Annotated in this window: 47 protein-coding genes; 23 read left to right on the top strand and 24 right to left on the bottom strand. The window is 56.1% G+C overall.

The features are described 5' to 3' along the window. The first annotated feature begins 147 nt into the window (after positions 1–147). From OHL23_RS25400 to OHL23_RS25385, 4 genes are read left to right on the top strand one after another with little or no spacing between them, the layout of a single operon-like run. On the top strand, positions 148–834 hold the full coding sequence (locus OHL23_RS25400) for a GntR family transcriptional regulator (protein WP_263354854.1): 687 nt from the start codon (positions 148–150) through the stop codon (positions 832–834). After that, complete coding sequence (locus OHL23_RS25395; protein WP_263354853.1) at positions 824–1591, top strand: SDR family NAD(P)-dependent oxidoreductase; 768 nt, start codon at positions 824–826, stop codon at positions 1589–1591. Before OHL23_RS25400 ends, OHL23_RS25395 begins: the two co-directional genes overlap by 11 nt. Before the next feature lie 14 nt (positions 1592–1605). Then, complete coding sequence (locus OHL23_RS25390; protein WP_263354852.1) at positions 1606–2871, top strand: enolase C-terminal domain-like protein; 1266 nt, start codon at positions 1606–1608, stop codon at positions 2869–2871. Next, complete coding sequence (locus OHL23_RS25385; RefSeq protein WP_263354851.1) at positions 2872–3894, top strand: L-rhamnose/proton symporter RhaT; 1023 nt, start codon at positions 2872–2874, stop codon at positions 3892–3894. A gap of 26 nt (positions 3895–3920) precedes the next feature. On the opposite strand, the gene OHL23_RS25380 is transcribed toward OHL23_RS25385, so the two are convergent. Then, the gene (locus OHL23_RS25380; RefSeq protein WP_263354850.1) at positions 3921–5855 is read right to left on the bottom strand and encodes a winged helix-turn-helix domain-containing protein; all 1935 of its coding nucleotides are present in this window, start codon (positions 5853–5855) and stop codon (positions 3921–3923) included. Positions 5856–6244: 389 nt separating this feature from the next. Here OHL23_RS25380 and OHL23_RS25375 point away from each other — a divergent pair, with 389 nt between their 5' ends. The 5 genes from OHL23_RS25375 to OHL23_RS25355 all read left to right on the top strand — a co-directional run bounded on the left by OHL23_RS25375 (position 6245) and on the right by OHL23_RS25355 (position 13838). After that, positions 6245–7396, top strand: coding sequence for an NHL repeat-containing protein (locus OHL23_RS25375; RefSeq protein ID WP_263354849.1), 1152 nt, complete (start codon positions 6245–6247; stop codon positions 7394–7396). A 481-nt stretch (positions 7397–7877) separates the two neighbouring features. Further along, the gene (locus tag OHL23_RS25370) at positions 7878–9791 is read left to right on the top strand and encodes a TonB-dependent receptor (RefSeq protein ID WP_263354848.1); all 1914 of its coding nucleotides are present in this window, start codon (positions 7878–7880) and stop codon (positions 9789–9791) included. 327 nt (positions 9792–10118) lie between these two features. Then, entirely contained in the window at positions 10119–11921 is a 1803-nt protein-coding gene (locus tag OHL23_RS25365; RefSeq protein WP_263354847.1) for an APC family permease, read from the top strand. Between the two features lie 96 nt (positions 11922–12017). After that, on the top strand, positions 12018–12842 hold the full coding sequence (locus tag OHL23_RS25360) for a PP2C family protein-serine/threonine phosphatase (RefSeq protein WP_263354846.1): 825 nt from the start codon (positions 12018–12020) through the stop codon (positions 12840–12842). A 15-nt stretch (positions 12843–12857) separates the two neighbouring features. After that, on the top strand, positions 12858–13838 hold the full coding sequence (locus OHL23_RS25355; protein ID WP_263354845.1) for a serine/threonine protein kinase: 981 nt from the start codon (positions 12858–12860) through the stop codon (positions 13836–13838). 22 nt (positions 13839–13860) lie between these two features. Here the strand turns inward: OHL23_RS25355 and OHL23_RS25350 are convergent, their stop codons facing one another. Together OHL23_RS25350 and OHL23_RS25345 are read right to left on the bottom strand one after the other, a co-directional pair. Beyond that, positions 13861–15147, bottom strand: coding sequence for an ammonium transporter (locus tag OHL23_RS25350; protein WP_263354844.1), 1287 nt, complete (start codon positions 15145–15147; stop codon positions 13861–13863). Next, positions 15144–15323: a hypothetical protein gene (locus tag OHL23_RS25345; protein WP_263354843.1), complete on the bottom strand. Its 180-nt coding sequence runs from the start codon at positions 15321–15323 to the stop codon at positions 15144–15146. Before OHL23_RS25345 ends, OHL23_RS25350 begins: the two co-directional genes overlap by 4 nt. A 173-nt stretch (positions 15324–15496) precedes the next feature. Here OHL23_RS25345 and OHL23_RS25340 point away from each other — a divergent pair, with 173 nt between their 5' ends. Both OHL23_RS25340 and OHL23_RS25335 read left to right on the top strand, forming a co-directional pair. Beyond that, positions 15497–15859, top strand: a complete 363-nt coding sequence (locus OHL23_RS25340; RefSeq protein WP_263354842.1) for a hypothetical protein — start codon at positions 15497–15499, stop codon at positions 15857–15859. A 208-nt stretch (positions 15860–16067) separates the two neighbouring features. Next, positions 16068–17573: a hypothetical protein gene (locus OHL23_RS25335; protein ID WP_263354841.1), complete on the top strand. Its 1506-nt coding sequence runs from the start codon at positions 16068–16070 to the stop codon at positions 17571–17573. A gap of 22 nt (positions 17574–17595) precedes the next feature. Here the strand turns inward: OHL23_RS25335 and OHL23_RS25330 are convergent, their stop codons facing one another. Together OHL23_RS25330 and OHL23_RS25325 are read right to left on the bottom strand one after the other, a co-directional pair. After that, positions 17596–20058, bottom strand: a complete 2463-nt coding sequence (locus OHL23_RS25330) for an ABC transporter permease (RefSeq protein WP_263354840.1) — start codon at positions 20056–20058, stop codon at positions 17596–17598. A 221-nt stretch (positions 20059–20279) separates the two neighbouring features. Beyond that, entirely contained in the window at positions 20280–20834 is a 555-nt protein-coding gene (locus OHL23_RS25325) for a glutathione peroxidase (protein ID WP_449701823.1), read from the bottom strand. Between the two features lie 583 nt (positions 20835–21417). Here OHL23_RS25325 and OHL23_RS25320 point away from each other — a divergent pair. From OHL23_RS25320 to rfbD, 4 genes are all read left to right on the top strand, one after another. Continuing rightward, positions 21418–21906: a MogA/MoaB family molybdenum cofactor biosynthesis protein gene (locus OHL23_RS25320; RefSeq protein WP_263354839.1), complete on the top strand. Its 489-nt coding sequence runs from the start codon at positions 21418–21420 to the stop codon at positions 21904–21906. Positions 21907–22122: 216 nt separating this feature from the next. Continuing rightward, the gene (rfbA, locus tag OHL23_RS25315; RefSeq protein WP_263354838.1) at positions 22123–23016 is read left to right on the top strand and encodes a glucose-1-phosphate thymidylyltransferase RfbA; all 894 of its coding nucleotides are present in this window, start codon (positions 22123–22125) and stop codon (positions 23014–23016) included. Continuing rightward, complete coding sequence (rfbC, locus tag OHL23_RS25310) at positions 23013–23558, top strand: dTDP-4-dehydrorhamnose 3,5-epimerase (protein ID WP_263354837.1); 546 nt, start codon at positions 23013–23015, stop codon at positions 23556–23558. The genes rfbA and rfbC overlap by 4 nt, the downstream gene beginning before the upstream one ends. Next, positions 23558–24442, top strand: a complete 885-nt coding sequence (rfbD, locus tag OHL23_RS25305) for a dTDP-4-dehydrorhamnose reductase (RefSeq protein WP_263354836.1) — start codon at positions 23558–23560, stop codon at positions 24440–24442. The genes rfbC and rfbD overlap by 1 nt, the downstream gene beginning before the upstream one ends. Before the next feature lie 56 nt (positions 24443–24498). On the opposite strand, the gene OHL23_RS25300 is transcribed toward rfbD, so the two are convergent. Beyond that, positions 24499–25932 carry a hypothetical protein gene (locus OHL23_RS25300; protein ID WP_263354835.1) on the bottom strand — a complete coding sequence of 478 codons (1434 nt, stop codon included), beginning with the start codon at positions 25930–25932 and terminating at the stop codon, positions 24499–24501. Positions 25933–26116: 184 nt separating this feature from the next. Here OHL23_RS25300 and OHL23_RS25295 point away from each other — a divergent pair, with 184 nt between their 5' ends. Further along, on the top strand, positions 26117–26512 hold the full coding sequence (locus OHL23_RS25295; protein ID WP_263354834.1) for a hypothetical protein: 396 nt from the start codon (positions 26117–26119) through the stop codon (positions 26510–26512). A 4-nt stretch (positions 26513–26516) separates the two neighbouring features. Here OHL23_RS25295 and OHL23_RS25290 read toward each other — a convergent pair whose 3' ends face one another. After that, a complete protein-coding gene (locus tag OHL23_RS25290; protein ID WP_263354833.1) occupies positions 26517–27530 on the bottom strand; it encodes a glycosyltransferase family 2 protein in 1014 nt (337 codons plus the stop codon). 460 nt (positions 27531–27990) lie between these two features. On the opposite strand from OHL23_RS25290, the gene OHL23_RS25285 reads away from it, so the two are divergent. Further along, the gene (locus tag OHL23_RS25285; protein WP_263354832.1) at positions 27991–29187 is read left to right on the top strand and encodes a prenyltransferase/squalene oxidase repeat-containing protein; all 1197 of its coding nucleotides are present in this window, start codon (positions 27991–27993) and stop codon (positions 29185–29187) included. A 9-nt stretch (positions 29188–29196) separates the two neighbouring features. Here OHL23_RS25285 and metA read toward each other — a convergent pair whose 3' ends face one another. From metA to OHL23_RS25210, 15 genes are all read right to left on the bottom strand, one after another. Continuing rightward, entirely contained in the window at positions 29197–30246 is a 1050-nt protein-coding gene (gene metA / locus OHL23_RS25280) for a homoserine O-succinyltransferase MetA (RefSeq protein WP_263354831.1), read from the bottom strand. A 56-nt stretch (positions 30247–30302) separates the two neighbouring features. Next, complete coding sequence (locus OHL23_RS25275) at positions 30303–31577, bottom strand: O-acetylhomoserine aminocarboxypropyltransferase/cysteine synthase family protein (protein ID WP_263354830.1); 1275 nt, start codon at positions 31575–31577, stop codon at positions 30303–30305. After that, positions 31574–33025: a pyridoxal phosphate-dependent decarboxylase family protein gene (locus OHL23_RS25270; RefSeq protein ID WP_263354829.1), complete on the bottom strand. Its 1452-nt coding sequence runs from the start codon at positions 33023–33025 to the stop codon at positions 31574–31576. Before OHL23_RS25270 ends, OHL23_RS25275 begins: the two co-directional genes overlap by 4 nt. Positions 33026–33150: 125 nt before the next feature. Next, the gene (locus tag OHL23_RS25265; protein ID WP_263354828.1) at positions 33151–34959 is read right to left on the bottom strand and encodes a long-chain-acyl-CoA synthetase; all 1809 of its coding nucleotides are present in this window, start codon (positions 34957–34959) and stop codon (positions 33151–33153) included. Further along, positions 34956–35690, bottom strand: coding sequence for an SDR family NAD(P)-dependent oxidoreductase (locus tag OHL23_RS25260; protein WP_263354827.1), 735 nt, complete (start codon positions 35688–35690; stop codon positions 34956–34958). The genes OHL23_RS25265 and OHL23_RS25260 overlap by 4 nt, the downstream gene beginning before the upstream one ends. Beyond that, positions 35683–37080 carry a class I adenylate-forming enzyme family protein gene (locus OHL23_RS25255; protein ID WP_263354826.1) on the bottom strand — a complete coding sequence of 466 codons (1398 nt, stop codon included), beginning with the start codon at positions 37078–37080 and terminating at the stop codon, positions 35683–35685. Before OHL23_RS25255 ends, OHL23_RS25260 begins: the two co-directional genes overlap by 8 nt. Beyond that, positions 37067–37312 (bottom strand): hypothetical protein, encoded by a 246-nt coding sequence (locus tag OHL23_RS25250; RefSeq protein WP_263354825.1) that lies wholly within the window; start codon positions 37310–37312, stop codon positions 37067–37069. The genes OHL23_RS25255 and OHL23_RS25250 overlap by 14 nt, the downstream gene beginning before the upstream one ends. Positions 37313–37389: 77 nt before the next feature. Beyond that, positions 37390–38322, bottom strand: coding sequence for an alpha/beta hydrolase (locus OHL23_RS25245; protein ID WP_263354824.1), 933 nt, complete (start codon positions 38320–38322; stop codon positions 37390–37392). Then, a complete protein-coding gene (locus tag OHL23_RS25240) occupies positions 38319–39137 on the bottom strand; it encodes a serine aminopeptidase domain-containing protein (RefSeq protein WP_263354823.1) in 819 nt (272 codons plus the stop codon). The genes OHL23_RS25245 and OHL23_RS25240 overlap by 4 nt, the downstream gene beginning before the upstream one ends. 27 nt (positions 39138–39164) lie before the next feature. Next, the gene (locus tag OHL23_RS25235) at positions 39165–39839 is read right to left on the bottom strand and encodes an iron-containing redox enzyme family protein (RefSeq protein WP_263354822.1); all 675 of its coding nucleotides are present in this window, start codon (positions 39837–39839) and stop codon (positions 39165–39167) included. Between the two features lie 1148 nt (positions 39840–40987). Beyond that, positions 40988–43210 carry a GumC family protein gene (locus tag OHL23_RS25230; RefSeq protein WP_263354821.1) on the bottom strand — a complete coding sequence of 741 codons (2223 nt, stop codon included), beginning with the start codon at positions 43208–43210 and terminating at the stop codon, positions 40988–40990. Between the two features lie 108 nt (positions 43211–43318). After that, a complete protein-coding gene (locus OHL23_RS25225; protein ID WP_263354820.1) occupies positions 43319–44419 on the bottom strand; it encodes a polysaccharide biosynthesis/export family protein in 1101 nt (366 codons plus the stop codon). 117 nt (positions 44420–44536) lie between these two features. After that, complete coding sequence (locus tag OHL23_RS25220; RefSeq protein ID WP_263354819.1) at positions 44537–45721, bottom strand: glycosyltransferase family 2 protein; 1185 nt, start codon at positions 45719–45721, stop codon at positions 44537–44539. 54 nt (positions 45722–45775) lie between these two features. Then, on the bottom strand, positions 45776–47068 hold the full coding sequence (locus OHL23_RS25215; protein WP_263354818.1) for a WecB/TagA/CpsF family glycosyltransferase: 1293 nt from the start codon (positions 47066–47068) through the stop codon (positions 45776–45778). 141 nt (positions 47069–47209) lie between these two features. Further along, a complete protein-coding gene (locus OHL23_RS25210) occupies positions 47210–47470 on the bottom strand; it encodes a helix-turn-helix domain-containing protein (protein ID WP_263354817.1) in 261 nt (86 codons plus the stop codon). 636 nt (positions 47471–48106) lie between these two features. Here OHL23_RS25210 and OHL23_RS25205 point away from each other — a divergent pair. The 3 genes from OHL23_RS25205 (at position 48107) to OHL23_RS25195 (ending at position 51599) form a co-directional block, all read left to right on the top strand. Continuing rightward, positions 48107–49570 carry a sigma-54 interaction domain-containing protein gene (locus tag OHL23_RS25205; RefSeq protein ID WP_263354816.1) on the top strand — a complete coding sequence of 488 codons (1464 nt, stop codon included), beginning with the start codon at positions 48107–48109 and terminating at the stop codon, positions 49568–49570. Positions 49571–49660: 90 nt separating this feature from the next. Then, positions 49661–50206 carry a serine O-acetyltransferase gene (locus OHL23_RS25200; protein WP_263354815.1) on the top strand — a complete coding sequence of 182 codons (546 nt, stop codon included), beginning with the start codon at positions 49661–49663 and terminating at the stop codon, positions 50204–50206. Positions 50207–50474: 268 nt separating this feature from the next. Further along, positions 50475–51599: an acyltransferase family protein gene (locus OHL23_RS25195; protein WP_263354814.1), complete on the top strand. Its 1125-nt coding sequence runs from the start codon at positions 50475–50477 to the stop codon at positions 51597–51599. A gap of 231 nt (positions 51600–51830) precedes the next feature. Here OHL23_RS25195 and OHL23_RS25190 read toward each other — a convergent pair whose 3' ends face one another. Further along, positions 51831–53171, bottom strand: a complete 1341-nt coding sequence (locus OHL23_RS25190) for an ATP-grasp domain-containing protein (protein ID WP_263354813.1) — start codon at positions 53169–53171, stop codon at positions 51831–51833. Positions 53172–53355: 184 nt separating this feature from the next. Between OHL23_RS25190 and OHL23_RS25185 the strand changes: the two genes are divergently transcribed. Together OHL23_RS25185 and OHL23_RS25180 are read left to right on the top strand one after the other, a co-directional pair. Then, positions 53356–53595, top strand: coding sequence for a hypothetical protein (locus OHL23_RS25185; protein WP_263354812.1), 240 nt, complete (start codon positions 53356–53358; stop codon positions 53593–53595). A 122-nt stretch (positions 53596–53717) separates the two neighbouring features. After that, entirely contained in the window at positions 53718–54560 is an 843-nt protein-coding gene (locus tag OHL23_RS25180) for a glycosyltransferase family 25 protein (protein ID WP_396127421.1), read from the top strand. 102 nt (positions 54561–54662) lie between these two features. On the opposite strand, the gene OHL23_RS25175 is transcribed toward OHL23_RS25180, so the two are convergent. Next, positions 54663–55493, bottom strand: coding sequence for a glycosyltransferase family protein (locus OHL23_RS25175; protein ID WP_263354810.1), 831 nt, complete (start codon positions 55491–55493; stop codon positions 54663–54665). Between the two features lie 771 nt (positions 55494–56264). Here OHL23_RS25175 and OHL23_RS25170 point away from each other — a divergent pair. Next, positions 56265–57437, top strand: coding sequence for a glycosyltransferase family 4 protein (locus OHL23_RS25170; protein WP_263354809.1), 1173 nt, complete (start codon positions 56265–56267; stop codon positions 57435–57437). Positions 57438–57671 lie beyond the last annotated feature (234 nt).

Genomic DNA, 57671 nt, shown 5'->3' with positions numbered 1-57671 from the left:
CGACCTCCTTCCGATCTTTCCCGGCTCGATTATCTGTCCTGTGGAGAGTAGATCAGCGAAGTGGCAATATGCAAGTGCTTAAATTTACCCTTGACTGAGAATAGCTGGGCCAAATACGATCGCACTTCCTGATTTGAGTGCTTGACGATGCCTACTACATCCTCACTTACGAGCGAAGGCCTGGTGAAGCATAACCTCGCGGAACGATTGCGCCAGGAGATCATGAGCGGATCGTTGCAGCCAGGTATGAGGATTGTTGAAGGCAAGTGGGCGTCGAAATTTGGTGTGGCGCAGGGTTCCATCCGCGAGGCGATCAACATTCTCGCGCAGGCGGGCTTTGTAACCAAGGCTTCCGGACGCAGTGCGCGGGTCATCCATCTGAGCGAAGACGATGTAGCCCACATCTACCAACTTCGCGGCGCAATTGAGGGATTGGCCGCGCGCCTTGCGGCCGCAACGCAGCCTGATTTGAAGGTTCTGCAGGCCACTCTGGATGTGATGCGGGAGATGGCCAGCGCCGGAAATCTGGACGGCCTTCTCGATTGCGATTCCCTTTACCATCTTGAACTCTGTGAACTGTCTCGCAACCCCTTCCTGATGGAACATGCTCGAAGGATACTTCTTCCGTTTTTTGCGTTTGTCCGCATGCGCGTGGTGGCAAGCGGCCAGGAGACGTCGGCCTGGGGCAAAGATCTCGAAGCGCATCAACGAATCATCGATCTGTTGCAGGAGGGTGAAGGCGAAGTTGCGGAGCAGTACGTAAAAAGAGCGATGGAACGATTCGCAAAGACGGCTTATGACAACTGGGAAAAGCGTACCTCACATGCCGGGTGATCTTTCGGAGAAGGTGATTGTGTTGACCGGCGGCGCGGATGGTATCGGCCGCGAGTGCGCTCTGGCCTATGCGCGCGAAGGCGCCACTGTCGCTATTCTCGACCGGGATCTGGAGACCGCATTGCGCACCGCATCGGAAGCCGGCGGCGACAGTATAGCGCTCCATGCGGATGTGTCCGATGGCGATGCTCTGCGTGCCGCCATTGACGCAGTGCTGAAGCGGTTTGGGCGCATCGACTCCGTGCATAACAATGCCGGGATTGCGAGCCCGTCGAAGCCGCTCCACGAAACATCGGAGCGGGAATGGGACGACCTGCAGCGCATTAATGTGAAGTCTGTTTTCTGGACGACGAAGTATGCGTTTGAGGCTCTGGTGGCGAGCAAAGGAGCGATCCTGAATACTGCCAGCATGGTTGGCCTCATTGGACAGCAGGATCATGCGGCTTACGTGGCAAGCAAGGGAGCCATGATTTCGCTTACCAAGGCCATGGCCGCAGATTACGCTCGGTATTCCATTCGCGTGAATGCTGTGTGTCCCGCTGGAGTATGGACGCCGATGCTCGAACGGTGGTGTGCGGAACAGCCCGACCCCAGCTCCATTCGTCAGTATCTCGATGATATTCACCTGCTCGGTTCGTGTCCCCACGGAGATGTGATCGCGGATGCGGCGGTTTTCCTTCTTTCGTCTAAAGCACGGTTCATCACCGGCTGCATCCTGCCGGTGAGCGGTGGAGCAGAGCTGGGTTACAGGAGATAGGGTGAGGCTTAAAGATGCCTGATTGCATAATTCAACGCGCTTCAACTGTCGACGCTCGCTTTGCGCTTCCGCCGGGCGCAGGCACCGATTCGGTTCACACGAACTCGGAGTACTGCATGGCGATCACCCGGTTAGAAAGTGACCGGCAGTTATCGGGAACGGGAATTGCGCTTACGCTCGGGGATGGAAACAGGCTGGTATGCGAAGCGATCGACATGCTTGCCAGAACGCTTGTGGGCAGGGAAATCAACGAGCTGATGTCGGAGTTCGGAAAGTTCTCTCGCGGGCTCGCGGACGATCCGTCTCTTCGCTGGCTTGGTCCCCACAAGGGTGTGGTTCACCTGGCGCTCGCTTCGATCACGAATGCGTGCTTCGATCTATGGGCGAAGAGCCGCGGAGTGCCGTTGTGGAAACTGCTTCTCGACCTGACGCCTGAGGAGGTTGTTGCGACGCTGGATCTTAGCTTCGTTGAGGACGCATTAAGCGAGGAAGATGCTCTCGGGATTCTGCGGTCACATCTTTCAACTCGCGGCATTCGTGAACCAATCTTGGAATCTGGATATCCAGGGTATGACACCTCGGTTGGATGGATGGCGTATGACGACCAGAAAGTGCGCGAACTCACCGCGCGTGCCATCGAGCGTGGATTCCGCGCCTTCAAGCTAAAGGTCGGATCAGCGGATGAATCGCGCGATCTGCGCCGGGCCGAGATGCTACGCGGCGTTGTTGGCGATTCGGGCATCCTGATGTTCGATGCGAACCAGCATTGGAACTATGCCGAAGCGAGCCGAATGTGTCGCGAACTTGCCCGGTTCAAGCCGCTGTGGATCGAGGAGCCGACGCACCCGGACGATGTCCATGTGCATGCAGTTCTCTCGCGTGAGATTGCGCCTGTGAAAATTGCCGCGGGTGAGCACATACCGAACCGCGTCCTCTTCAAGAACTTCTTTCGCTACGGAGGCTTGCATTTCGTTCAGGCAGATTGCACCAGGCTCGCAGGTGTGAGCGAGTTTCTCACTGTCAGCCTGATGGCAAAGAAATATGAGCTGCCAATCGTGCCTCACGTCGGAGATATGGGGCAGTTGCATCAGCATCTGGTCCTTTTCAATCACATTGCGCTCGATCACGAAGCTGTTTTTCTGGAGCACATTCCGCATCTCAAGGAGCACTTTATCTTTCCAGCCCAGGTGAGTGGCGGCTTCTACAAGACGCCGCAGGAGCCGGGCGCGTCTACGGACATGAGGACGGTCACGACTTCGACCTCCAGCGAGAGCCGATAGATGGAGACATCGCTGCCGATAGGAATTGCACTCACGCTGCTTGCCGGGCTCATGTCGGGCAACTGCATGTTGCCGATGAAGTTCAATCGAGTTTGGAAGTGGGAGAACACCTGGCTGATCTTCAGTGTGGTCTCGCTGGTCATACTTCCATGGGCGCTCGCGCTGGGGCTGGTCGACCATCTTTTCGATACCTATCGTGCCTTGTCACTGGTTCAGATCGCCGTCCCTTTTCTCTTTGGAGTGGGATGGGGGATTGCCCAGGTGCTATTCGGCATTTCGGTTCATCGTCTGGGTCTCGGACTCGCCTACGCAATTATTGTCGGACTGGGCGCTCTGCTTGGAACACTGGTTCCGTTGTTTGTTCAGCATCGTTCGCAGGTGGGTGGGCGTGAAATCGTCGAGATTCTTTCGGGCGTTGCCATGATGCTGGTTGGGATCGGTCTATCCACATGGGGCGGCCAGATTCGGGAGAGCAGAGAGCGCAAGATTCACGGAGATCCGCAATCGAAGCCTGCGAACGCATATTATGCTGCCGTCCTACTCGCGATCCTGTGTGGCGTGATGGCGCCCATGCTCAATTTCTCTTTTGCCTTCGGCCAGGACATTGCGCATCAGGCCGTGCGCCTTGGCAACCCTGAATTGCGTGCGGCTTACGCTGTGTGGCCCGTCGGATTGACAGGCGGTTTCCTGCCGAACATTGCTTACAGCCTCTACTTGCTCCGGAAGAACCGAAGCTGGCCGTTATTCAAATGGGCCTCAACGGATACCAGCTTACCGGTTCTTATGGGTGTGCTGTGGATGGGGGCGTTTGCGCTCTATGGTATGAGCGCGACCTATTTAGGCTCCCTTGGAACCTCGATCGGGTGGGGACTTTTTCAGATCTTTATGATCATGACAGCAACCTTGTCCGGCGTGCTCACAGGGGAGTGGAAGAATGCTCCGCGCACCTCCGTTCTGCTGCTGGTGTTGGGTTTCTCCTGCTTAACCGCCGCCACAGCATTGCTGGCGGCGGGGAATCATTGAGCGCGATTCTTAACGGCGATTCAGCTTTAATGCGATGGTGTTTCGTCGGCGAGGGCCGGCAGGTTGACCCGCTTGAGCACCGCAACGAATTTCGGATTGCTGCGCAGGGGGGCCCAGACGCGGTCGGCATTGAGATAGATCAACGCTCCGGCATGTTCGTCGCAGGCTTTGTCGAGCCAATTGAGAGCTGATTCGGAGTCATTTAAGGCTGCATAGACAGCGGCGATCTCTGCCGCGGAGATGTACCGTTCGGTCGAGGCCTGCACGAGACCGGGAAGTATCTTGCGCGCCTCGGCCTCGCGATGGGTTAGCGCATAGCATCGCGCGAGGTAGGCGCTGGCGACCGGATCGCCATGCGATAAGTCGACGCCTTTTTCGAACTCCGCGCAAGCCTCTCGCGAGCGGCCGGTGTAAAGCAAACCCAATCCCAGCACCCGATGCGCCTGCACAAAACCGGGGTCCAGTTCCACTGCCTTGTATGCCTGCGGAATGGAGCGGTCATATTCGCGGGCCATCAGGTGATGCCATGCCATGTGTTCGTTGATCACTACGTCTGTCGGGTCGAGCGCGAGAGCGGCCTCGCTTTGTTCATGCGACTCGGGGATGCGTCCGAGGGCGACAAGTTCGTGGGAATACCAGTGATGTGCGTTTACGTAGGAGGGATTGATCTGGAGCGCACGTTTGAATTCCTGTTCGGCCGCGGCAAAATCCCAGTCCCAGGTCAGGTGGATGTAGGCAAGTGAGGTGTGCGCCTCGGCGGAAGAATCATCGAGAGCGAGAGCTTTTTCCGCCGCTTCCTTGGCTTTGGGCATGGCGATGGCGGGAGCCAGAAAACTGTTCCCGTAAGATCCAGCGAGAATCCAAGCGTCCGCCAGACCGCTCCACGCGGCGGTGTAGTTGGGGTCAAGGTTCGTCGCTTGGCGAAAGAGGTCGATGCTCTTCTGCACGGACTCCACGCTGCGCTTGTTCCAATAGTAACGACCCTGAATGTACAGCTCGTAGGCCTGACTGTTGGGCGTATTCGGTGCGGCAAGCTGACGCTTTTCTTCCTGAGTGAGCTTCAGAGTCAGCGCTTTGGCGAGCTGTTGCGAGATGGAATCCTCAATTTCGAAGTCGCTGGAATTTTGCGAGTCAAAGCTTTCGGACCAAAGCACCTGCCCGTCACTTGTTCGCTTGAGATGAACGGCCACCCGGGTACGGCTTCCGCTGCGCTGGACCGTACCGCCCAGCACTGCCTGCACTTCGAGCTGTTGTCCGACTGTCACTGGGTCCGAGGACTTTCCAAAGCCGCGCACTGCGCCGATTGGTCGCACTACGATCTGCGGCAACCGGCCCAGCCGCGTGATGAGCGCGTCTGCCAGGCCGATGCCCAGATACTGATCTTCGGGATTTGCGTCGGCCGATTGAAATGGCAAGACTGCAATTGTGTGGACAGAGGCGAGAGGTACGGGATGACGGAGTGCGTAATTGCGGAAACCGATCCAGATGGAAAGAGCGACGACCAGAAGAGCAGCCGCACCGAAGAGCAGGTAGCGGCGAGGGAAATGTCTGGATTTGGTGATCGGCGGCTGTTGTGCCGTGTCTTCCGGGGAAGAAGTACCGTGCGGCTCGATTTGAGCCGGGGTCTCTTCCGCCGTTGGGGCCGGAGACGCGAACGCATGTGCCCCGTCTGGTTCTGCGTGGACGATTACCTGGCCGTCAAAGCGGTAGCCGCGTTTGGGTACAGTGGCGATCCAGGGGCGGCCTCCGGGCATTTCTCCGAGGATCTTGCGAAGCAGGGAGATGTTGACGGTCAGGTTTGTCTCTTCCACGTAGCTGTCTGGCCACACGGTCTGCATGAGGGATTCGCGCGTTATGAGGTGACCGTGACTGCCGATTAGGGCCACGAGCAGGTCAAAGGCTTTCGGTGCGAGCGAAATCGGATCGTCTTCCCGGAGAAGCAGCTGCTCCGACGGATACAAACGAAAGGGACCAAACTCGTAATGTGATTCGCCCGACGTATCGTACCCCGCATTGTCTCCAACATTTTGCCATCATTTTGCCAACATTTTTGCCGGAACATCTTCGCGGCTCAAGACCGCCCTGTTTCGCAGGCTGATTCCTGCTGTCCGAGAATCTGCGAAGCCGCCGCTAACCGCCTGTGCAACAGTCAATTGGCGCGCTCTTAACCTGTTCAATCTGCCTTCCGCTTGTAATTGCGGCCGTCGTTCACACGAAAGCAAGAAAAGTCTGAGGGATTCCAAACGACTTCGAAGGCGGGTGTGGGTACTGTCGGGACACGGCTGCAGAGAAACGCTCCTTTCAGAGGACGAGTTCGAAGCAGGCAATCTTCTGAATCGAGGACAAGGACATGACCACTCCTAGCATGATCACGAAAGCCCAGACCGCAACTCAGACAGTGCGCCAGATCGCAACCTCTGCAGTTTGCAAGACCCTCACCATAGCAACCCTTATGTTGTGCTTTACCGGACCTGGCTTCGCCCAAGGTTGGAAGTCTGAATCGCGGGAACCGTTCCTGCCCAACCCGGCACGCAGCGCGTCGACCGTCCCCTCAAATGGAGACGTCAACCCATACGGTGTCGCTTTTGTCGGGAACAACTTTCTCACCGGCTCGGGACCACTGAAGCACGCCGATATCCTGGTGTCGAATTTTAACAACAAGAATAACCTGCAGGGGACGGGAACAACCATCGTTCGCATTCCGACGAGCGGCGCGCCCACGCTCTTCTTTCAGGGCACTGCGCCGCTTGGACTCTCGACGGGCCTCGCGACCCTGCAGTACGGATTTGTTCTGGTTGCCAACCTGCCGACGGCCGATGGCACCTCGGCAACAGCTAAGGCGGGTTCGCTGCTGGTTATCAACAACCAGGGCAAACTGATCCAGACCTTCGACAGTGCACAGATCGACGGCCCATGGGATATGACTGTTGTCGATCACGGCGACAAAGCGAGTGCTTATTTCTCAAACGCTCTGAATGGCACTGTGAGCAGGATCGATTTTGCCGTGACCGAACAGGGACTTACGAAACTGGATCACTACACCATCGGGTCCGGATACCAGCATCAGGGCGATCCGGCGGCCTTGTTCGATGCTCCGACCGGCCTGGTTTACGACAAGAAGACTGACCGTCTCTTCGTAGCCTCGACCCTGGACAATGTTGTCTTTGCGATTCCTCAGGCTTCAAAGCGCACCAACAGCGACGGCCCCGGATTCATCATCTACGATGACCCGGCTCACCTGCACGGCGCGCTGGCCATGGCGGAAGCCCCAAACGGACACCTCCTGGTGACAAACAACGACGTCATCAACTCCGATCCCAATCAGCCGAGCGAAATCGTTGAGTTCACCAAAGAGGGCGACTTCGTTAAAGAGATCCCGGTCGATCCAAATCAGGGCGGCTCCTTCGGGTTGGGTGTTTCGGTTCAGGATAACGGGACTGCGATTCTGGCGGCTGTCGACGACAACACTGCAACCATCACGATCTGGACGTTGGAGTTGTAGCGCGACGCAGTTCTCCGCGCGACCCGAGAAGCAGCGGCTGTTACAGATTCGGCTAACCAGCTGAGCCGATGACAGCCGCTGTTTTTGTCTTCGCCGTTGCAATCTACTTCGTGCTGGAGGGAGGGCAGTGATCTTCGTCAAGTCCCAAAGGTACGCCTGACGGGGACGTAAGCCGCTGAATTTTATGGAATGATTATGTATGCATTATTTTAATATAATGCTTTGCTTATCGCTCTCTTATCTAGCTGATGCTTATGGACTTCCTTATGCCCTCCTTTGCTGCTCCTTATGTGCTCCTTATGACGCCCATGTTGAGATTTGATTAACCGGTCTCCCGGGAAGCCTGCAGTTATTTGCTTATTCTCGAAGGGTTTTCGGTTATGAGAAGGCGACGAGGTTCAGTAAGTAAACATGCAGCTCAATCTGATGTCTTCCGTTCGATTGAAGAATCGAGCACGGAGGAAAGAGAGCCCAAAATTTCATGGCTATGTACGCGCGACAATTCTTACGTTATTATCTTGTCTTCGCAATTCTAGTAATTCTTCCCACTTATTCGCGAGCGGCGAGTGGACCGGCTGATCCGAATTCGACCAGTACAAATTCCGGCAGTCTTCATGGCACGATTCTTCACGATAACGGGGATTCGTCAAGGGCGACCCAGGTTGTCGTGCGGAGCGACAATGGCGATTTCCGCAGGGTAGTCGTTGCAGATCCCGCCGGCAATTTTGCGGTATCGGCTCTTGCTCCGGGGCAATACGAAGTGGCTGCATTAGAGGGTGGCGAGGAGACGGGCGCAGCGACAAAGGTGGATGTGATTGCCGGTGTGGATGCCGTAGCCACCTTGGATGCGCAGAGTCCGGTTCCTGCTGCTCCTGCGCAGACTAATGCGCCATCGCCGGTAGCGCCTGCGGATAATGGATTCTTCCATCGCCTGGGCCGGGCATATGTGGCGGATTGGGCCGGGAATTCGCCGGCAACTGCAGTGCCTCAGGTTACGCGGCGCGGAACTCCCGCCCCGATTATGTCGCCGCCATATCCGGCCTCAGACTGGCCGATCGGCGGCACTCCGACCATTGGCGTTCCGGATGGCCAGTCGTATCCATTGATGCAGGCGATCAACCAGAACAAGGGCCAGTTCAAGATGTATGGTTGGATCGAAGTCGGAGGTAACGGCTCTACGAACAACCAGAGCAACGCCTCGAAGGGAATTCCGGCGAACTTTCCATCCGCCTATGACGAATTCTCGAACCAGATTCAGTTGGACCAGGCTGCCTTGTATTTCGAGAGATATCCCGATACCGCGCAGAAGAATCATTTCGACTGGGGCTACCGGTTTACCGGTCTTTACGGCGTAGACTACCGATTCACTACCGCGAAGGGCATGTTGAGCCAGCAGTTGTTGGTGAAGAATGCCGAGTACGGATTCGATCCGGTGATGATGTACTTCGATTTCTACTTTCCCAAAGTCGCGCAGGGAATGGACGTGCGGGTTGGCCGTTACATCTCGTTGCCGGATATCGAAGCGCAACTCGCGCCGAACAATTACACGTATTCCCACTCCATCCTCTATACCTTCGATTGCTATACGCAGACGGGTGTGAACGCGACGATCAAGGTGAACGATCATCTGACGGTGCAGGCCGGTCTTTCCCCCGGTTGCGACGTGATGCCTTGGACGACGGATGCACAGGTGACAGGCAACTTCTGCGCCACCTATACCTGGTCGAATGGCGGGAATGCTCTAAACACCTGCGCCAACAGCGTCAACAATGGCAAATACGCCTATAACAACCTGTCAGCCTACTACGAGACGTGGTATCACCGCATCAGTTCCACATGGCACACCGACACCGAGTTCTGGTACCAATACATGAGGGACACGCCCAATATGTACTGGTACAACACAGGGGTTGCACCTACTACTGCGACGCCGTGGCCGGAGCACACTGCGGCCAACGTCACGCTGAACTACGGAGCGGTCTGCAAAGACCCGCGGCTCTCCTCGTCACAACAGCCAGGTGTCTGCTACGCGCCCGAGTGGGCTGTTACCAACTATGTCGAGCACAACTTCTGGCACAACGAGGCTTCGCTGAACATTCGGAATGAAGTAGTGAACGACATCAAGGGCCAGCGCACCGGAACTCCGGGTTATTACGAGGAGCACATGGTTGGGTTCGACTTCTGGGCTGGTTCGACGATTACCTTCCGTCCTGAAGTGAGCTATACGCACAGCTTCAGCCCCTATGGTCTGAGGGCTCTGGATATTGCTCCAGGCTCGTCGGTTGCCGCGATATCCAATCTCGCGCCTGACGAGACCTCGTATCAGGCAATGGAGAAGCTGCGCGCGAAAACACAGGCGCTTACGGTAGCGGCAGATATTATCTGGCACTTCTAAACGCGGAATTTTCTGCCAGGCTCCAGAGCGAATTGCTCTGGAGCCTGTTTTTATTGGGATTGCCGCAGATAGCCATAAAGATATCTTTTGCAGCGAATAAGATATCGCAGGACGCGACAAAAAGAAGGCATATATGCCGCGTAAGAATCACGGATTCTTTTCGTTAGCAGATCGTTTTTTCCCTTTTCGAAGCATCGATCCCGTGTCATTCTGGAGCTTCCAGATCATTCAGCCCCGAAGTCTTGATTCAACCGAATCAAGACAAAGGTGGCTTATATTTTTTTGAGTTCAGCATCCACGCTGGAATACTTAATCTCAGGAGCGTACATGGCAGAAGCGACGACAGGCGAGATGAAACGCACCTTGGGCCTTACGGGCCTCACCAGCAACGCAATGGCACTGATTGCTCCAGGAGCCTTCCTCTGGCTCACGTTTCTCATTCAAGCCACGGAGGGCGCTACATCCCCATCCATGTGGTGGGGAATTGTGGGTGCTCTGTTGCTTTGTCTATCCACGGCGGTCTGTTATGCGGAGATGGCAAAGCTTTATCCCGGCGCAGGAAGTTCGTATTATTTCGCCGAGCAGGCATTTTTGAATCGTGAAAAGGCATGGAAGTACGCCCGTATATCGAAGTTCGTGGTTGGCTGGGGTTCGCATCTTTACTATTGGATCTATCCAGGCGTGATGGTTGGTACTACGGGGATTGTGTGCGGTTATGTAGTGGGCACAATCTGGCCCAATTTCATGAGCGCCTCTAATCCTGGCGTCTTCTTCATGATGGCCGTTGCGGTCGTCTTCTCCTTCTGTATTGCGTATATTGCTCATCGCGGCATCAGCAGTTCGACGGTGGTCAATATGGGCATCAACGTGATTCAGATTGCCGCGTTGCTCACGTTCGCGGTGCTTGCCCTGGGCTACCGTCTCAATCATCCGCCGGGATCGGTGGCTTATCAGTTCGACTCGACGTCGGGTGAGGCGTACACATACGAATTTCAGACCACTTCAACGATGGTCGCCGGAGTAGCGACCGATACGATCGTGCGAGATGCCAACGGTGTTCCAGTGCCCAAGAAGGACGCGAGCGGGAACATTGTTCCTTTTCATATCAGCTATCCGGAGCGCGACGCTTCGGGGAACTTTCTTACCCATCCGAATGCCGCATCGGTTGTAAGTCCGCATAACTGGAACTGGGTCTTTGTTCAGGCTACGGTGGCGATTCTGATCCTGGTGGGCTTTGAATCCGTGACCACGATGGGCGATGAGGCAAAGAACGCGAAACGAGATGTGCCGATCGCGGTGATTACGTCGCTTCTCATTCAGGGTGGAATCTTCTATTTCTTCGAGTATTTTTCCGCCAACTTCTTCCTCAACAGTGGGTATACGATGCAAAGCGCATCGGGGTCGGCTGCTCCGATCGGCGACATGATGGTGATTGTCGGCGATGCGCTGCTTGGCCCGGGCAACGGACGTACATTCATGCTGATCGAGGCTGCAACGGTCTTCCTCGCGTTGATCGGAACTACGCTCTCCTGCATGAACACAGGCGCGCGTGTTACCTATGCGATGGGCAAGGACAAAGAGGTGCGCGGGCACTTTGGTCTGCTGCACGATAAGAACCTGACTCCGCACAATGCGATCTGGACGCTGGCGGCCATCTCGGCTGTGATCGGCTGCTTGTCCGTGGCTCTCGTCTTTGCGGACGGAAGCGCGCCGACCGATGCTACGATTGCTTCGATTCCTGCGGGGTTCTGGTCACACGTTGGCTACACGACGCATGACAAACTGGCTGCTCTGCCCAACAGTCTGTTGACGGTTACGCTCGCTTCCAACTTCGGCACGTTCATCCTTTACGCGCTGAGCTGCACTCTCTGCATGGTCGCGTATCACAAGCATCCGAAGTTCAATGTCGTTCTTCATCTTGTGGTTCCGATCTTTGGGTTGCTTGCGAATCTGGCTTGCATGGCCTTTTACATCATCGGTCCATTTGAGGGGTTTGGCACACCGCACGAACCTCTACTAGCGCTCGGGATCGCGGCGGTGTGGGCGTTGTACGGCGGCTTCTACTTCCTCACAGCCGGTAAGGCTGCGGGCAAGACTCCGCTGCTGCAGACGCGGACGCCGACAGCTTAATCATCCCGTTAGTCATCGGGGGCCGATTAGAATCCAATCATCGGCGCGGGGTACAAGCCGCGCCGATGATTACATCACCACCTACGCTGGTATGGAATGCTAGAGATCGAATTTGCCGAGTTGTCGGACTGTGGCCTGAGTCGCGAACACAACGAGGATTTTCTCGGACATGTCGTGCCGTCTTCGCCTGCCCAGGTGCAGTCGCAGGGATGGCTTTTCGCGCTTGCGGATGGTGTGGGCGGCCAGGATAGTGGGGAAGTTGCTTCTCGCATGGCTATCGATACCGTGGTTGCCGGGTTCCGGAAGATTCCCAAAGGCATCATGCATGTATCGCTACTGCCGCGCCTCGTCCAGGAAGCGAATGCTGCGGTCTATGACGCGGGTCATGCGGGTAGTGCGCACACTTCGGCACAAGGTTCCGGGCATGGTTCGCGCATGGCCACCACGCTTGTAGCATGTGCGCTGCGCTTCGACTCCGCAGTTATTTCGCATGTGGGTGACTCGCGGTGTTATCTCTTTCGCAATGGGGTCGGCGTGCAGTTGACTCGCGACCATACGATGGCCGCAGAGCAGTTCCGCCTGGGGATTCTTACGGAGGCTGAGGCTTCCGCCGGGGAACATCGGCATATTCTTACAAGGTGCTTAGGAAATGAGTTGTTTGTCGCGGCTGATACTCAGACTGTAAACATTATGCCGGGAGATGTAATATTACTTTGCTCAGATGGTCTTCATGGGTGTGTTCCCGATGCAAGGATGCAACAGTTGGTCAACTCGACCTCGGATCTTGAAACAGCGATCGAGCGTCTGGTTGCGGCCGCGAACGATGCTGGCGGCCATGACAACATCAGTGTCCAACTCATTCGTGTTCGCTCGGTCGAGCGCATGGGTCTCTATCGAGGACGGCCCTATCGGCTTTTGTAGTGTGAACGGGCTCTGATGATCGCTCCGAATCTTGCCATCCAACCCGGCGATCAACTTGACCATTATCAGATTGACAGCATCGTCGCCACGAGCGGCATGGCCACGGTTTTTCGCGCGCGCGATTTGAATACCGGACAACAGGTTGCGATCAAGGTTCCGCATCCGGAGATTGAAAGTGATCCCGCGCTTTATGACAGGTTCCAGCGCGAGGAAGAGATTGGCAAGAAGATCGATCATCCCGGCGTGATGAAGGTCTTTGCGAATCCTGACCGCACGCAAGTGTACATGGTGATGGAGTGGATCGAAGGCCGGTTGTTGCGGCAGATTATGAACGAGGAAAAGAAGCTGCCGATAGAGCGCGCTGTCAAGCTTACGATTCGCATCTGTGATGCGCTGGAGCATATCCACGCGAATGGAGTGGTGCATCGCGACCTGAAGCCGGAAAACATCATGGTGGATGCGGAAGACAATATTCGGCTGATCGACTTTGGTATTGCCGGCAATGCGGGTTCGCGGCGGCTTACATTTGCCAACTTCTCGAAGAATATGGGCACGCCGGATTACATCTCTCCCGAGCAGGTGCGGGGCAAGCGCGGCGATGCGCGCAGTGATGTCTATTCCATGGGCGTGATGCTCTACGAGATGCTTACCGGCAAGGTCCCGTTTTCCGGAGCGAATGCTTTTGCGGTGATGAATGACCGGCTGGTGAATCAGCCGGTCCCGCCGCGCAATCTTGAGCCTTCGATTACGCCGCAGCTTCAGGAGATTCTCTATCGCGCACTGGAGCGTGAACCGAAGAATCGTTATCACAGCGCGCGTGAGTTTGCCCACGACCTTGCGCATCAGGACGAGGTAGGCGTGACGGCTCGCGTCGACGAAGCGAATTGGCAGAAGCGGCAGTCTCCGGAGCGAAGACGACTGCTGATGTATGCGATGCTGGCGATGCTGCCGGTGGCGATTTTTGTGCTGTTGTACCTAGTCGCGCGGCACCACTAGATAGACGAAGTTGAACGCGGCGTCAGCGTGGCACGAATTCGTCGGCGTGGATTACGAATTCGGGGTATGCGCCTGCGCCGAGTTCTCGAATGTCCATGCCTTGCCAATCGCCGTCGCGATCCACGCGGTAGGGTACGAAGCGATTCAAGAGCAGATTGGACGCGTGAATAAGGGGCAGCATGAAGCCCACCAGGGTCGCCACTCCGATCCATTGCGCGAGTATCTGATTGCCAAGTGTTGCTGTGGAGTGTGTTCCGAAGACTCCGAAGGCAAGCAGCCCCCAGATGCCAGCCCCGGCATGAACGGAGATTGCTCCGCCTGGATCGTCGATGAGCAGCCGCAGTTCGAATAGCTCTACGAGATATGTGGTCAGGACGCCCGCAATTGCGCCAATGAAGATTGCCGCGGCGAGAGAGATGAACGCCGATGCGGCGCTGCCTGCGACCAGGCCGGCGATCCAGCCGTTGGCGCTCAGGGAGGCATCAGGCTTTCGATAGCGGATCTGAGTCGTAAGCACGGCAGCGAGACAACCGGCGGAGGCCGAGAGTACGGCGTTCAGGATAATGCCTGTGATCCGGCCTGGAAACGACTCTGGGGCTATGCCGGAAACCAGCATTGATGCGGCGGATTCGAGGCCGATCCAGCCGACGAGTGCAATCAGGCAGCCGAAGAGGACGAGGACAATGTTGTGGCCGGGAATGGCGGTTGCCATACCGTCCTCCGTGTATTTGCCGCGTCTTGGGCCTAGGAGCCACGCGACGGACAGGGCCATCAGACCGCCCGTTACCTGGATGACGCCTGCTCCACCTGCATCCTGAAAGGGCGCGATGCCGAAGTTGGTTGCCAGTTGGGAAAGCCAGCCTCCGCCCCAGACCCAGTGTGCAAAGACAGGGTAGATAAAACCGGCGAATATCGCGGTTGCAAGGCAGATCGGCGCGAGACGCCAGCGATCGGTTCCGGCGCTGAGGGGGATGACGGCAGCAAGCCCGACCGAGAAGGTTTGCAGGCACAGAACCAGAGAGGGGAGCGAACCATCGAGAGGAATGTTGCGAGCAAGCAGTGCCTCGTTTCCGAGCCAGTTCAAATGCGCTCCGCCGGATTGAAACGAATGCGCTGCTCCGCCAGCGTAACCGGCCCAGGATGCTCCGATCAGGACGAATGCGATGGCTGCGACTGCGAGGGCGCAGAGAGTCGCCAGCATGGCGTGAGCGGCGCTGCGGGATCGTCCGAGGCCCTGGTGGATGAGTGCGAGGCCTGCGGCGGCGAGCGGCGACAGAAGGATGCAGAGAAGGCAGACGATCAGGTTCATTTCGCGCTCCGCTGCATCGAGGTGTAGGACTGCGTGAGCAACGCTAATCCGAGGCCTTCAACGCCGACGCCGGCGGCGATGAAGGCCGCGCGCTGTGTAAAGGCAGAGAGCATGACTAAGGCGGCGATGACGATGAGCCAGCCGGATAAGAGCAGTAAGCATCCAATCAGCTTCAATGAGACTCCTTTGTTGCTGTTGCAAGGCTGTTAAAAAAGTTCCGGAAGTTTCAGTGTATCGATTGGGAATGCCAAATTGAGATTTGATTTCGTTTGTTAAAAGCCTTACGGAGCGTCTGCTAGGATTTGCGTATTCCGCACCAAAATCTATCTCATACAACCAGGAGTCATGCATGAAGAACATCCTCAGCCAGCTTGTGGCTACCCCACTAGGCGCGTTCGCAGTCTTGTCGTTGGCAGCTTTTCTGGAGGTTTCGGGCGATGCCTGTTTTCAATCGGGGTTGTACCAGGCGACCGGCGCGACGCGCGGGATGTGGTTTCTGTCGGGGGCGGCTGTGCTGGCTACCTATGGTTTTTTTGTGAATCTGCCGCAGTGGGACTTTGGAAAATTGCTGGGAGTTTACGTCGTGCTGTTCTTTGTGATCGCGCAGATCGTGGCCAAAATTCGTTTTCATCAGTCCCCGACCACGCCGATCCTGGTTGGCGGTGCATTGATTGTTGCCGGAGGGGTGGTCATGACTTTCTGGCGGGGTTGAAACGGCAGGCTCGGGAAGAAACCTGGATGCGCAATGCCACATTTGTGTTACGGCTTGGAAACGAAAGTACCATGGGGTAATGCCTCTTGTGTGTTGAGTAACGTGTTACTGGACGATATTCTTAATAGACCCTAATGAGGGTGCACCATTTCAGGGTGCTTCGGCGGAGGTCCCCGGAGCGATCAGGGCAGCAGATTGCGGGGGTTGTATGAAACTGGCGAGCGATGTTCTCAAGATTGTCACCTACGAGAACGCGGAATTGGCGAAAAAGCCTCCCCTGCGCGCCGGGGAGCAGATTGCCAGCGACGAAGCCGAAAACGACAATCTGATAGGCCTGCTGGGCGAAATTGACGATCTGAAGCAGGAAATCCATGAGCGAATGAGGCGCGTTGAGGCCGTCAAGCAGGCGAAATCCGTGCTTATCGAGGATGCGCTGAGGACCGAAGCGCTCAATAAGCGTCTGGCTGAGATGGGAAAGGTCATGAGTTCCGTTCATCCCGGACTGCTGGCGGCTGAGCATCGAAGCGAAGATCCGGAAGGCTTACGGATGCAGGCCAGGGAGCTTCTGGCCGATTCGGAACCGAAGCTTATTCAGGGCAAGAGCGCGACTGAGGCTGTAGCTTTGCCCTGGCGGAGGCCGGAAGATCAGGTTGAGTCCTCGTTACACGGACGCGTAGAACAGACTCTCCAACTTTCCGCCGTTTCCGCGCCTCAGATTGAAGACAAGTCGATTTCCGCAGACGCAGGCGTTGCATACCAGGTGGCAGTGCGACGACTGGAGCAATCGGAACAGGAATGGGCAGACGCCTGGAAGCGGGCGGATGAAGCTGCCGCGGAGGCCAGGCGTTTATTTGAAGAGTCGACGGCGCGACTGGATCTGGCGGCGGCCAAACAGGAACGAACGGCGACGGAATTTCATTCAGCACAAGAGGCACTGACAATTGCGTTCGACTCTGCGAAGGAGCGTCTCGAAGAGGCAGAGCAATATTGGCGGCGTGCGGATGGAGCCACACTGGAGACTAAGCGGCTCTTTGACGAGTCGGCTTCGCGTCTGGATCTGGCGGTGAGCAAAGAGGAACTGGCAATCTCTCAATTCGAATCTGCGAAAGAGACGCTGACGACTGCGTATCGATCTGCAAACGAACGCCTGCAAGAGGCCGAACGGTGCTGGAAACAGACAGATCAGATCGTTCTTGAAGCCAGGCAGATGTTGGAGAAGTCGACTTCGGAGTTGGATCAGGCGCGACGGAGAGAGGAAGCGGTCGCGGCGAGTCTTGAGACTGTTCGAAAAGAGTTCTCGACTGCGTATCAGTCTGCAAGCCAGCGCCTTGAAGAAGCGGAGCGTCTCTGCCAAAAAGGGGACCAGGCGGCGAAAGAGGCGCAGCAGGCCATCGATCAGTCTACGGCGGAGTTGCTGCAAGCTCGGAGCGCGGAAGAGAAAGCCGCGGCGGATCTTGTTTCGGCGCGGCAGGAATTGACAACTGCCTACCAATTCGCGTCCGTGGCTGCGCAACGAAGGCTTGATGCCGCGGAGTTATTTCAGAAGGCTATTCGATGGACGGTTTTGGCTACCGCATTCTCATCGGTAGCTTTGGTGTGGGCGCTATGGCTGGCCCTGCGCGCCATCGTGCCGATATGGGGCGCAGGTGCTGCTTCCGTACTCGTCATTTTGGTGGCCATCGTCTTTGGACGGTTGCGAACGCGCGAAATCTGACCCATTTCCAGAATCGGTTCCGCTACTGATTGCGCAATGATTCGATGGGATCGAGCCTTGCAGCGCGCAGCGCGGGCAGGATGCTTGCCGTGGCCGACACGACGAGCAATATTATGGTCATGATCGCGAAAGTGGCGAAATCCAGCGGCTTCACTGCGTACAACAAGCCTGTGACGTAGCGTGAAAGCACTGCCGCCGAAGCCAGGCCTGCGATCAGTCCGAGGCTCGCGAGTTTCAGTCCACGAAAAAGCATGAGTTGAAGCACGTTGGCGCGTGGCGCGCCGAGTGCGATGCGCAGGCCGAGTTCAGTGGTGCGCTGCGCAACCATATAGCTTAGGGCGGCGTAAAGCCCGAGCGCGGCAAGCAGAAGAGCCACGGCGGCAAACGCTGTGATCAGCAACGCCTGGAAGCGCTGCTGTGCGGTGATGCGAGCCAGATCTTCTTCGTAGCTCTGGAGGCGGTAGGCTGGCACGCCTTTGTCGAGTTTTGCGATGGTGGCGCGGATGGTATTGGCGTAGCTGTCGGGGTTGCCCGCGACGCGCAGGGCGAATACCGGGTTGGCGACGACCGGGGCTTGTTCGAGGGGAATGTAGTATTCAGGGGTTGGCGGTTCGTTGAGGTTGGCGCGCTTGACATCGCCGACGACGCCGACGATCTCGCGCATCGGCGGAGGGTCGCCTGCGCCAAGTCCGGAACGGATATGTTGACCAATAGGGTCTTGCCCTGGGAAGAACCTGCGCGCGAAGGCCTCGTTCACGATGACTACGGGCGGGGCTTTCTCGTCTTGTTCGGACGAGAGGAAGAACCTGCCTTGTTTAAGGGGAATGTGCAGCGTCTGAAAATAGCCGGGCTCGATCAGGCTGACTCGGGCGCTTGGGGCGTTGCCGGGCGTGGTGGGGCGGCCGGCGATGGAGAAACTGATGTGGATGTCGCCTTCGGTCAGGGGCATGGGATAGGCCGCAGTCGCCGATTGAACGCCGGGCAACGCTTTCAGACTCGGGATGAGCTGGCGCAGCAGGCTGACTTTCTGCTGATGGGAGTAGCGCTTGGGCGAGATGGCGAGACGGAAAGTGAGCATCTGCTGCGGCGAGAAACCGGGATCAACTTTGAGGATGCGGTCGAAGCTGTGAAGGAGCAAACCGGCGACGACGAGCAGAATCAGGCTGAGCGCAGTCTGAGAGACGACGAGAGTGCTCTGCAGGCGGTAATGCCGACGGCCTCCGAGTCCTCCGCGAGCGCTGTCGCCGAGGGCTTTTGCCGGGTCTTGCCGGGATGCCTGCCACGCGGGCAGGACTCCGAAGAGAATCCCGGTGAGGATGGAGAGTCCGACCGCAAAGGCTAGCACTTCGCCGCTCAGGGTGATCTCCTGAGCGCGAGGCAGACCCCACGGTAGAAGGGATGGGAGAGCTTTGAGCAAGGCGCTGCTCGCGGCTATGCCGAATGCGCCGCCAGCCAGCGAGAGGACGAGCGACTCGATGAGCAACTGACGCAGAATCTGGCTGCGCGTGGCTCCGAGTGCGGAGCGGATGGCGAGCTCGGAACGGCGCTGGCTGGTTCGGGTAAGCAGCATACCGGCGACGTTGGCGCAGACGATGAGCAGAAGACAGGAAACGGCGGCGAAGAGAATGCGCAGGGGCGTTTGCACGTCGGAGACGATGTCCTGCAATTGAGGTTGGACGCTGACGGCGGTTTCGTTGACGTCTTCATCGGCGTAGCGCGTAGCGAGCCCGCTTTGGATTGCGTCCATCTCGGATTTGGCCTGGGCTAGCGTGACGCCGGGGCGAAGACGGCCAACGACGGCGACCCCGTTCCATCCTCGCTGCTGGGTTGATGGGTTTTCGCCTTCGGCGTCGCGAGCCATGCTGATCCACAGGTCGCTCCAGTGATTGGTGACGGGGAAGTCGAATCCGGCGGGCATGACTCCGACGACGGTGTAGTTGACGTCACTGAGGACTACGGTTTTGCCGAGGATATTACGGTCTCCGGTGAACTGGGTCTGCCACAGGTTGTGGCTGAGAACGACGACGTGAGCGCCGGGTAACTCTTCTGCGCGGGTGAAACCGCGGCCTAGTTCAGGCTGAACGCCTAGCATGGTGAAGAAGCCTGAGGAGACGATAATCGCGTTGAGATGGCGCGCAGGACTGTCGCTATCTGCACCGAGGATTAGCCCGCCGGAGCCGTAGCTGGCCATGGAACTGAAGCTCTTGCTTTGGCTGCGCCAGTCGAAGAAGTTGGGGTAGGAGGTCTCGTTGCGAATGGTGGCCACACCGGTTGAGCCGGAGGGGCGCTCCAGAGTGTCGAGTGAGACGAGGCGGTCTGGTTCGGGAAGCGGCAACGGGCGGAGCAGGACGGCATCCACCACGCTGAAGATGACAGTGGTCGCGGCGATGCCCAGAGCGAGCGTCAGCAGGACGGTGATAGCGAAGCCGGGAGCCTTGCGAAGCTGGCGAAGCGTGAATCGGATCTCGTGAATAAAGGTGTACATATTCTTCCTTGTCTAGTCTAGCCCTGCCTAATCTTGTCTAGCCTTGTCTGGCATCGCGGACTTAAGAGCGCTTCGCTCTTTACTGGCAATTTCGGAGCCATATGTATTTCATTGATTCTATGTGGGTTATTCTTCGTGTCGAGACATTCGTGTCCGAAAATGAACGGCCTCTGTCTCGAAATGGACAGAGGCCGAGCGGATTCGTTAGTGGGAGGGTGCAGCTAGCGGCTGAGAGCGGACTCGATGGCGGCGGTTACCTCGGGTGAATCGGGTTTGACGGCTGGTTCGAAGCGGGCGACGGGGGTGCCGTTGCGATCGAAGAGGAACTTGGTGAAGTTCCATTGGATTTCGCCGCCGTATTTGGGATCTTCGGATTTGTCGGTGAGGAACTGGTAGAGCGGGGTCTTGTCGTCGCCTTTGACGGAGAGCTTGGACATCATGGGGAAGGAGACGTTGTATTTCTTGGTGCAGAAGGTCTTGATCTCCTCATTGGTACCGGGCTCCTGGCCCATGAAGTTATTGGCGGGAACGCCGACGATAACCAGACCGCGGTCTTTGTACTTCTCGTAGATGGATTCGAGGGCTGTGTATTGGGGCGTGTAACCGCAACGGCTGGCTACGTTGACGAGGAGCAGGACTTTGCCGCGGTATTCAGAGAGCGGGGTAGGTTGGCCGTCGATGGATTTGAGGGTGAAGTCATAGACGGATTTGGGCGGGGCGGCAAAGGCGGTTGTGGCGAGGCTGAGTAAAAGGCAGAGCATTGCGAATTTGCGCATGATTCCTCCAAGTGAATCGCGGACACGGCGATGATAGCTGATTTATGAGTCGTTCTTTGGGAATGCGATGAATTGCTTTTCTTTCGTGATTTTCTCTTTATGACGAGGGCTGATTCAGGGTGAATTGGCCAGAAATTGGGATAGGGGGTAGGGGGTCATGCGTTTTGTGCTGTAAATCGTTGATTCGGTTTTGTTTGGGTGGAATTTGAGGCGCGTAAAATGCGTGTTTTGCGCTGTTTTTGGTGCGTTTTTATCCCCATTTTGGCGGACAGATTGGTGAGCTTGAAGCAAGGCTAACCCTCAGGGGCTAAAGCCCTTTGATGTTGCATGGCTTGATGTACGGGCTGAAGCCCGTACCCTTCAAACTGATCCGCTCCGTTTAGGCCGGTTGTTGTATGGATGTTGGTTTTCATTTTTCATTATGCCTGGTTGGAGTGTAATTTTCGGCAATGACGGGCATTTGGCCCTGAAGAGACCTGCGCATTTGCGCAGCGCCGGGGGAAGGGATTGTGCGGTTATGAGATGGCCAGGGCATCAGGGTAGTATTCCTGAGGATGCCGGGTGATCGGATAGTATGGCGGTGATGGCTGGATTTGCTGTAATAACGATTTCGGATCGGTGCGCTGCGGGTCAGCAGGTGGATACGGCAGGCCCGGCTGTGGCAGCGTTGTTGGCGGAGCAGTGGCCTGACGAGACGATCGGGCGAGGGTTGGTTCCCGATAATGAAGAAGCGATTGTGACGCTGCTCAGCGAACTGTGCCATCAGGAGTATCAGTTGATCGTGACGGCTGGAGGAACTGGGCTTGGTCCTCGGGATGTGACGCCTGAAGCGACGCGGCGCGTGATCGAGCGGGAAGTCCCGGGACTTGCCGAGGCAATGCGATCGAGTGGCGCTGCGGCGAATCAATTTGCATGGCTGAGCCGGGCTTTGGCGGGGCTGCGCGGGACGACGCTGATTGTAAATCTGCCCGGAAGTGAGCGGGGTGCGGTGGAAAGTCTGACTGCGATTCTTCCGTTAATTCCTCATGCGCTCGAGGTGATTGCCGGCGGCAGGGTACATCCCAAGGCATAATGGAATGACCCCTAGTGTTAAGGCGTATGGCACAAAAGAAGAATTGGCCTGTATGGCAGCTCGCTCTATTCTTGGGCTGTAACCGAGTCAGTTTTCGGGGGAGGGCTGATTCGAGTTGCAACCTGGGAGTCCTGGATCTGAGAATCAGAAACCGGACTCCCATTTCTTTGTGTACGTGAGTCCGTCCGAGCGATTTTGAAGCATGTTGAGGTAATGATGAAGGGTATTCTTCTGGCCGGTGGTTCGGCGACGCGGTTGTATCCGGTGACGCAGGTGGTTTCGAAGCAGCTTTTGCCGGTGTACGACAAGCCGATGATTTATTACCCGTTGTCGGCGCTTATGCTGGCGGGAATCCGAGAAGTTCTGATCATTTCTACGCCGCGCGATACGCCGAGTTTTCAGGCGCTGCTGGGAGACGGCAGCCAATGGGGCATGAAACTGAGCTATGCAGTCCAGCCGAAGCCGGAGGGTTTGGCGCAGGCGTTTCTGATCGGGCGGGAGTTTGTTGGCGGTGAGAGCTGCGCGCTGGTGCTGGGGGACAACATCTTCCATGGGCAGACGCTGGGCTCGCTGTTGTCGACCGCGGCACAGCGCAGCTCGGGAGCGACGGTGTTTGCGTACCCGGTACAGGATCCGGAGCGGTATGGAGTGGTGGAGTTTGGCTCCGATGGGCGCGCTATCAGCATTGAAGAGAAGCCTAAGGCTCCGAAGTCTCGGTATGCTGTGACGGGAATCTACTTCTACGATGCGTCGGTGGTCGATGTGGCTGCGGGATTGAAGCCGTCGCCGCGCGGGGAGCTGGAAATTACGGACGTGAACCGGCATTATCTGGAAGCGGGTACGCTGCATGTCGAGGTAATGGGGCGCGGCATGGCGTGGCTGGATACGGGCACGCACGACTCGCTCTTTGAAGCGGGATTGTTTATCAAGACGATTGAGCAGCGGCAGGGATTGAAGGTTGCGTGCCCGGAAGAGATTGCGTACCGCAAGGGTTGGATCGGCGCGGAGCGGCTGCGGGAACTGGCCGGGCGGGCGCAAAAGAGCGGATACGGGGAGTATGTGTTGTCGTTGCTGGACGAGTCGTTTGTGGATTCGGAGGGTTTGCTTTGAACGTAATCGAGACTTCTCTGCCAGGCGTCCTGGTTCTGGAGCCGCGTTGCTTTCACGATGAGCGGGGCATGTTTTTTGAGAGCTTCAATCTGGCCAGAATGGTCGAACTGGGATTGCCCACGGAGTGGAAGCAGGACAATTTTTCTCTTTCCAAAAAGAATGTTATCCGGGGGATTCATTACCAGATCGGGGAGCCGCAGGGAAAGCTGGTGCGTGTTGTGACCGGGGCTGCGCTGGACGTGATTGTGGATCTGCGGCGGAGTTCGCCGACCTTTGGTCAGCACACGACGGTGGAGCTGAACGGGGATGGATCGCGGATGGTCTGGATTCCGGTTGGGTTTGGGCATGGTTTTTCGGCTCTCACCGAGACGGTCGGCCTGAGCTATAAGGTCACCGATTATTACTCGCCCAAGGCGGAGCGCACGGTGCTGTGGAATGACCCGGAGCTTGGGATTGACTGGAAAGTTTCGACAGAAGACGCGATTGTGTCGGCGAAGGACCAGGCGGGTGTGCCGTTTGCGCAGGCGGAGGTTTTCGCCTGATGCCGCGAGTGTTGCTGCTTGGCGCGGGTGGGCAGTTAGGGATGCAGTTAGCGCGGAGGCTCGCGGGAGAAGTCGAGTTAGTGGCCTTGACTCGTTCCGAGTTGGATTTTACAAACGAACGCTCCTTGAGGGCGGCAATTTTCGATATTTCTCCCGAGATTGCTATCAATGCTGCAGCTTATACAGCAGTGGATAAGGCTGAGTCGGAGCCCGGGTTGTGCGCCCAGGTGAACGCTAGTGCTCCGGCTGTGCTTGCCGATGCATTGGCTCGGACGAATGGCTGGCTGATTCACTATTCGACGGATTATGTCTTTGATGGAACAGGCACAGAGCCTTGGCGGGAGACGGATGCGACGGGCCCGCTGAGCGTTTATGGTCAGACGAAGTTGGATGGAGAATTGGCGATTGCGGCGACCGGATGCCGGCATGTGATTCTTCGGACGAGCTGGGTTTACGCGGAAGAGGGCAGGAATTTTCTGCATACGATGCTGAGGCTGGGCCGGGAGCGCGATTTGCTCAAGGTTGTCGATGATCAGATTGGCGCGCCGACGACTGCTGAGGCGATTGCCGCGGCTACGATGGTTGTCTTGCGGCAACTGGCGGCGAGTGAAGATGCGAGGGATGCGGTTGGGGTGTATCACCTGACTTGCGCTGGGGCGACGAGTTGGTGCGGCTTTGCGCACGCCATCTTTGCAGAGTTTGCGGCGCGGCAGAAGGCTCCGGTAGTGATGCCGATTCCTACGGAGGCGTACCCGACGCCGGCAAAAAGGCCTCGGAACAGCCGTCTTTGCTGCGATAAGTTCTTTGGTCGGTTTGGATATCGGATGCCGGAGTGGCAGGATGCGCTGCGGGATGTGGCGCGGGCGATGCTTTCTAAGGCGTAAATCGAGCGTAAGCTGAGCTTAAACCGAGATTGATGGGCGGCCTTGTTCCCGGTAAGTTATCGCAGGAGCTTCTTCGGCGGGTTTAGGCTTCCGCGCAAACGAAGCGACGCGGCAGTGGCTTTGGGTTGGGTGAGATTGACTTCGATCTTTGTGTCACTTGGGGACCAGCTGTTCATACCGCCGATGACCAGGAGCAACGGCAAGATCATTGAGCTGTTGAGCAGGCTGTCGATGGCTGAAATCAGCACGGCCGCCGATAGCGTGTGACGCATGTTTATGTAGCCGATGTCGGAGCGCGTGAGAGGAAACCAGACGGCGCGGAGCGGAGGGATCAGAAGCACTGCTTCGAGTGAGACGAGCCCGACGCTGCCGTACATGCCGAAGACGAGAAGCCAGAGACTCCAAGGGCGCTCAATGCCTCCGCTCCACCAATCCCATTGACCATAACCCAGGATCGGTTCTTCGAGTGCGGTGGCGATATGACGTTCGTCCTGGGTGAGCCGCCATCCGAGAGAATCCTTGCCGACGCTTTTCAGGTAGGTGTCGAGCGCGTGAGCGGCTGCATTCTGCTGCACCAGGTTTCTCCACACGAAGATATTGCCGAGGCGGAAGGCGGCGAACGCCAGGATCCCAAGCACCAGAACGATACTTACTGTGCGGGAGAGATGGCGGGGATCGACGAAGACGAAGGGCACGAGCGCGAGCAACAAAATGATTGCGCCAGTGGACTGACAAAAGAGGGTGACGAGAAAGAGACCGATGGCCACCAGAAGAATGGGAATGCCGAGGATGGATCGGGCTGTCTTGCGCCGCCAGAGCCAAATCGCGATGAGTGTTGCGGTGGCCATCCAGATGCCGAGCTGATTGCCGTTTTCAAGGAAGACGACCGGCCGGTAGCCTATAAATCGCTGGGCTGCATTCATTTGGAAGGGCTGATAGCCGTAGAGCCACGCGTATACGCGTGGTCCTGTGATGATTTCGAAGATGCAGAAGGGGACGTAGGCCAATCCACCGATGACGAAGGCTTTGGCGGCCAGGCGCAGGGACTGGGCGTCGGTGAAGTGGAGACGTCCGATAAGGTAGGGACTGCCCCAGGCGAGCAATTGATAGATTTCGCCCTTGCATCCCTCCTGGAAGTTGTCCGGGTTGGCGATGGCAGAGAGGATTGGAGCGATCAACCACATGCCGATGGCCATGTCCCAGACTGTCAAGCGGAAGCGCTTGTAGCTGGCGCGATCATAGAGCAGGACACCGAGTATTCCGGTGAATCCGAGGACGGTTGCCTTGGTGAGGAAGTAGTTCGATTCGAGAGTTGTTCCGATGATCCAGTAGGGAAAGGCGGCACTGCTCGGGGTATAGTTGGCGGCTGGAAGAACGGCCCAGCCACCAACAAAGTTGACGAGGATCGCGATTCGCACTGGAAAGCGGCGGAAAGCCAGGAGACTGATGGGGATCCACGCGACCAGAGCGTACAGGGGGGAAACGATCATCAGGGCTCCCTGGACTCGACAGAACACGCCATTACGTACACCATAAACTATGATTGCTGGTCTGGAGTGGTTTTCGCCTACCCGGATGACTGGGATGGCTGCCTACGCAGCTTCCTGTACGGCTTGCGCAGTCAGATGGGTAAGTTGCCATAAGAGTGGCCAACGAGGAAGATTATTTGCCCTGTTGGCCGCTGTGCAACTCTTTCTTCTGCTGGACATGGCATTTGACTGGCGGTGGAAGATTCATGACTTCTTTGGACAGGACGCAATGAATCTGGGGGTCTACGGTGAGCGGCGACCTCCGCAAGTGCTGGCCCTGTTGGTGCTGTTTGGCGTCCTGGCAATCGCTACTATTTGGATCTGCTACAGATTTCGAGGAAGGCCGGGCCTTGCGATGGCGGTGACTGGTACGGTGCTTTCCGTGGGGCTGGTGTGTTGCGAGTCGATCTCTTACCACTACGTGGACATGATTTTCTATCGCATGGTTGGATACGTGATGGCAGTGAGTCTGGTATGGATCGGCCTTGCTTTGATTACGTGTATGGGAGCCCTGCTCGATCGACGAAATCACAGGAATTGAAGCTCTAGTCGAAGCTCCAGGGTCTGGGAGGCGATACTCGGCCGCCGTTGGTGTCTTTCCACGCCTGTTGCATGAGACGGACCATGTTGCGGCTGACCTGGGCGCGTTCTTTTCTTTGAGGGTCGCTGCTGATCGAGTTCCGTAACGAGGTCAGGCGAAAGAGTGTGAGCTCGAGCATCTTCACCAGCCATACTTTGGCGCCATGATGCTTTCGGTAATAGAGCAGAGTGCTGCGCATGCTCCAGCGGATGAGCTGGGCGCCGGAAGAAGACATCGCCAGGGTCTTGATCTGGCGGGATGATTCGCCCCCTATATGGGTTACCACGATATCCGGCCAATACATGATTTTGTAACCGGCATTCTGAATTCGTTTGCAGAGGTCAACTTCTTCGGAGTAGAGGAAAAAATCCGGATCGAAGAGGCCGACTTTGCGAAGTGCTTCGGGGCGAATGATGGAAAAGGCTCCGGGAACCCAGCCTACTTCGGCGGGCTGCATTGGGTCCGCCCAGGTGCGGTCGAATCTGCCGAAGAATCGGGACTTTGAATATTTGTGGGCGAGGCCGCTCATGACCAGGAAGTCAGAGAGAATCGTTGGCAGCATACGTGCGGAAGGCTGCAGCTCGGAGTCGCGCCCAACGAGACGGCCTCCGGCCAGACCTGTTTCCGGATTTTCCTGCATGTGCTGGAGGGCCAACTGGAGAGATCTGGGGTGCAGGAAGGCGTCGGAGTTCAACAGGACGAGAAAACGACCCTGGGCACGCTCCAGTGCGAGGTTGTTGGCGGAGCCGAAGCCCAGATTCACCTCGCTGCGCAGTACCTGGGCTTCGGGAAACTCAGATTCGACCATCGCGACGGAACCATCGTGCGAGTTGTTATCGACGACGAATATCTCAAGGCGAAGATCGCCCCGTTCCCGTGCAACGGACTGCAGGGATTCGCGCAGGACTTCGCGGGTGTTGAAAGAGACGATGATCAGTGAGAGATCGAAGGGATAAGAGGATGAATCTTCTGGGGTCATGCAGTCAGACACTTCCGATTCCAAGGTGAACGCAACGGCGACGCAAGAGGATTCGAATCTTCTCTGAGATCATGATTCGCAATGGAGTAGAGCGAAAGTTCGAGACCATTCGACAATCACTCCACGCGCGACTTCGGTGGAAGAGCTTGGTTTTAGCGAGCTTTGGACAATCTCATACACTGCCCTCTGAGGGTGCATGCGGCTCAAAGGCATGTGCTGCTCGATTGCTTTACTGGAACTTATTTTAGCGAACGGCTGTCGGGAAGGACAGCGCCAAATGTAGCTCGATTATTATCGGGGATACTATTTTTCTTCTACTGGTAAAATTGGGCAATCGGTGCTTCAGGCCCCCGCTGAATGCTACGAATCGCTCCTCGTTCTTCCGTCTTTATCCGCATGTCCGAATCCGTGGCGGCGGGAATGATGGAACTGCGAAGCGCGTGGAGTGAGGAGAGCTGCGATGAGACGTATCGCTTTGTGCCTCTGCGTGGTGCTGGCCGGTTCGTTGGCGGGGATCGGCTGGTGGAGGGTAACGGAAGCGCGCGCGTCTGCCGCTTCTTCGATTCGTTACCTGACAAACTGGAGCCCGAAGGCGGCGGCGGAGTATCTGGATCACCGTGAGGTCTGGTGGCAGGAATGGCCGGCCGCGAAGATGGATCATGGGACAGTCTGCGTCTCTTGCCATACGGTATTGCCTTACGCGATGATGCGTCGCTCGCTTGGCCAGGAGTTGCACGAGTCAGCTATGCCAGAGCCGCAGAAGATCCTGATGGAGAATGTTGAAAAGCGGGTGGCCGGCTGGTCTGAGATGGTTCCGTATTACTCGGATGCCGAGTATGGGCCGGGCAAGACGGCGCAGTCTCATGCTACGGAAGCTGTTGTGAATGCAGTGATTCTGGCCAACTATGACGCACAGAATGGCCGTCTCCGTCCGGTGACGCGTAGTGCGTTCAGAGAAGCATGGGCATTACAGGAAGTGGCAGGCGAAGATGCCGGTGGATGGAAGTGGCAGGATTTCCATCTGGCGCCGTGGGAGTCGGCTGAGTCGGCCTATCAGGGGGCGACGTGGTTGATGCTGGAAGCAGAAAATGCTCCGGATGGATATGCGAGCGAGCCGGAGGTCCAGAAGCATTTGGAGAGTCTGCGGCAATATTTGCGGCGGCATTATGCGGAACAGCCCTTGGTGAACAAGCTGTATGTTTTGTGGTTGTCGACGAAGGCACCAGAGATGTTGGATGCGGGCGAGCGAAAGAGTCTGCTTGACACCGTTCAAAATTTGCAACTGCCGGATGGCGGATGGAGTCTCTTTTCCCTGGATCCCCAAAGTGCGATGGAACGCACCGAGCTGAAACGGATCAAGGAACAACTCAAAGAGCAATTCGGCCAGATCGTGAAGCCGCTGGAGAGTGATGGGTACGCGACGGGGCTGGTGGCGGTGGTGCTGGAGGAATCCGGGAGAAACAGCCATGATCCATCGTTGAACCGGGCTCTGGATTGGCTTGAGCGGCACCAGGGAAGCGATGGGAGCTGGCGGACTGGATCGCTGAACGGTCAGAGCGATTTGCAAAGTGATACGGGCCGATTTATGAGCGATGCCGCTACGGCGTATGCGGTGATGGCGCTGGAAAACGAGCCGCCAGCGCGGGCTGGAAACTAGGATAGGACACTAAGGCAGGCTGGCCGCGGAGGCCAACGTTGCCGTCTCTCCGTGCAATGGATTTGCTTCGTCGGCGTGCTGTCTGTCCAGATTTTTCAGGTTTTTCTGGGCGAGTATGTATTGCAGCCAGTTTTTATAGATGCATTGTGCGGTAGGAGCCCAGGTGTTTTCGATGCCTAGCTTTTCCAGAATGTCTGAAACTTCTGCCAGGAATTTCTCATCCGGGCTGTTCTCGGCTTTCCGCTGCAGCGCCGTCAGGGCTTGGACGGTATCGGGGGCGAAGTAGTTCCGCGGCATTAATGGGTAGATCTTCGTTTCTTGCCGGAGAAAGCGCCCGACGTCTCTGCGATATTCCAACAGGAGCGTGTTGGATTCGTACTCGGGATGGCCCTGAAAGAAGAGGAAAAGGCTCTTGAACTGCTTCACGAATGTGTCCACGCCCACATCGGAGGATCGCGTGAGCACGTTATATCCGGAAGCGGTTAATGCGTCTTCCGGCAGGCCGTTCCATCTGGAGTGCGGCAGGCTGAAACGCGCGGGTGTGCCTTCGGTGAGTGTGTGTGATGCCAGTTGCGCGCAATCGAAGACACCGCAATGTTTGTGAGGGCTTCTGACTCGGGTGACGCCATCCATGTGGAGGGCTGCGGCGTGCGCGGCAAGACAGGACCAGACGGTCGAATGCGTGTTTTCGCGGGCCCACTCCAGAACTTTTGTGAAGCTGTCCCAATAGGGTTCGTCTTGCAAATTTGGCGTCAGGGGTTCGCGGCCAGTGACTATGAGCCCGTCGAAATGCGTGTCGAGAAACGTTTCGGTGCTTGTGTAGAAGTTGCGAATGCGGCTCGCGCCGATTTCATTGCGCGGGATGCCGGGTAATGAGTAGAGCGAGAGGCGGACCGTGATGCCCTCGGGCGTTGCATCAGAGGCTGCATTGAGGAGCGAGAGAAACTGACGCTCGGTGGCTTCTAGAGCGCCGTCGGGCATGTTGTTGATCAAGCCGATATTAAGGCAGCGGAGATTGAGGTGCTTGCTCGACGGAATGGAATTCAAATATGCCGGCATGTTGGTCTCTCGGAAGTTGATTTAAGCCGCTCGGGAAAGCTAAGTGGCTAGATGGACTAGATGGCTGCGTTCAGCGCCTGATCCAGATCGGCGATGATGTCGTCGCTGTGTTCGATTCCGATGCTGAGGCGGATCATCTCTGGCCGCACACCGGCGATGAGTTGTTCTTCGGGCGACATTTGCCGATGGGTTGTGGACGCGGGATGGCAGGCTAGAGATTTGGCATCCCCAAGATTGACGAGGCGCGTTACGAGATTGAGCGCGTCATGGAATTTGACGGCGGCTTCGAAGCCTCCTTTGAGGCCTACGGTCATCAGAGAGCAGGCTCGACCGCCGAGGTATTTTTGCGCGAGATTGTAATAGGGGCTGGATGGGAATCCGGCGTAGTTGACCCATTCGATCCTGGGATCGTCGCGGAGGAATTCGGCTACTTTTCGGCCGTTTTCGACGTGGCGGTCTAGACGCAATGCAACGGTTTCGATGCCCTGAAGAAGGAGGAAGGCGCTCATGGGCGAGAGCGCCGCGCCGATGGTTCGCTGATAGACGCTGCGGCAGCGCCCCATGAAGGCGGCTCGGCCATAGTGCTCGGTATAGACGAGGTCGTGATAGGAGGCGTCCGGCTGACTGAACATTGGGAATCGTGCGGCGTGCTCTTTCCAGGGGAAGTTGCCGCTGTCGACGATTGCGCCTCCCAGCGTGGTGCCGTGGCCGCCGAGGAACTTGGTGAGAGAGTGGACGACGATGTCCGCGCCGTACTCGATGGGCCGCAGCAGGATGGGCGAGGCTACCGTGTTATCGACGATGAGAGGCAAGCCGTGACGATGAGCCAGTTGCGCCAGTTTCTCGATGTCGCAGATGTTCCCTGCTGGATTGCCCACGCTCTCGCAGTAAATGGCGCGGGTTTTGTCGTCGATCAGCTTTTCCAGCGCGTCTGGATGGTCCGACTCTGCAAATCGAACGTGCACGCCCTGGCTCGGCAATAGATGCGCGAACATGGTGTGCGTGGTGCCGTAGAGTTGGGGAACGGAAATGATGTTGCTTCCCAGTTCAGCGACATTGAGCAGGGCGTAGTAGACAGCGGTCTGTCCGCTGGCGACGCAAAGAGCTTCTAGTCCACCTTCGAGGGCGGCTACGCGACGCTCGAGGACTGCCGTGGTTGGGTTGGAGATGCGTGTGTAGCGAAATCCTTCTACTTCGAGGTTGAAGAGTGCCGCCGCATGATCGGCGCTGTCGAATGCGTAGGAAACCGTTTGATATATGGGCACGGCTACGGCTTTGGTTGTCGGATCGTATTCGTATCCGCCGTGAATTGCGATTGTTTCCGGCTTCATTGCTTTATAGGCTCCTGGACTCGGCTGGACTCGGGAGGTACAGCCATCGTTTGGTCCGAATTGATCTGGCCTGACTTCTGGCCGGACTCTTGCTCGAAGAGACGATTCATCTCGTCGACGACCCAGTGAATCTCGGCCTCGGTCGTTCTGAAACTGGTGATACATGCGCGCAGTACGTGGACTCCTGCGACGTGTGCTTCGGACATCCAGGCGATCTGACGGTCTCGCATCGATGCGAGGAAGCTGGTGTGAGACAGGCCGTCGCGCGTGAAGCAGACGAGCGGGAATGGCGTTGCATTGACGATCCGCCATCCTGATGTTGAGAGCGCTTCTCGAAGGACGTGGCCCATGCGGGTTTGATGCTCGATCATTTCGATCTGGCCGGATTCGCCGTGGTGGGCGATGGCCAGGAAGAGTTTGAGGCCGATGAAGCGGCGCGACCACTGGATGGAGGCCATCAAGGGGTCGGTGACGGTCAGATCGGTCTTCTTCGGCATGTAGGAGATGTCGGCGCGGAAGGCTTCGGCGACGCGGTCGGGATACCGGCAGAAGAACATGCCGCAACCCATTGGAACGGAGAGCCACTTGTGCGCGTCACAAGTGATCGAGTCGGCGGATTCAATACCAGCGAGGTGCTGCCGGAGTGTTGGCGAAAGGATGGCTGCGCCACCCCATGCTGCGTCTGCATGAAACCAAAGGTTCTCGGTTCGGCAGAATCGAGCTATCTCTTCGAGGGGATCGATGATTCCAGCCGCGGTGGTTCCGGCTGTGCCGATGACCATAAAGGGGGCGAATCCGTTCTTCCGGTCTTCTGTGACCAGGCGCTCAAGATCGGCGAGATCCATCTTCAGATTGGGATCGGTTTTGACGATGCGAAGGGCTTGTCTGCCAAGGCCGGTCAGATGCGCAATCTTGTTGTAGCCGTTGTGTGCTTCGTGGGTGAGGTAGATGGTGGGCGCTGCGGGAAGGTTGCGAAGGCCGTGTTCTCCATAGCTTGGGAAGGCCTGGGTCAAGGCGACTACGATTGCCGAGAGGTTCGCTTCTGTTCCGCCGCTCGTGAAGGTTGCGATGGATTCGGGTGGAAGGCCGAATTTATCGGTGAGCCAACCGAGCGTGTGCTTTTCGATTTCATTTGCGGCTGGGGACGTTCGCCAATTTGCGAGCTGCGAGTTGTACATGGCGACGAGCAGGTCGCCGAGAACCGAGGCGAGGGTTACGCTTGGGTTGAAGAGGCCGAAATAGCGGGGATGGGTGACCTGGACTTGCCAGGTTTGAAGCATCTGTTCGACATCGGCGACGACTTCTTCGAGTGGCAGCGATTGCTTGAAGTCATAGCGCAAGGTGAGATAGCTGCGAATCTCATCGGCTGTCACGTGGGGGACGATGGGGCCGTTTGCGACCTGCGCTTGCACCCTTGCGAATTCGTCCCTGACTTCGTCGATCTTCATTTCGAATACTCCTATTGTCAGCGGCGAAACAGGCAACTAGCTTCGCAATTGTTACGAGCAACGGAGTCATTCCTGCGCGACTCGACGGGAGATCTGACTTCAGAATGCCAGATCGGGGCCCGAACTTACAGTTGTATTTTCCCGCTCTGGATGCGGTCGAACAGCGATTGGTCTAGCCGGTCGAAGGACTTTGACTCCGGATTGTCAAAGTAGATGGCGTCGGTGGTGACGGCTGGATCGTATCCCTGGCGCACCAGATCGGTTTTGGAATACTTGAATGTTCCCGTTACTTCGACATCCTCTCGGATTCTGAGAAAGGCGGGGCGAGCGTAGCCGGGAAGGGTGTTGAGCAGATGATTTCGCAGGTCGGTGAGGTCGATGAGATTCTCGGCGACAATGGCCGCCATGCCGATTCGCCCTTCGGTGCCCGGAATGGATACTCCGTAGACGTTTACGTGCTTGACGCCTGGATAAGCGGAGAGAACCTCGGCGACTTCGGAGGTCGAGACGTTTTCGCCCTTCCAGCGGAAGGTGTCGCCGATGCGGTCGACGAAGTAGAAGAACCCCTTTTCGTCCTTCCGCATGAGGTCGCCGGTTCGAACAAAGACGTCGCCGGGCGTAAAGACATCGCGGAGGATCTTCTTTTCAGATGCTTGCTTGTCGGTGTAGCCCTCGAAGCGGCTGCCTACGCTTGCGGGGTCTTCTATTACTTTGCCGATGGCTTCTCCGACTTCGTTTGGGCCACAACGGATGCAGGACCCTTGATCGTTGCGTACTGGCTCGCCTTTATCAACATCGAATTTGACCAATGGGGGTGAGAAGCGATGGATGAGATAGCCTGGGATGTGTCCGATGGCGCCTCGCTTGCCCTCAACGTTGAAGAGCGCTACTCCGCCTTCGGTTGCGGCATAGAACTCAAAGATCTGAGGAATGCGGAAGCGATCTTTGAAGCTATCCCAGACTTCGGCGGCCAGGCCGTTGCCACAGGCCATGCGAATCCGGTGTTCGACGGGATGGGCGGCAGGTGTGGCGTGCAGAAGGTAGCGGCAGAGTTCGCCGATGTACTGGAAGATCGTGCATTCCCAGCGGACGATGTCGTTCCAGAACTGACTGGCCGAGAATTTTTCGCGGATGATGACCGTGCCGCCTGCGACCAGAATCGCGCCCGGCACCTGCACGCCGCCGACGCTGTGATACATGGGCAGGCAGTTGTACATGCGGTCCGATGGCTGCGTATCCATCATGCCGGCAAACCAATGACTCCATTGCATGACGCGGGCGTGGCTGATGTTGGCCGCTTTGGGTAGGCCTGTGGTGCCGGAGGTGAAGATGTACAGGGCGCGGTCTTCGATAGTGATCGGACGCCGTTCATGATCGCGCAGGCTTTCGCCGGATTGTTGCTGGATCTCGAGATCTATGCGCGGGAAGCTGGCGGGGTTTTCGCCGTGGGTCCAGATGGCTGGGGCACCGGTCAGTTGCGGGATGACCGCCGTCAGCGAATCGACGAACTCACTTGACGCGATGAGATGCTTGAGGCCGACGATGTTGACGCAATGCGCCAGGGATGGACCGACGAGATTTGTGTTGAGCAACGCGACGATTCCGCCAATGCTGGTGATGCCGAGCCAGATGGCAAAGAACTCAGGCCGGTTGGTCATCAACAAGCCGACGACTTCGCCTTTGGCGAGCCCTTGGTGGAGTGCCCATCGGGCGTATTGATTCGATCGGGCGGTGAGCTCAGCGTAGGTTAAGCTTTCGCGGTCGGAGAGAAGTGCCGGTTGATCGCCGGATTTCGCTGCTATCTCGGCTAGGACGACGGGCAGGATTCGATCCGGATTGCGAGGAATCGGCGCGGTCAGCTCAAGAGCGCGCAGCCATGCTTTGGCAGCGGAAACATTTGTCTGGGTTGGGGTTGTATTTTGAGACTCGATCAAGCAGTGCTTCCTGCGTCGACGGTCAAGACCGTCCCGGTGATGTTCTTCGCTTTGTCGCTCAGAAGGAATTCAACCGCGTTCGCCACATCGTCGACCTCTGCCAAGCGCTTGAGGGCGCTACGGCGTTCGATTTGCTGGCGCTGCTCCTCTTTCATGCCCTGAGTCATGTCGGTATCGACGAAGCCGGGAGCGATGGAATTTACGTTGATTCCCATGCGGCCCACCTCTCGCGCCAAGGACCGGGAAAATCCGAGGAGAGATGCTTTCGTGGCGCTGTAAACCGAGAGACCGCTGTAGCCGGTGAAGGCGGTTATGGAGGATACATTCACGATGCGTCCACCGCCGTCAGCCATCATCGAACGGACAACATGCTTGGTGATGACCATGGGCGAGACGGTATTCATGCGCACAAGTTGCTCGATCTGTGATAGGGGCATGAGGGCTAACGAGCCGTCAAAACTCATGCCTGCATTGTTGACTAGCCCGTAGATGGCACCAAAGGTCTTCCGGATCGTCTTGATCAGATTCGGGATCTCTTCGATTGCGGTGAGATCAGAGGGAACAAAGTGAAAGGAGCCTGGATTTGAGAGATTGGCCTCCTGCATTGCGGCCACGAGCTCGCTATTCTCTTTGCGGGCGACAGCGATGACCGAGTAGCCCGCGCCTGTGAGCTTCCGGGCAATGCCCAGGCCTAATCCTCGGCTGCCGCCGGTGACGATTACGTTACGCATTGCGTCGAGTGAGCTTTCCTGATTCAGCGACCGCGAGAGAGGTTACAAAGTTGATCGCGGCGGGAATCTTGTGGGATGAGAGCGCGTCGCGGCAGAGCAGGAGAATCTCATGCTGAAGCTCGCGCAGGTCTGGGTTGGCTGCGTGCTCTGATGCTTTGAGAACTACGTCTGCGACGACGATGGCTCCTGTGACAGGATTCTTCTTGGTCTTGACGAGCGACATGTGGACGGCGGGATGGCGGTTGATGACTGTCTCCACTTCTTCGGGATAGACCTTCAGACCGCCAATGTTAATCACTCCGTCGCGTCGGCCAACGAAGTAGTACCGGCCGTCTCGCAGTTCGAGCAGGTCGCCGGTATCGACGAAGCCGTCTGCATTGCGAAGAATGGGGGCATGGCCACCCAGATATCGGCTTGCAGTTCGATCGGAACGGATCCAGAGGGAACAATCTACCATCTTCATTTCTACGTTCGGAGTATGGGCGACTACGCTGGCAGGGAATCCGGCGAGCCCGTCGTTCACGTCAAAGGCAACACCAGCTTCCGTGGTCGCGAATGCGTGGGCGATTCGAGCCTGCGGGTAAACGAGACGAAGGTTGTTAAGGATAGACTGATCGGCGATCTCTCCAGACAAGCGGACATACTCTGGCGCCAACTGATGGATCGCGGGACTCATCAACGCACGGCGCCAATGCGAGGGCGTTCCAGAAATATGTGTAACGCCGTGAGAGCTTGCCCTCTCCAGAAAATCCGCTGTTGACTCCTGGGCGCTTGAGAGCACGAGCGAGGTGCCGGTAAGAAGCGCACGCAGGAAAATCTGCAGTCCGCCATAACGGCGGATGTCGTAGAAAGTACTCCAGACGACGGGACTCGCGCCGGAGTTCTGTGGTTCAATCGCGCCGGCAAGGCTGAACAAGGTGTGGGCGACGAGCTTTGGCAGTCCCGATGTGCCGGAGGTGAGAAGTATCCACTCGGTCTGATATTGCGCGGTTCGATCGCTTAGTCCAGGTGTAAGTTCTCCGTTGCACGGGATGAAGCGTTCTACGCGTGGATTGCCTAGCTCGACCGTCTTGCCGTCGGAGACGATCGCGTCTACTTCGGCGGACTCTATCACAAATGGCAGGTAGCCGAGAGGCAAATCGGGAGGATACAGGACTACGCGCCGAGCGACACCATCGAGCTCGATGAGGGCCAGACTTGCGGCGAGTTGGCTGATCGTCGCAATGAGCACCGATCGACCGCGGAGCTCATTGCTATGGCCATAGAGCGCAGAGCTTTCGTGGAGTTCGCTCAGGGCGACATTGGCTTGTGCACTGAATAGAAAGCGCGCAGACAGATTGTCTGCGGCGCTGACCGTGCTCCATAGAGATGTGAGGTTATTTTGCGGCATTCTCGTAGAATTGGACGAATTCACCGAAGGTCAGAGGAAACAGGGCATCTTCCGAGTCGCTGAAAGGATCGATTCCGAGATCCCTCTCAAGCCTTGCGACAATGATCGCGAAACAGAGCGAGTCGAGCCCGGAGTCCAACAGCGTTAAACGGTCGGTCAGGGGTGCGAGCCGCTTATCATATTCAAGGGCGACCTGTTGGAATTGTTCTGAAATTTCAGAGCGAATGTTCATAGGCGATTGGATTTCATATTCTCCGAAGTTAGTTCTACCTTACAGGCACTGGGCTTGGTTCTCAATAGTCCATTTTGTTACTTTTCGGCTAACGACGCCTCGGCGATCGTTTCGGACTCAATTGACTCCGAAAACGGGAAACAATCTCGCAGCCAGCGCTCAACTTGCTCTCGAACTGCGGTTCTTCCAGCACGATTCGCAAACGAGTGATCTGTATTGTCAATCACCTGAACGGTAACCTGGCTTTTGCGGGCTGCAATGGCCTGGATATGTTTGATGTAGTCGAATTCTCCGACTCTTGGCTTCGTTCCCGGACTCTTTCGGCCAGGCGCCTTGAAAAGCAGGGTCGGCAGTCCCTTGTTTGCGACTTCGCTCCAACGCTGTAGAAGCGCAAAATTAGCGTTTCCCGGAGGCCTGCTTCCACCGAGGGCCAGGCGGATATTTTTCAGCCAATCGTACATTTTGCTGAGAGATCCGCCCACAGCGCTGGTTGCGGCCCAGCGGACGAGCCGCTTCCACGCCTTGGATTTTTTCATTTGCTGCGGCAAGTAGAAGTAGGGGTCCAGAAGTATCACGCCCTTGCACTCCTTGCTCGCTGCTGCTGCGAAGAGCGCAGTCACCGCGCCCGCACAGTGGCCGACAATTACAATTCCAGATAGTCCGAAGCGCTCAACGAGTTCCTTGATCTTAGCCGAAGCAATCGATCCGTAGCCTCCTGCGTTGATGAAATCAAGCAGGGCCGTATTGAGGGGCGCATCGGAGTCTCCCAGTCCTGGCAAGTCCATGCGAAATGCCGGGTAGCCGCACGCAGCGAATGACTCGGCCCAATAGACCGCCGAGTCGCCGGTTGCTGTTCTCGGGAGAAACAGGGAGTTCAGGAACAGCACTCCGATTGGATTCTGGCAGCGTGCACCGGCTGCGCCGCTTCGAGGCCTGTGGTATGTACCCTGAAGTCGAACATCTTGGCCGTCGAGTGTAAACAACTCGCGAGATTCGATTGCTCCAATCACTGGCTCTCCCCTACAAAACTTGTCAGGGCCCCGTTCATCCATTCGAAGTTATCAGAGTATAGCCAGCTAAGGTCCTTGATTTCGTCGCCGCCGCCGACGATGCCTTTCTTAGCCAGGGGAGCAGCATTTGCGGCGAGGACGATCGATTTCACCGGGCGGCCATACTTTTGAATTGCTGATTCTTCGTTATCCATAGCCGACGGCAGTTCGAAGCTGAATGAGTCGCGCCAGAGTTTTGGCGTCCACAGATAGCCTTCTACCTCGATGGACAAACCTTGCTCTAACTCCCGAATACAATCGGCTGCTGTTTTTCGTTCTTCGGAGTACCTCAGCAATTGCAAAAGACCCATCCAACGGAGAAGTGTCGTGCGGAGGGCCGCGTTTGCGTTTGCAGGTGGAGACCACAAGAGAAGTGCGTCTCCTACTCCGGCCTCAAAGACCTTGCCAGCCAAGAGTGCTCCGATCTCAAGACCATGCAACACGAGCGGCACTGCAGGCGACCGGCGGTTCAGCCATTCCGTGAGGAGCAGGACGTCTTCATGCCAGTCCGCAAAAGTCATTTCACAAAAATCGCCGGTGCTCTCACCGATACCGCGGTAATCATATCGAAGGACTTCGATGCGCCTTTCCGCCAGATATCGTGCCCACCGGACCCAGGGGCCATAAGAGTTTTGCCGTTCCGAGGCAAAAGGACCCACCAGGAGCACACGAGCAACTGGATCTGGCACAGAATGCAGAACCGTATACAGGTGTGCCCCGGGAACTTCGAAGTAGTGGGCTTGCTCGAACAGATTTTGCTCCAGTCGATGTTGCATTTTCAAGTTCGCTGCTTCTGTACTCAATCAGGCGGCGAGTGTTTCTGTCTGCCCGAAGACGATCGTCTGCACAAGGGTGCGAAGAAGATAGACGCCCTCGAAGATGTCTGCCTCGGGATTGAGTGGGTTCACTTCCATCTCTTCCGAGAGAGCGGTAAAGAGTCCCTGCGTGTGTTCGATGTCGCACACACCATGCACGTCGGTGTACTCCATATCGGTGGAACCCTGCAGTGTCGCAAGATCAGCCAGGTAGGCCATGAACTTCTGAATGAATCCCTCAAAGAAGGCCATGGTTGCCAACGATTGCGTTGCAGAGAGTCTGCCCAGGAACTTGCGAACTTTTGTCAGGTCTTCATCTACGACGAGTGCATCGGAGTCCGTGGGAAAAGCATGGGCGGCAATCGCAAATCTCCGCAGCATTACGGGATGGGCGTCGCGCACTTCCTCAAACAGATTTTCGAGCAGATGCGGACGCGCTCCCTCGGACTTGACCGAGATGAGGGTGGCTGCCATCCAGTAGATGAAGTTTCCTTCCAGGACGGCGGTATATCTTGCGATGATCCCACGGCGCTGGTCGCTGGTTAGTTGCTTGGGATCGGGGAGGGAAGCAGAGAGTTCGTCAATCATCCCCTCTATCTTCGGCTGAATGGAGTTTTCGACAGAGTGATTCTGCACCTGCGGAGAGAGAATGGAAGTAGTCATAGCCTGCCTTTCATCATGGATTGGAATTCGGCTCCGGTTCCGACACTCAGAGTGTCCAAGCGGAGCGATATTCAGTGAAGAGGATTCTCGCTTACTACCGTGAGGAACAATAGTGCTCAAGAGAACAGCAACGTTAGGTCAAGGAAAAACATGCTTATCATGGTGCGACCGAACTCCCGCCATTGTCTTCGCGCCGTATCTGAGGTCGGTTCAAAAATACTTCCAACAGTGCTTCGCCCTGTCACCCCCATTTCGGCGTGCGCATATCTTATGGGGACTTGTGATCGACGCTTTCTACTGTAGTAGAGCATGGCATGACTCAACCTCTACCGGGAGCAAATTGTCGCGTGCCCGAACAGCGTACCACGCATCTGATGCCGATCTGTCACTATAATAACCGCGAATTCGTCACGATAACTATCACATTTTCGTAACGGTAATCCCAACAATAGGTGCTAGTTCTTTGGGTTACTATTCCGCCATTAGCCTCTCGGCCGAGACCCGGTGATCTCTTGTATGGGATCGGTGCATCTGGCTGAGTATTGTGAATGAACGAATACTGCTGTGAACGCTAATCCGGATGCGTCCCGGCTTTGTTGCGCTTGCGGCCTATGAGGCTTGCGTTGAAGCCTGAGTCCTGCAGAATAGCAATCCAATAAGCTATTCTTTGCCGTGGAACAAACATGAATGGATCATTTTGCGGATGCAGTATCTATTTTTGTAGTCAGATAAAGAGCCTTGATTATAAGCAGACTTTCTTAACACCAGGATGTGGAAGTTTCCGGTGTGAGTATCCCAATAAGGCATGGCGCGCTCGCATCAGATTGATGTGATGCGAGCCATGCCTTGGCGCTAATGAGGCAGATTCTATTGACGCAGAACGCACATCGTCGAATTGGACACAATGGTGGGGCCGACATCAGTTACATGGCATCTGCAACTCGTGTCATTGCTGGCGCGTAATTCCTTTCGGGATGGCATCTATTTTGGAAAGGGTCTAAGTATTAAGAGACCTTGAACTGGTTTTAAGCGCGAGAAGCTAGTCTGTAGTTTATGCGACTCCATTCAGAATTCAAAGATAACTGCTGATGGTCCAAAAAATCTTATCTTGTGCCTGTTTGAACGAGATTTTGACGCATCGTCATCGGCTAAATGTTACGAGCAAATACAGAATCCTCTTCGTTTGCGCGTGAATTTCCCTGGTCAAACGAAGCAACGGACGCCTGCTTGGTTTGACCAGAATTCTTTTCCGGCTTCCACCACTCCTGGAGGTTAACTCTGTCAGAGCGCAGCTCGAATTCGCGAAGATCATGCTTGAGAGATTCTTCGGCGCGGGCGGGGTGAACTTTGTTGACTACTGCCGCGGCTCCGGCCACGCCAATACGTTCCAGTAAACGAGCGGATCGCGTAAGCCATGCCTTCTTGGTTTTGCCTGCTTCGGCTACCAACACTGTCACGTCCGCCATTCGGGCAAGATACTCGGTCTCAGCCGAAATGAGAATTGGCGCCGCATCGATTAGCACGACATCGTACTCTGAGGAGAGGTTCTGGAAGCTCTCAAAGACGAGGTTTGTCACGGGGGCGATTCTCGTCGGAATAGCCTGGAGGTTGGACTTGGCCTTTTGCAATTCAGTCGCCGAATCAGCGCCGTTGTCGACTTCGTTGGGCAAGCTTACAGTGCGCTTTTGCAAGCCTGTTCCCAGGGTAATGAAGGCTACAGGCTCGGAATTTCCAGAGGGATCGATTACTAACGTTTTGCGTCCGAGTTTGGCAAGCATGCTTCCGAGATTTTCAATGATGGAAGTTGTGCCTGCTCCGGAGTTTACACCGGTCATCACGAAGGTTCGAGCGCGGCTGATTCGGGCTGCATGATCGATTCCAGCGGCGAGGCGCAGAGCGCATTCGTCAAAGACTATCTGTGTGACCTCCCGGTCATCGAACAACATGCCGATGGGGGCAAACCCGAGTACGGCTTCGACGTCTGAAGCTGTGTAGATATGCGGATCGAACAAGTCAAGGATCACTGCGATGAGAATTCCCATGATGATCGATACGGGGAATATCGCAATGAGCAAAGTAGTAACCCTACTCTTCTCCGGGCCAAGAGGCGTCATAGCGGGCGAGAAGAGATGAACAGAACCCGGGGAACTGCTTTCCAGTTCCAGATTGCTGATGCGATCGTCTACGGCCGTTTGACGCGCTTGCAGACGGTCAAGGTCTGCCTGTATTTCCGCGGCCCGCTGGATTTTGGGGGCTGTGCTGGCGGCCTGGCTGGTTCCACGCTGTAAGTCGCCATTGAGCTTGGATTCGACCACCTGAGCCTGATTCAGCTGCGTTCGCAGCTTCTGCTCAAGATGCGCGGCTGCCTGGCGCCGCAGACTCGCCTGCATGTCGGCAAGCTCTTTTTCGATCTGTGCGAGAGCTTCTTCTGTCTGTTTCCGTTGCGGATGGTTCTCCGTCATACCGCTCAGCTTATCTACCAGGTCCGCCTTGTGCTGGCTAAGAGATGCTTTGAGCGTCACCAGGCTGGGGTCACTGGCGATCAGGTCATCGGCAGCTGCATTCAGCGCCGAATTAGGCGCTGACGATTCGCCGCTATTGATTGCTTCCAGTTGCGCCTCGGCTTGGATTCGTTGCTCGTGGGCCGCTGTCAGAGCTGTTTGAATCTTGACGTTCTCATCATCGATAAGGCTTGATCCCTTGGCGGTGAAGGATGCGACTCCCAATGCCCTCGTAATCTTGTCCTGCTCCTGAAGCAAGGAATCGGTTTCGTTTTGAATTCGAGCCTGCTCTTCCTTGAGCGACGCAAGGCGGTCGTCCCGTCCGTAAAACTCCTCGGATTTAGCCTTCTCGATGTAGACTGCGGTGACGGCGTTGACGATGTCGGCTAAGTGCTCGGGTCTGGAGCCCGAGATCCCGATTTCGACCTGGTAGGTTCTTTCTATACGCTCGATCCCGAGTGCCCCTTGCAGGCGTAACACTGCGCTGTGCTCTGTCTCACCCGGAAATTGCCAGGTGCCAGGAGGCATTCTGCGTATAGCCTCGGCGAGGATGTCGTACCGGTTGATGGCGTGAACGGTTTCCTGAATATAACCTTCGTACGGCCGTTCGAGTTCACGGTCATCGACAAGCGTCTTGATTGGAGTTGGCGAGACGTAGATAGTACTGGAGGCTGAATAAGTAGGCTTGTGCTTTGCAATTACCGCAAGTCCCAGGCCAAGCACAAGCAATGTCACAAGCAAGGACGATACGGGATGCAACCGCAGGCTATTCAACACATTGATGCGGAAAGGACTCGTTCGCGAAGCAGGACGGAGCGGCTGCTGGGTCGCAACGGGAGAATAGGGCTCCGGGTTATTGGTCGGTGTCATGTACATATGCTTCGATCCTTGGAGAAGGTGACTCGAACGCTCGATCAATTACGATTGCGGCTCTCTCCGTTTCCGCAATCCAGGGTTGAAAACGGTCTTCCCGATTGCTCAACCCGCGCCTACAATCGCAGCGAGGCTGACCAGTGTGGCGACAGGGCTGATCCTCTGCAAGAGATACGTCGCCTTGTAAAGGCCGGACTTCGGAACCATGATTACGTCGCCAGAGTGCAGGGTGAACTCCTGCTGGCCGGCCAGAGTCATGACCTTCTTGTAGTCGATTGTGAAGTCCTTGCCGGTAGAGGGCTGAAGGATGTGAATCTTCGGATTGAACCCGCCGCTCTCAGCACAACACCCGGCCTCGGCAAGGATACTGGTAAGCGTCGAATCCGGGGTGAGGGGTACAGTGCCTGGTTTGCCCACCTCTCCGAGTACCGAGACGAACAGTTCCCTGGGCTGAGGCACGAAGACAATGTCGTTACGACGCAAACGCATGTCTGCCAGCGCATTTCCGCTTACCAGCAGCTCGCGCAACTGGACCTGAACGGCCGTATCGTTGCCGCGGTATATGGTGCAGGTTTCGGGAATGCCCGTCCCGACATTAGTGGAAGCGCCATTTGCGGTTACCTGCGGCGAAATCAGGCCGGCTTTACCGATTGCGTCGAGCAGCGTGGGTGTGCTTTCGAAGAATATTTCTCCGGGGTGTTGCACGTATCCAAGGACACGCACCCTGTTGGAGCTGTATTTGTCGATGCTTACGGTCACGGTCAAGTCCCTAAAGTACTTGCTCAGGGCTTTGATAATTGCATCGCTTGCTGCTGCGCGGGTGAGATCTGCAACGTGGACGGGGCCGATAAGAGGCAGGGTTATCATTCCGTCTGGACCGACGGTCTTTTTGCCAGCGAGTTCGGGCCGTCCGGGAAAATCCAGGCTTATTTCATCCCCCGCACCCAAGGTATATTCCTCATTGGCCGCGGGCTCAAAGTTTTCAAGGGACTTCTGATCTCTCAATGTCAGTACGGGCCCGTTGGACGGGACCGTATTCAAGGCCGAACCGGAAGATTGCGGCGACGAGGCCGAAGTTGGATTTGCTGGCTGTAGTGCAGGCTGTTGGGCCATGGAGCTGGTCGAAGCCACCAAAGCTGTCAAAGCCGTCAGGGCAAACGCCAGAGCAGCCCATTCTAGATTTGCGGCCGTGCTTGCAGACTTCATTTCAACCCTCCGGGGAAGTGCCCAACCTATACTGTCTTACGCGTATCGCCGGCTATTCAGGCGTCACATTGTTACGTAAATTCAGAGTATCGGGGATGTTCTTACCCGATTCAATCCCTACAAGGTGTTATCCCGTTCTGTGCGAACCCAGGCGGCCTTCGAACTGGATCCTCGCAGTACACCTGGAATCATCCGGAGTTTGCGCAGGACATATACAGGCGCCAAGGCAAGCAATTGCAATGTCTTGATAAAATCCGGGCCTGCCCAGGCAGCCGTAAGCACATGTCCCAGCACGATTACGAGGGAGATGCCGGCATACCAGCGCAGCCATTCCAACGGGATCAAAAGCGCCAGGAGTAAAAAGAAGACTCCATAGGCTAGAGGTAAACCGATCAGATCACATAAGGGCTCAAGCAACTTGAGGCGGCCGCTCAGAATCCTGCCGATGAGCGGAAGGGCCCAGATGCGCGCTGTGTGAAGCCGCCCACCTTCCCAGCGGGAGCGTTGTACGTGTTCGCCGGTGCGCGATTCAGGAAACTCCGCGGAGATAACTCCCGCGTCGAGATAATGCACCCGCTCGCCGGCCGTGACCAGATGCAAGTGGTATTCAAGATCTTCCACAACGGAGAATGCATCGTATGGGATCGCGTCCAAAACCGGGCGAACGATTCCGAATCCGTTCCCGAGAATACCGGCAGAAAGTCCAAGCCGCTGGCGCCCGCGAGGCCGGATTACATTGAATCCGCGGAAGGCCAGAGCTGCGAGTCTGGTGCTGGATCGTTCGGTGGTGCTGAACATCTCATAGCGGCACTGCACGACCCTGGCTCCGGTCGCAAACGCAGAGCGGACTGCACCTATTGCGTTTGTAGATACCGTGGAGTCCGCGTCGACGACCATAACTGCCGCGGCTCCGGCGGCGAGTGCGTACTGGAAACCGTGGCGCAGCGCGAATCCCTTTCCTCGGGCAGTTGGGTCGTTATAGTCCAGAACCTCTGCGCCTGCAGCAGCGGCCCGAACAGCTGTTGCGTCGGAGCAGTTGTGTGCAACCACCAGTATCCTGACGTCAGGGCCTGCGGAAGCGCGTAGGCTTGCAACACAGCGGGAAACCAGAAGCTCCTCATTGTGAGCAGGGACGATGACGGCCAAATCACAACCGACGAGGTCGTCCCTGGTCGATCTGGCATCGGGTTTCGTGCTGGCCGGCAACAGGTTTGCCGAAGTCACGAGTAACAATTCAAGCACCAGCGGAAGCGTCGCAAGCAACAGAAGAGCGCCAAGAAAGGTGAAAAGGAGGTATGTCATCGCAGCCAACGCCTATTCCAAACCGGTTGAGTGCGTCGCGACCCGTAAGACGCATTACCTGCCAGCACTTGCGAAGGCAGCTGGTACAAGGGTCCGTTCCTCGGTTTCCTCCGCGGTGATGATCCGTCGGCAAACATCCTGCAGCAGTTCCACGCGGACGTCCACACGCGCCATGTCCCGCCGATTCATGTCCCAGGCTGGAGTAAAGCTTGAGAGCAGGCGTTGTTCAGCCTTTGCTGTTCGGTAGAGCGCGTCACTGACCATCGTAGTCGTCATGAAATAGTTATGCAATTGTCCTGTGCGGAGGACTCGTGAGAGATGGGATGGCAGTTCTGCAAGCCACAACTGCTCCCGACGGCGTCGCATCCACCCAGCCAGACGAATTAGGGAACCGAGGGATTCCGGTCCCAGATAGCCGATTTGCGACATATCAAGCACGATGTTCATTCCCTCTTCGCAAGCGCAGCGGCTGCAGGCATTGAATTCCTCCAAGGCTGTGCCACTGAGGTCGCCGATCATAGAAATCAGCTTCGTGTTTCCGACTTGCTGAACGATGATATTAGACTTGGCGGAGTGTCTGGGCTGCACCGCCGAGGCAGCGATGTACCCCGGAAGATGCTGTAAAAGGCACATTGCGTCGGCCAGGTAGCGGGCCGCCAGCCTGCGAGGCTCCTGCAATGTGCGATACAGCCATTCCAAGCCATTGCGCTGCATCCACTGGGGGGCGCGGGGAACGGTTCCTGAGATCATGTCCAGTGTACCGCCTACGCCGATGCAGACGGGCACCTTCAGGCGGTCTCGATGCATCGCAATCCACTGTTCCTGTTTGGGGTTGCCGAAGGCCACAAGCAGAATATCCGGCCGCGCCTCTTCGATGCGACGAAGGATATCTTCGTGGTCCATCTTCTCCAGCGGCAGGGGATCAGGGGAATACCGGCCTACTATGCGCAGATCTGGATAGCGCTGCTTCAGCACTTTAGCGGCACGCTGGGAGCGGGCCTCGCTGGCGCCGAGCAGGAAAACGCCGTAGCCGCGCCGCGCCGATACATCTGCCAGACGCTCGACGAGATCAATGCCACCGACGCGCTCCTTCAGTGGGGTTCCGATCAGCCGCGAAATCCAGACGATAGGCATTCCGTCCGGAACGATCATTTCGGACGAGCACAGAATATCCCTTATTTCCTTGTTCTGCATGGCATTCTTCAGGAAGTCAACGTTTGCCGTTGCCACCTGATGAAAGCCGCCTTCCCGAATCTGTTCTTCAATAAGCGCGACCGTCTCGTCCATGGTCACGTTATGGAAGGGAATACCAAGGACAGCTACAGTAGTGCAGGATAAGTTCAACATGTCGTGCTCCAAGGTCAAGTTGCTACTTCGTTTCAATGCAGAAAACTTGCCGTAATTGCAGGGAATCGCTGTCCCCACTTTGTGGTGCTGCGCCGTAAGTTCGGTGCATCCGGAGTGGAACTGCCGTCGCCGGACTTAGATTTACTGGTGAATGGCTACGTGATTTTCGTTGAATGCGACTTCGTCGCTGACCTGCATCTTGTAGAAAAGCCAATCCGGATCGCTCTGCAGAATCTCCGCGAGATGAACGCGGATGTCACCGGTTGGTTCGCGAAATCCGTTCATGATTCTGCTCAAGGACGCTTCGTGAATGCCAAGCATTCTTGCCAGGCGGTTTTGCCGGATGCCCGTGGTGTACATCCGAAGCTTCAGATTTGGGTATATGTCTCGATTCAATGTCACGGTTACACTCTCGATTTCAACTGGCTGCAGCTTTCTGGAGGGAGCAGAAGCAGCAGTTACTGCAACCTGCAGTGCAATCCGGCTGCCAAACCCTAAATCTCTTATTCGTCAACATATTGTTGCGAAGAGCAGATTAGATAATTCCTAAAAAATCTCCATAGTTCCAAAACTGTCCGAAGTTCTTCTGAGCCATAGAGATACGGCATAACCAGATCGTGTAAAGTGCTATACCGCTTTAGTTATCGAAAGGAGATACCCAATATTTGGAAATTCGTAGTAATGAGGCGCATATTAGTAACCCATATTGCGCGAAAAACGAGTACTCTAGTAATAAGATTGCCTAGCTGCCTGAAATGGCCTCGATCCCAAAGCGGGCATTGGGGGGGTGAAATGGGATTGCTTTCGATGAGACGCGCCACGTATACTTCAGCCATCACACTGACCTCTCAGGCGCGAACTTTCCGATAAAAGCGGGCTCGGAGGCGAATCGTCTCAGTTCAAGTGAAAATAAATTGTTGATGCGCGGGCTGGTCTTCCGAATGGTTCAGGGGATTGCACGCCGGTAGAGCAGGTCGCGCCTGGGGCGGTGCTATAAGGATGATTCCGGGTGATTGGTAAGAGCGTTGGTGAGGTCTGATGGGCGGACACATTGTTCTGGTAGTGCAGAATTCGCAGACCCACGAACAGCTGATCCAGAATCTGGCGGCTGAGGGCACCTGTGCGTTGTGTTTCCGGTCTGTCGAAGAGGCTGTCGCGTATCTTCGCGAACCTGGATGCCCGGCGTCGATTGTTGTATTTGGCGTGACGATGCGCCGTCAGAGCGACTATGCGGCGGTGATCGAGTTGGGTATAGCGAGGCCGGAACTTCAGATCCTTCTGACTGCTCAAGAGCGAAGTTCCATGCTTGATTTGCTCTCAGGCGGGAATCGCGCGGTATGGGTTCTGGATAAACCATTGAATCATGCCGAGTCTGCGGTAATCGTTCGCCGAGCGCTGAAGACGGCGGCAGCGGCAGCTAGCGAAGGGCTGGTTGAAGCGCTTTCGAGCCAGAACGGTGTGTTTCTTCCTTATACAGACGAATTCCTGAGGCGGGTTGGAATGGCCGATGTTCCGGTTTTGCTAAGCGGAGAAACGGGCGTTGGCAAGGAAGTAATGGCCAGGCGGCTTAGGGCGTATTCCCTGCGTGCCGATAAGCCGTTCCTCAAGCTGAATTGTGCGGCGTTGCCGCCGGAACTGGCTGAAAGTGAACTGTTTGGCAGTGCGAAGGGCGCTTTTACGGGAGCGAATGCGGACCGGCAGGGAAGATTTGAGACCGCTCAGGGTGGAACCATTCTGCTCGACGAGATCGGGGACATGGATCTGCGATTGCAGACTAAGCTCTTGCAGGTTTTGCAGGATGGAGAGATTCAACCGCTGGGAAGCAATCGCACCATCAAAGTGAATGTGAGGGTCATGGCGGCGACTCATCGTGATCTGTCGCGCGCCATCCAGGATGGGACGTTTCGAGAAGACCTCTATTACCGTCTGAACGTCATCAAGATCGTTATCCCGCCTTTGCGCGAGCGCCGCGAGGAAATCCTCACGCTGGCCGAGACGCTTTTGGCGCGTCATCTTCCAAAGGGGCAGAAAGCGCCGCTGGTCAGTGACGAGTTGAAGAGATTTTTGTTGGAATACCGCTGGCCCGGTAACGTGCGCGAGCTCGAGAATGTCATGCGCCGTTTTCTCGTCTATCAGGATTCGGCGATGATCATTCGCGAATTGCTCGAGGGAGTTGACGAACTCCGTTCCGGGGACAGTCCGGCTAAAATGGCAAACGGTCGGGATGCAAATTTGTCGACATCCTCGGCTTTGACCGAAGGAGAAGCTCCCGAGGGTTTGGAGGTCGGCAGGCGGCCCGAACGTGTGGATAGCCTGGATCGTCTCGCAGAAGCGTCGCGTGTGGCTGAGACTGAGCTACTGATGAATGCTCTGGAAGCCAATCGCTGGAATCGCCGGCAGGCTGCTGCTTCGTTACAAATTGAGTACAAAGCGTTTCTCTACAAGCTGCAGAAATACGGCATTGTCGAGTCCAAAGGGAAACAGCGCGAAATCAGTGCCTGAATCAGCGGATGGAGCGCTTCGGGTAAAATCGAACGGATCACCATATTCGCGTAATTTGTAACTTTTCATACGTGGCCAAGGAGCAATCTCGTGTTCGAGAATATCCGCGAGGATTGGCAAACCTATGATCGCGAGTGGACTCGCCAGGGTCTCTGGGTCATGATCGTCTATCGATTCGGAAATTGGCGTTATCGGATTCGGAATCGGGCGCTGCGCCGTCCGTTTTCCTTCGCCTACAAAATGCTCAAGCTACTTATGGAGATCCTTACAGGCATCGAACTTCCTTGTGAAACGAAGCTTGGCAGGCGTTTTCGCATAGATCACTTTGGTGGCATTGTCATCAGTGGAGATGCGGTATTCGGGGATGATTGCGTGATCCGAAACGGAGTGACCGTAGGGCTTCGTCACACGGGTCAACGCGGAGCGCCGATTATAGGCAATCGCGCGGATATCGGTGCCGGGGCTAAGGTCCTGGGGAGCATCCGGATTGGGGACGACGTTGCGATTGGCGCCAATGCTGTGGTCATTAGTGACGTGCCATCCAATTCCATCGCAGTCGGGGTTCCGGCCAAGATTCGGCCGCGCAAGGCGCAAGAGATTCTTGTGGAAGCGACGCGGTCGGAATCGAGTAACTAGGCGAATCGGATGTAGCGCCGGAAGGCGCCACAGAGATATATAGGTTACGCTTGCCTGGCCACCCTGCGTCACGTGCGAATTGCAGACGTGTCGGACTCTTTCAGTTCTCGCCGCAGACACCGGACGGCTTCGATACTAATAGTGAGGATCGCGTCGGAGTTGATGTGGAGTATGTTCAACGTCCAAACCTGGAATTGGGATACGCACATGCGCCCCAATGTAAGTATTTGTTATCCTGAAACAAACATCCATATTTGGGGGCGACCTAGTGGCACAAACGCAAGAAGAGCCGAGTCCGCCTACGATTCGTCCCTCTTCGTATATCGGCTCACAGAAACGTATACGCGAGTTGGATGGCTGGCGTGCCATAAGTGTGCTGTTGGTAATTCTGCATCACTTATTCTCGATTCAATTTTCGGGATTGGTGCGGCCTGTATATCTCCTATGGCATATTCTCGGACTGGCAGGTTTCCTCGGGGTCGACACATTTTTTGTGATCAGTGGATTTGTGATTTGTCGCCTTCTGGTATCGGAAGAGTCGCGATACGGATTTCTCTCGCTAAAGGGTTTCTACTATCGCAGGATCTTTCGGATACTTCCGCCGCTGTATCTTTACGTGGTAGCCATAGCTCTATTGATCGCAACAGGGCTCATCCAGGAACGATGGGTATCACTGGCCATCGCGGCAGCATTCCTGGCAGACGTGAACGTACTCCCTGGTAGCTGGTTTTTTGGCCACACGTGGAGCCTTGCAGTCGAGGAACAGTTTTATCTGATTTTCCCGACTCTTTGGATACTAAGCCGGCGACGGTGGAGAGCCTTCGTATTTGCCTGCGTCTTTCTTCTCTGCCTTGTGTGGAACCTATCGCTTGCTGTTTCGCACCAAGTGAATCCTGCTGTGGATGCTCGGACCCGGGTTGGATTTGCCTGCATCTGTTTTGGCGTTTTGATGGCAGTCCATGAACGTCCTGTTCGGCACTTTGCGGCTCGAGTTCCGGGATGGATTGTTAGCCTCGTTGCGCTCACGCTTCTAATCCATCCGGTACCGCATGGGGCCTTCAACGAGTCATTGTTTTCGGCCCTGCTCATGCCTCCAGCAATCGGCCTGATCTTGATGCATAGTCTCGAATGTGGAGGCTGGCTAAGATCCTTCCTGTGTAGCAGACCGATTCAAGCTGTTGGGATAACCTCCTATGGCATTTACCTCTGGCAGCAGCTCTTTACGGCGCCAGTCTCACTCTATTCCTGGGAGGCTCCCGGAGCACCGTTCTTTCTGTCTTTGCTTTGCGTCGTGGTTCCGTTGTCGTACTTCTTTGTTGAGAAGCCGGCGATCCATTTCGGGAAGATGCTCTCGAAAGGTGCGAGGGAAAAGGCGGACTTGCGGTCGAAGTAACTTCTATTCCTTCAGCGTCTCTATGCTTTGTATTTCAATTGCTTAAAGGGCTAAAACCTCGAGTCACAGATCGGATGACGCTTTCACTGGTTTGATCTCTGCCGCTTAAGCTGGCGATCTGGCCGAATGCCTCACGTGTCACGCCCTAAAAAGACAAAATACAGGCTCCGCCTTGCCGGAGCGGCGCCGCTTCATTGACGCCGCTGCGATACGTGGGTTTGAGAAGCAGACTTATCCCAGTTTTACGTTCCGGACATGCTTACGCGGCTGAGTTGCCATGCTACCCATGCGCTGATGGAAATCAGCTTTGGTCAACCTGTCGCGAGACAGTTCAAAATCTACTTCTTCCGGAGGACTGGGGGCGCGGTAGTGGTGATAAATGCGGCTCAACCACTTCCGCTCAGGCCAAGCGCCACGGAGCAGCTCAAGCACCAGCGCGGGTTCCTCCCACGGAACATCGTGCTTGCCATAGCGAAGGTAGGGGCTGTTCGGATTCCACTGGATGGCTTGTGGAAAAAATGCGATGGTCTCACCCGACAGACTGTCCTGCGGGTCCGTTACCGGAGGTATCGGCTGATTCCGAAGCTTTGCGATGAGCGCACCGGCCAGGTCGCCTTGATTTGCAAGACGCAAGTGGCCGAGCTGCGTGCATCGAGGATTGATTTCGATCAGGTACGCTGCGCCGGTTTTCTGATCGAGAACGAAGTCCAGGCCATGGAATCCGCTGAGCATGAATTTCCTCGCCAGCAGTCGCGCCGCTCGCTCCATTTCTTTGTTCTGCATCAGTCGAACCACGGTGGCTGCGCCGGTAGCTCCCTGAGAGGTTAAAACCTCGACAGAAACAATCCCCAGAAGCTTACCCTGCCAACAGGCGATCATCGAGTTTGCTGGACGGCCCTGGATGAATTCCTGCAAGGTAATTCTCGGCGGCTCCTGCCGTTTCCATGACCAGAGCGCGACAGGGTCCAGGTTAATCAGGCAGCGCTTCCATGCAGTTCCGGCGCCAATGGGTTGCGAGAGCCTGCGAAAGGCCGCCTGGGCGCTCGAAAGAGAGTGGACGATGGCCACGCCGGAGCCTCCCCACGTTCCGTCGCGCTTGAGAACTGCGGGGCTGTCCGCGCGCCAGGAGTGTAAGTCGTCTTCCGAGGTGAGAGTTCGCGTAGCCGGCACACGGATTCCAAGTTCCACTGCCGCTTCCAGGAATGTGGCCCGGCTGCGAAGTACCGGATAGGCTATGTCAGCTCCCAAAGAGCGTTCGATGAGAGAGCGCAGATCGGGATTCCGCGCGTGCAATTCATGCAACTGCCAGACCACGCTATCGTCGCAGGGCACGATCAGGATCGGTCGCATAGCCAAAATGGCAGCCTTCAGCGAACCGATGGAGTTGAGTCCTCTGTACGGAAATACCGATTCGATCCCAGTCACAAACCGCAGTGGATGCCTGGATGGACAGACGGCTGACACATTACATCCGTGACGGATGAGTGCGGTCGCCAAGCGCGCCGACAGCGGCCACCACATTGACGCGCATACCAGTACTGCGGGTCCCGACTTGTCGTTCACGAGTGCCACACTTCCGATGGCGATCCGGCAGCTTGGGCGGCGATCACCTGAGGCTCTGATTTTACTTCGTACTATAGCACGCAATTCGGCCCGGTCGGACCACCTCTTATGGGGGATAAGAGTAAACAACTCAGGCCATTAAAACAGTCTGTAGACGCGGCTGGAATCATCTGCGTTTAAAAGAAACGCCACGATGAATGTGGCCTGCGGCTACGATGCCACAGCCGAATTCGGCCGCTCGAAGAAGGATTCTCGTGGACGACGTGTTTCCGTTGGTGAACTACCGCCGAAGGGTGTCATTCAATATATGGTGCGTGGACTGGACAGGCCGTGTGATACGTCGGTTGATCTCGACGGCATCCTGTCAGCCGAGAGCGAGCCGGACGCTTCGCATCGGAATGAATCACCCGCGCTGAAGGGCACTGTGCAATAGGTGATTCATCTGGGATTTCCACGGTAGAGTGCAGGAAGACGGTGCATGTGGGGAATGCGGCACTCTCTCGGCGTAAACATTCACGGTTGCATTTTCATTCATGTGGTGTCGAAGTTTTCGGTATGATCGGGATGATCGGTCCGCCGTCAACGAGAAGATTCCAGCGTGCAGTAATTTGGGGGCAAATGACAAAGCCAATCATCAATAGTTGCTCTCCCTGCGTCGAGGAAAGCAAAGGACTCATGCATGTTTTGGAGTACTTCCAGCAGATCTATGTGATCAACCTTCCGAGTAGACACGATCGCCGGAGGGAGATGGCTGAACAATTGAATGCAATCGGACTCAGTTTTGACACGCCATGCGTTCGCCTCTTTGAGGCTGTTCGGCCCCAGGAACCCGAAGGTTTTCCGAGCATCGGATCCAGAGGTTGCTTTCTGAGTCACCTGGGTATCCTTCGCCACGCTCGCGACCGGCAATTCGAACGTATCTTGATCTTCGAAGATGACCTGAATTTTGCACCAGATTTCAATACGCGTATAGGCAATGTAGTTGCGGAGCTGGAGAAGACAGACTGGAGCCTTTTCTACGGAGGTTACATCGCGGATTCACTTCCTCAGCCCGAAGGAACCAGCGGTGTCCTCCGGCTTAGTCCGACAACTCCGCTTTCCACCACACACTTTGTAGGCTTTTGCGGACCAGCAATCGGCGAAGCTGTCACTTATCTTGAGAACATACTGAGCAGGCCTCCCGGTGATCCGAACGGAGGACCGATGCACGTGGACGGCGCCTATTGTTGGTTCCGGCAACAGTTCCCTACGAAGATCACTCTTGTCTCAGTGCCGATGCTGGGTTATCAACGCAAGTCCAGGACCGATATTCACTCACTGCGCTGGTTTGACCGGATTCCCGGAATTCGCCAGGGCATTGCGTTGTTGAGAAGGATGAGAAACCTTGCAAATCAATGAACGGTTCTAATTCAATCGGGAGTTCGCCGGCTCTGTCCAGGAGGCAGTAGGAGTTTGACATTTGCAGAAGTCCATAGTGTCAGAAAGCTGCCCAGAGGCTCCTTAGCCAATCACGATTCCGCCTTTGCGAAACACATCCATGGTGCCACGATAACTGGCATCACGCGAGCAGTATTCATAAGCGAACTTTTCACCAGCAATTGCGCATCGCTCCAATCGATCATGATCAGCAGCCATCGCACCGAGCGCCTTTACCCAGCCCTCAACGTCCCCTGCGGCGATCTTCGGAGCGTCGTATCCCACCGGGAAGTAATCCGCAATCCCTGACGAACTCGTGGCAACAATTGCTTTCTTGCAATACATTGCAGAAACAAGGGTGATATGTCCGCAGGATGTCTCGTCGGATTCAAGCGGTAGCGCCATAAATTGCGAATGTTTCAAAATGTTCGTTGCCTCAACAAGAGGAATATCGCAGTAGATCTTCACATTCTTCGGGATGTCGATCCCTGTCAAGTTGTAAGGCTGCGCCACGGCAATCAATGTCAACTCTGGCAGCATCTTCATAGCCTCAATTAACGTGCGGTAATCCCGCCCATCTTTTCCCAGTGCGCAGATATATGGGGACTCAATAGGAGGGGGGAGATCCTCGATCTGTACCGAAGAGGGTTGCACTCCCCAACGCACTAACTGAAACCGCTCTACGGACAATCCAAAGTGCTTAGCGTATCGCTCCTTCTCCGCTTCGGAATGAACCATGAATCGCTCGACGCGCGAAAAGGCCCACTTCATAATCAACAAGCGCAAACCCTTGGGTAGTCTAGGAAAATGAAAGGAGAAGGACAGCAAGGGTATTTGAACCGCGAGAACACGCAGGGCAATGGCGGCCCACATCGTGTTGTATTGGCTACATGCAGCTACCGCGCTGCTGGACAAGCGTCTGGCGCTCGAAACACAACGGAACGCTCCTGCCACTCGGCTTAGCCGGGGACGCCGAATCTTGCGTTCCAACAGGGTCTTCGCTTCCTCGGTATGGAAATCCCAGTACGCCTTGCCTATAGTTTCCTCTACATACCACTTCCAGCCGGGTTCAAGACCGCTAAAGACGGAGATGACCGGGATGGGTCTATCAGAAGCCATGTTCCCCCCGCAGCCTAACGTGCGAATGATTCGGGTGCTGCATAACCCATGTCAAGTGTTTGAAGGCGATTATACAGGAGACTGATGGCCCAAGATCCAAGACCTCAGCTATCTGGACCTCAGCCATCTGGAAGTTGAGAGATTCAAGGCTGGCGTGGCTCTCGATACGAACATCACTACAGCAAATCCACGCCTGTTGCACGTCAACCCCAACCCTTCGTATGTTGTACGGTACGGAGTTCGCGTCGAAGGCAATGGACCTATGGGCTGATGGCATGACGTGCTGAATCAAGCGTTGTATTCAGCTTTATTGAACCAGTGCGCATGCGTCTTCGGCACCATCGCCGCTCGGAAGACCGGCGGTTTTACCAGTCGTTGTGTTGGGCCTAATGCGAACATGGTATCTTAGGATCAGATAATTGATAATCAGACACCGCTCGCACTGATGCCTTTTGAATATTGGGTAAGGCTTTGTGTGCAAAGGGGAATCCTATTTCGGAGCAGGGTTTTCAAGTGATACCGTCTGCCGATTTGCCAAGCACGAATCATCGACTCCGGATCGGATTTGTGCATCGCTTTGATGCTCGCAATATCCGATCCTGGTCGGGCATCTTTTTTTTTATGTGCCGGGCGCTGGAAGCCCATGTTGGCGAAGTCGTGTATCTCGGCCCCGACGAGTCTTTCGGAACGAGATTCATCGAACACAATTCCTCTCGTCTCAATCGAATCTGGAAGAAACTCACCGGCAAGATCCTCCTCGGGGACAAGCATCGTTTGCTCGCCCACAGGCTCGCCCAATTCTTCGAGCGGCGAATTCAGGAATCACCGTGTGACATCCTCTTCGCGCCCGTTGCCGCGTCGGAGATCGCATTCCTCAAGACCGATCTCCCGATTATCTACTGTTCTGACATCACTTGGCCGCTGATCCTCGACTATTATCCCGATTTAGCTGCGGTATCATCCTTCGCCAGGGCCGAGGGGCAGTATATTGAATCGCTTGCCGTTCGCCGCGCTAGCGCCTGCATTTTTCCTTCTGATTGGGCCGCTAAAAGTTGCTGCGACGACTTCGGCTTACCGCCCGAGTCCGTCCATCAGATCAGCTTCGGAGCAAATCTGAATGATCCTCCTACGCGATCGGCGGCCCTCAATCGCTCGCTAGACGGATCAATCAATCTAATCATGGTGGGTGTGGATTGGGAGCGAAAAGGGGGTCCAATTGCTTTTGAATGCCTCACCACTCTGTTGAAGAACAACGTTGAGGCCACTCTTACTCTCTGCGGCTGCATACCTCCTGCCGGCTTCGAGCATCCTCGGTTCCGCGTAATTCCATTCCTGAGCAAGCATGACCCTGAGCAGTGGAAGCAGATGGAGCAGCTTTTTCTCGATGCGCATTTCATGCTTTTTCCGACCCGCGCAGAAGCGCTTGGGGTTGTCACGTGTGAGGCCAGCGCCTTCGGTCTGCCAACCATAGCAACCGATACCGGAGGAGTTTGCGGCGCTCTGAGGGAAGGTGTGAATGGTTATGCCATGCCTTATGATGCACGCGGCGACGCGTATGCCGCGAAGATCATGCAGATCATTGCCGAACCCAGCCGGTATTACGCGTTGGTCGTATCTTGTCGAGACGAGTACGAGCGCAGGCTGAATTGGGACGCTTGGGGCCGTTCGATGCGCTCCGTCGTGGACGGTGTCTTGAACCGCAACATAGATCCCCGCTTATCTGATGAAATTCGGGGATAGCGGGACGGACCAAACGGGCAAGGTGGCCGATCGAGGAGCAGGGACTTCACGAAGCATCGCTGGCGGTTCAAATGCAGAGGCCACTCACTCTTCGGCAGTTTTTCGTTTCCGGGGCATCGGATATTGGATTGATGTGTCATTCAAGGACTTGTGTGAGTTTGCGAAGTAGGAATGCAGCGCCGATGACGATGGGATGCGGATCGGACTGTTCCCAGTGAATGTAAGCGATAACGG

Origin of the sequence: Acidicapsa acidisoli (assembly GCF_025685625.1) — a bacterium.
GTDB lineage: Bacteria > Acidobacteriota > Terriglobia > Terriglobales > Acidobacteriaceae > Acidicapsa > Acidicapsa acidisoli.
The sequence above is the reverse complement of the archived record's forward strand: the minus strand, read 5'-3'. Positions and strand labels throughout refer to the sequence as shown.

Bases quoted from the DNA above. Each gene is read 5' to 3' on its own strand.
- OHL23_RS25330 (WP_263354840.1), bottom strand. From the start codon at position 20,058: ATGTACACCTTTATTCACGAGATCCGATTCACGCTTCGCCAGCTTCGC.
- OHL23_RS25355 (WP_263354845.1), top strand. From the start codon at position 12,858: ATGATCGCTCCGAATCTTGCCATCCAACCCGGCGATCAACTTGACCAT.
- OHL23_RS25215 (WP_263354818.1), bottom strand. From the start codon at position 47,068: ATGTTGAACTTATCCTGCACTACTGTAGCTGTCCTTGGTATTCCCTTC.
- OHL23_RS25220 (WP_263354819.1), bottom strand. From the start codon at position 45,721: ATGACATACCTCCTTTTCACCTTTCTTGGCGCTCTTCTGTTGCTTGCG.
- OHL23_RS25285 (WP_263354832.1), top strand. From the start codon at position 27,991: ATGAGACGTATCGCTTTGTGCCTCTGCGTGGTGCTGGCCGGTTCGTTG.
- OHL23_RS25335 (WP_263354841.1), top strand. From the start codon at position 16,068: ATGAAACTGGCGAGCGATGTTCTCAAGATTGTCACCTACGAGAACGCG.
- OHL23_RS25365 (WP_263354847.1), top strand. From the start codon at position 10,119: ATGGCAGAAGCGACGACAGGCGAGATGAAACGCACCTTGGGCCTTACG.
- OHL23_RS25350 (WP_263354844.1), bottom strand. From the start codon at position 15,147: ATGAACCTGATCGTCTGCCTTCTCTGCATCCTTCTGTCGCCGCTCGCC.
- OHL23_RS25320 (WP_263354839.1), top strand. From the start codon at position 21,418: ATGGCTGGATTTGCTGTAATAACGATTTCGGATCGGTGCGCTGCGGGT.
- OHL23_RS25205 (WP_263354816.1), top strand. From the start codon at position 48,107: ATGGGCGGACACATTGTTCTGGTAGTGCAGAATTCGCAGACCCACGAA.
- OHL23_RS25390 (WP_263354852.1), top strand. From the start codon at position 1,606: ATGCCTGATTGCATAATTCAACGCGCTTCAACTGTCGACGCTCGCTTT.
- OHL23_RS25270 (WP_263354829.1), bottom strand. From the start codon at position 33,025: ATGAAGATCGACGAAGTCAGGGACGAATTCGCAAGGGTGCAAGCGCAG.
- OHL23_RS25300 (WP_263354835.1), bottom strand. From the start codon at position 25,932: ATGATCGTTTCCCCCCTGTACGCTCTGGTCGCGTGGATCCCCATCAGT.
- OHL23_RS25225 (WP_263354820.1), bottom strand. From the start codon at position 44,419: ATGAAGTCTGCAAGCACGGCCGCAAATCTAGAATGGGCTGCTCTGGCG.
- OHL23_RS25240 (WP_263354823.1), bottom strand. From the start codon at position 39,137: ATGCAACATCGACTGGAGCAAAATCTGTTCGAGCAAGCCCACTACTTC.
- OHL23_RS25360 (WP_263354846.1), top strand. From the start codon at position 12,018: ATGCTAGAGATCGAATTTGCCGAGTTGTCGGACTGTGGCCTGAGTCGC.
- metA (WP_263354831.1), bottom strand. From the start codon at position 30,246: ATGCCGGCATATTTGAATTCCATTCCGTCGAGCAAGCACCTCAATCTC.
- rfbD (WP_263354836.1), top strand. From the start codon at position 23,558: ATGCCGCGAGTGTTGCTGCTTGGCGCGGGTGGGCAGTTAGGGATGCAG.
- OHL23_RS25395 (WP_263354853.1), top strand. From the start codon at position 824: ATGCCGGGTGATCTTTCGGAGAAGGTGATTGTGTTGACCGGCGGCGCG.
- OHL23_RS25370 (WP_263354848.1), top strand. From the start codon at position 7,878: ATGGCTATGTACGCGCGACAATTCTTACGTTATTATCTTGTCTTCGCA.
- OHL23_RS25325 (WP_449701823.1), bottom strand. From the start codon at position 20,834: ATGCGCAAATTCGCAATGCTCTGCCTTTTACTCAGCCTCGCCACAACC.
- OHL23_RS25340 (WP_263354842.1), top strand. From the start codon at position 15,497: ATGAAGAACATCCTCAGCCAGCTTGTGGCTACCCCACTAGGCGCGTTC.
- OHL23_RS25255 (WP_263354826.1), bottom strand. From the start codon at position 37,080: ATGCCGCAAAATAACCTCACATCTCTATGGAGCACGGTCAGCGCCGCA.
- OHL23_RS25290 (WP_263354833.1), bottom strand. From the start codon at position 27,530: ATGACCCCAGAAGATTCATCCTCTTATCCCTTCGATCTCTCACTGATC.
- rfbA (WP_263354838.1), top strand. From the start codon at position 22,123: ATGAAGGGTATTCTTCTGGCCGGTGGTTCGGCGACGCGGTTGTATCCG.
- OHL23_RS25260 (WP_263354827.1), bottom strand. From the start codon at position 35,690: ATGCGTAACGTAATCGTCACCGGCGGCAGCCGAGGATTAGGCCTGGGC.
- OHL23_RS25375 (WP_263354849.1), top strand. From the start codon at position 6,245: ATGACCACTCCTAGCATGATCACGAAAGCCCAGACCGCAACTCAGACA.
- OHL23_RS25250 (WP_263354825.1), bottom strand. From the start codon at position 37,312: ATGAACATTCGCTCTGAAATTTCAGAACAATTCCAACAGGTCGCCCTT.
- OHL23_RS25185 (WP_263354812.1), top strand. From the start codon at position 53,356: ATGAATGTGGCCTGCGGCTACGATGCCACAGCCGAATTCGGCCGCTCG.
- OHL23_RS25180 (WP_396127421.1), top strand. From the start codon at position 53,718: ATGATCGGGATGATCGGTCCGCCGTCAACGAGAAGATTCCAGCGTGCA.
- OHL23_RS25275 (WP_263354830.1), bottom strand. From the start codon at position 31,577: ATGAAGCCGGAAACAATCGCAATTCACGGCGGATACGAATACGATCCG.
- OHL23_RS25230 (WP_263354821.1), bottom strand. From the start codon at position 43,210: ATGACACCGACCAATAACCCGGAGCCCTATTCTCCCGTTGCGACCCAG.
- OHL23_RS25400 (WP_263354854.1), top strand. From the start codon at position 148: ATGCCTACTACATCCTCACTTACGAGCGAAGGCCTGGTGAAGCATAAC.
- OHL23_RS25235 (WP_263354822.1), bottom strand. From the start codon at position 39,839: ATGACTACTTCCATTCTCTCTCCGCAGGTGCAGAATCACTCTGTCGAA.
- OHL23_RS25385 (WP_263354851.1), top strand. From the start codon at position 2,872: ATGGAGACATCGCTGCCGATAGGAATTGCACTCACGCTGCTTGCCGGG.